This is a genomic window from Leptolyngbya sp. FACHB-671 (assembly GCF_014695745.1).
Taxonomy (GTDB): Bacteria; Cyanobacteriota; Cyanobacteriia; order Elainellales; family Elainellaceae; genus JAAUTN01.
Genome location: NZ_JACJOV010000059.1, coordinates 1 through 57,671, shown reverse-complemented (window position 1 = coordinate 57,671; position 57,671 = coordinate 1). Strand labels below are relative to the sequence as shown.

At 47.3% G+C, this 57,671-nt stretch carries 51 protein-coding genes and 2 pseudogenes (1 of these 53 running past the window's edge); 28 read left to right on the top strand and 25 right to left on the bottom strand.

The window, feature by feature from the left end:
- Together H6F93_RS06780 and H6F93_RS06775 are read right to left on the bottom strand one after the other, a co-directional pair.
- Positions 1-405 carry the 5' portion of a DUF6640 family protein gene (locus H6F93_RS06780; RefSeq protein ID WP_190679820.1) on the bottom strand. The gene continues 30 nt to the left of window position 1, outside the view, so 405 of the gene's 435 nt are visible here — the first part of the coding sequence; the start codon lies at positions 403-405; its stop codon lies off the left edge, out of view.
- A 198-nt stretch (positions 406-603) separates the two neighbouring features.
- The gene (locus H6F93_RS06775) at positions 604-1,455 is read right to left on the bottom strand and encodes a helix-turn-helix transcriptional regulator (protein ID WP_190679819.1); all 852 of its coding nucleotides are present in this window, start codon (positions 1,453-1,455) and stop codon (positions 604-606) included.
- A 251-nt stretch (positions 1,456-1,706) separates the two neighbouring features.
- Between H6F93_RS06775 and H6F93_RS06770 the strand changes: the two genes are divergently transcribed.
- Positions 1,707-1,871, top strand: a complete 165-nt coding sequence (locus H6F93_RS06770; protein ID WP_190679818.1) for a hypothetical protein — start codon at positions 1,707-1,709, stop codon at positions 1,869-1,871.
- A 32-nt stretch (positions 1,872-1,903) separates the two neighbouring features.
- On the opposite strand, the gene H6F93_RS06765 is transcribed toward H6F93_RS06770, so the two are convergent.
- From H6F93_RS06765 to H6F93_RS06750, 4 genes are all read right to left on the bottom strand, one after another.
- On the bottom strand, positions 1,904-3,244 hold the full coding sequence (locus tag H6F93_RS06765; RefSeq protein WP_190679817.1) for an SMODS domain-containing nucleotidyltransferase: 1,341 nt from the start codon (positions 3,242-3,244) through the stop codon (positions 1,904-1,906).
- Positions 3,245-3,271: 27 nt separating this feature from the next.
- Complete coding sequence (locus H6F93_RS06760) at positions 3,272-4,183, bottom strand: CBASS cGAMP-activated phospholipase (protein WP_190679816.1); 912 nt, start codon at positions 4,181-4,183, stop codon at positions 3,272-3,274.
- A 265-nt stretch (positions 4,184-4,448) separates the two neighbouring features.
- Positions 4,449-4,943 (bottom strand): hypothetical protein, encoded by a 495-nt coding sequence (locus H6F93_RS06755; protein WP_190679815.1) that lies wholly within the window; start codon positions 4,941-4,943, stop codon positions 4,449-4,451.
- Positions 4,944-5,179: 236 nt separating this feature from the next.
- The gene (locus H6F93_RS06750; RefSeq protein ID WP_190679814.1) at positions 5,180-5,422 is read right to left on the bottom strand and encodes a hypothetical protein; all 243 of its coding nucleotides are present in this window, start codon (positions 5,420-5,422) and stop codon (positions 5,180-5,182) included.
- A gap of 408 nt (positions 5,423-5,830) precedes the next feature.
- Between H6F93_RS06750 and H6F93_RS06745 the strand changes: the two genes are divergently transcribed.
- The 3 genes from H6F93_RS06745 to H6F93_RS06735 are packed head-to-tail and all read left to right on the top strand — an operon-like array spanning position 5,831 to position 7,891.
- Complete coding sequence (locus H6F93_RS06745) at positions 5,831-6,814, top strand: NAD(P)/FAD-dependent oxidoreductase (protein ID WP_190679813.1); 984 nt, start codon at positions 5,831-5,833, stop codon at positions 6,812-6,814.
- A 15-nt stretch (positions 6,815-6,829) separates the two neighbouring features.
- Positions 6,830-7,318 carry a GNAT family N-acetyltransferase gene (locus tag H6F93_RS06740; RefSeq protein ID WP_242043334.1) on the top strand — a complete coding sequence of 163 codons (489 nt, stop codon included), beginning with the start codon at positions 6,830-6,832 and terminating at the stop codon, positions 7,316-7,318.
- Between the two features lie 45 nt (positions 7,319-7,363).
- Complete coding sequence (locus H6F93_RS06735) at positions 7,364-7,891, top strand: P-loop NTPase family protein (protein WP_190679812.1); 528 nt, start codon at positions 7,364-7,366, stop codon at positions 7,889-7,891.
- 220 nt (positions 7,892-8,111) lie between these two features.
- Here the strand turns inward: H6F93_RS06735 and H6F93_RS06730 are convergent, their stop codons facing one another.
- The gene (locus tag H6F93_RS06730; protein ID WP_190679811.1) at positions 8,112-9,221 is read right to left on the bottom strand and encodes an S-(hydroxymethyl)glutathione dehydrogenase/class III alcohol dehydrogenase; all 1,110 of its coding nucleotides are present in this window, start codon (positions 9,219-9,221) and stop codon (positions 8,112-8,114) included.
- An 11-nt stretch (positions 9,222-9,232) separates the two neighbouring features.
- Here H6F93_RS06730 and H6F93_RS06725 point away from each other — a divergent pair, with 11 nt between their 5' ends.
- From H6F93_RS06725 to H6F93_RS06710, 4 genes and pseudogenes are all read left to right on the top strand, one after another.
- On the top strand, positions 9,233-9,421 hold the full coding sequence (locus H6F93_RS06725; RefSeq protein ID WP_190679810.1) for a hypothetical protein: 189 nt from the start codon (positions 9,233-9,235) through the stop codon (positions 9,419-9,421).
- A gap of 45 nt (positions 9,422-9,466) precedes the next feature.
- Positions 9,467-12,322 carry a TIGR02921 family PEP-CTERM protein gene (locus H6F93_RS06720; protein ID WP_199313528.1) on the top strand — a complete coding sequence of 952 codons (2,856 nt, stop codon included), beginning with the start codon at positions 9,467-9,469 and terminating at the stop codon, positions 12,320-12,322.
- Between the two features lie 238 nt (positions 12,323-12,560).
- A pseudogene (locus H6F93_RS06715) lies at positions 12,561-12,638 on the top strand (IS6 family transposase); the annotation flags it as partial.
- Between the two features lie 437 nt (positions 12,639-13,075).
- The gene (locus H6F93_RS06710; protein ID WP_190679809.1) at positions 13,076-14,263 is read left to right on the top strand and encodes a calcium-binding protein; all 1,188 of its coding nucleotides are present in this window, start codon (positions 13,076-13,078) and stop codon (positions 14,261-14,263) included.
- 666 nt (positions 14,264-14,929) lie between these two features.
- Here the strand turns inward: H6F93_RS06710 and H6F93_RS06705 are convergent.
- Positions 14,930-17,386, bottom strand: a complete 2,457-nt coding sequence (locus tag H6F93_RS06705; protein ID WP_190679808.1) for a hybrid sensor histidine kinase/response regulator — start codon at positions 17,384-17,386, stop codon at positions 14,930-14,932.
- 58 nt (positions 17,387-17,444) lie between these two features.
- Positions 17,445-18,827, bottom strand: coding sequence for an ABC transporter substrate-binding protein (locus tag H6F93_RS06700; protein WP_242043333.1), 1,383 nt, complete (start codon positions 18,825-18,827; stop codon positions 17,445-17,447).
- Positions 18,828-19,300: 473 nt separating this feature from the next.
- Between H6F93_RS06700 and H6F93_RS06695 the strand changes: the two genes are divergently transcribed.
- From H6F93_RS06695 to tnpA, 3 genes are all read left to right on the top strand, one after another.
- Entirely contained in the window at positions 19,301-20,401 is a 1,101-nt protein-coding gene (locus H6F93_RS06695) for an ATP-binding response regulator (RefSeq protein WP_190679806.1), read from the top strand.
- A 5-nt stretch (positions 20,402-20,406) separates the two neighbouring features.
- Entirely contained in the window at positions 20,407-21,087 is a 681-nt protein-coding gene (locus H6F93_RS06690) for a response regulator (RefSeq protein ID WP_190679805.1), read from the top strand.
- 410 nt (positions 21,088-21,497) lie between these two features.
- Positions 21,498-21,905 carry an IS200/IS605 family transposase gene (tnpA, locus tag H6F93_RS06685; RefSeq protein ID WP_190679804.1) on the top strand — a complete coding sequence of 136 codons (408 nt, stop codon included), beginning with the start codon at positions 21,498-21,500 and terminating at the stop codon, positions 21,903-21,905.
- Positions 21,906-22,177: 272 nt separating this feature from the next.
- On the opposite strand, the gene H6F93_RS06680 is transcribed toward tnpA, so the two are convergent.
- The gene (locus H6F93_RS06680; protein ID WP_190679803.1) at positions 22,178-23,974 is read right to left on the bottom strand and encodes an AAA-like domain-containing protein; all 1,797 of its coding nucleotides are present in this window, start codon (positions 23,972-23,974) and stop codon (positions 22,178-22,180) included.
- 219 nt (positions 23,975-24,193) lie between these two features.
- Here H6F93_RS06680 and H6F93_RS06675 point away from each other — a divergent pair, with 219 nt between their 5' ends.
- Positions 24,194-28,036: a WD40 repeat domain-containing protein gene (locus H6F93_RS06675; RefSeq protein WP_190679802.1), complete on the top strand. Its 3,843-nt coding sequence runs from the start codon at positions 24,194-24,196 to the stop codon at positions 28,034-28,036.
- 521 nt (positions 28,037-28,557) lie between these two features.
- On the top strand, positions 28,558-28,956 hold the full coding sequence (locus H6F93_RS06670; RefSeq protein ID WP_190645493.1) for a tetratricopeptide repeat protein: 399 nt from the start codon (positions 28,558-28,560) through the stop codon (positions 28,954-28,956).
- Between the two features lie 44 nt (positions 28,957-29,000).
- Here H6F93_RS06670 and fahA read toward each other — a convergent pair whose 3' ends face one another.
- Positions 29,001-30,311 (bottom strand): fumarylacetoacetase, encoded by a 1,311-nt coding sequence (fahA, locus tag H6F93_RS06665; RefSeq protein WP_190679801.1) that lies wholly within the window; start codon positions 30,309-30,311, stop codon positions 29,001-29,003.
- Positions 30,308-31,198 (bottom strand): hypothetical protein, encoded by an 891-nt coding sequence (locus H6F93_RS06660; RefSeq protein WP_190679800.1) that lies wholly within the window; start codon positions 31,196-31,198, stop codon positions 30,308-30,310. The genes fahA and H6F93_RS06660 overlap by 4 nt, the downstream gene beginning before the upstream one ends.
- A gap of 620 nt (positions 31,199-31,818) precedes the next feature.
- On the opposite strand from H6F93_RS06660, the gene hppD reads away from it, so the two are divergent.
- From hppD to H6F93_RS06630, 6 genes are read left to right on the top strand one after another with little or no spacing between them, the layout of a single operon-like run.
- Positions 31,819-32,910: a 4-hydroxyphenylpyruvate dioxygenase gene (hppD, locus tag H6F93_RS06655; protein ID WP_190679799.1), complete on the top strand. Its 1,092-nt coding sequence runs from the start codon at positions 31,819-31,821 to the stop codon at positions 32,908-32,910.
- A 32-nt stretch (positions 32,911-32,942) separates the two neighbouring features.
- A complete protein-coding gene (locus tag H6F93_RS06650; RefSeq protein WP_190679798.1) occupies positions 32,943-34,115 on the top strand; it encodes a homogentisate 1,2-dioxygenase in 1,173 nt (390 codons plus the stop codon).
- A 3-nt stretch (positions 34,116-34,118) separates the two neighbouring features.
- Positions 34,119-35,039: a hypothetical protein gene (locus tag H6F93_RS06645; protein ID WP_190679797.1), complete on the top strand. Its 921-nt coding sequence runs from the start codon at positions 34,119-34,121 to the stop codon at positions 35,037-35,039.
- 48 nt (positions 35,040-35,087) lie between these two features.
- A complete protein-coding gene (locus tag H6F93_RS06640) occupies positions 35,088-35,765 on the top strand; it encodes a 2OG-Fe dioxygenase family protein (protein WP_190679796.1) in 678 nt (225 codons plus the stop codon).
- A gap of 40 nt (positions 35,766-35,805) precedes the next feature.
- On the top strand, positions 35,806-37,071 hold the full coding sequence (locus H6F93_RS06635; RefSeq protein WP_190679795.1) for a cysteine desulfurase-like protein: 1,266 nt from the start codon (positions 35,806-35,808) through the stop codon (positions 37,069-37,071).
- 2 nt (positions 37,072-37,073) lie between these two features.
- A complete protein-coding gene (locus H6F93_RS06630; protein WP_190679794.1) occupies positions 37,074-39,215 on the top strand; it encodes an AMP-binding protein in 2,142 nt (713 codons plus the stop codon).
- Positions 39,216-39,349: 134 nt separating this feature from the next.
- On the opposite strand, the gene H6F93_RS06625 is transcribed toward H6F93_RS06630, so the two are convergent.
- A complete protein-coding gene (locus tag H6F93_RS06625) occupies positions 39,350-39,793 on the bottom strand; it encodes a DUF4385 domain-containing protein (protein WP_190645508.1) in 444 nt (147 codons plus the stop codon).
- Positions 39,794-40,017: 224 nt separating this feature from the next.
- Here H6F93_RS06625 and H6F93_RS33295 point away from each other — a divergent pair, with 224 nt between their 5' ends.
- Positions 40,018-40,944 (top strand): hypothetical protein, encoded by a 927-nt coding sequence (locus tag H6F93_RS33295; RefSeq protein ID WP_199313527.1) that lies wholly within the window; start codon positions 40,018-40,020, stop codon positions 40,942-40,944.
- 111 nt (positions 40,945-41,055) lie between these two features.
- On the opposite strand, the gene H6F93_RS06615 is transcribed toward H6F93_RS33295, so the two are convergent.
- Complete coding sequence (locus H6F93_RS06615; RefSeq protein WP_190679793.1) at positions 41,056-41,196, bottom strand: hypothetical protein; 141 nt, start codon at positions 41,194-41,196, stop codon at positions 41,056-41,058.
- Positions 41,197-41,425: 229 nt separating this feature from the next.
- Positions 41,426-42,244, bottom strand: coding sequence for a DODA-type extradiol aromatic ring-opening family dioxygenase (locus tag H6F93_RS06610; protein WP_206755711.1), 819 nt, complete (start codon positions 42,242-42,244; stop codon positions 41,426-41,428).
- Positions 42,245-42,371: 127 nt separating this feature from the next.
- Here H6F93_RS06610 and H6F93_RS06605 point away from each other — a divergent pair, with 127 nt between their 5' ends.
- Positions 42,372-43,268 (top strand): LysR family transcriptional regulator, encoded by an 897-nt coding sequence (locus tag H6F93_RS06605; protein WP_190679791.1) that lies wholly within the window; start codon positions 42,372-42,374, stop codon positions 43,266-43,268.
- Positions 43,269-43,410: 142 nt separating this feature from the next.
- On the opposite strand, the gene H6F93_RS35695 is transcribed toward H6F93_RS06605, so the two are convergent.
- The 4 genes from H6F93_RS35695 to H6F93_RS06585 all read right to left on the bottom strand — a co-directional run bounded on the left by H6F93_RS35695 (position 43,411) and on the right by H6F93_RS06585 (position 46,211).
- A complete protein-coding gene (locus H6F93_RS35695; protein ID WP_524537909.1) occupies positions 43,411-43,653 on the bottom strand; it encodes a Rid family hydrolase in 243 nt (80 codons plus the stop codon).
- Positions 43,629-44,174 carry a nuclear transport factor 2 family protein gene (locus H6F93_RS35690; RefSeq protein WP_242043332.1) on the bottom strand — a complete coding sequence of 182 codons (546 nt, stop codon included), beginning with the start codon at positions 44,172-44,174 and terminating at the stop codon, positions 43,629-43,631. Before H6F93_RS35690 ends, H6F93_RS35695 begins: the two co-directional genes overlap by 25 nt.
- A gap of 248 nt (positions 44,175-44,422) precedes the next feature.
- On the bottom strand, positions 44,423-45,391 hold the full coding sequence (locus H6F93_RS06590; protein ID WP_190679790.1) for an SDR family NAD(P)-dependent oxidoreductase: 969 nt from the start codon (positions 45,389-45,391) through the stop codon (positions 44,423-44,425).
- A gap of 64 nt (positions 45,392-45,455) precedes the next feature.
- Positions 45,456-46,211 carry an SDR family NAD(P)-dependent oxidoreductase gene (locus H6F93_RS06585; RefSeq protein WP_190679789.1) on the bottom strand — a complete coding sequence of 252 codons (756 nt, stop codon included), beginning with the start codon at positions 46,209-46,211 and terminating at the stop codon, positions 45,456-45,458.
- 108 nt (positions 46,212-46,319) lie between these two features.
- On the opposite strand from H6F93_RS06585, the gene H6F93_RS06580 reads away from it, so the two are divergent.
- The 4 genes from H6F93_RS06580 to H6F93_RS35050 all read left to right on the top strand — a co-directional run bounded on the left by H6F93_RS06580 (position 46,320) and on the right by H6F93_RS35050 (position 50,524).
- The gene (locus tag H6F93_RS06580) at positions 46,320-46,934 is read left to right on the top strand and encodes a TetR/AcrR family transcriptional regulator (RefSeq protein WP_190679788.1); all 615 of its coding nucleotides are present in this window, start codon (positions 46,320-46,322) and stop codon (positions 46,932-46,934) included.
- 512 nt (positions 46,935-47,446) lie between these two features.
- Entirely contained in the window at positions 47,447-48,400 is a 954-nt protein-coding gene (locus H6F93_RS06575) for an HNH endonuclease (protein WP_190679787.1), read from the top strand.
- Positions 48,367-50,154 carry a tetratricopeptide repeat protein gene (locus H6F93_RS06570; protein ID WP_190679786.1) on the top strand — a complete coding sequence of 596 codons (1,788 nt, stop codon included), beginning with the start codon at positions 48,367-48,369 and terminating at the stop codon, positions 50,152-50,154. The genes H6F93_RS06575 and H6F93_RS06570 overlap by 34 nt, the downstream gene beginning before the upstream one ends.
- A gap of 247 nt (positions 50,155-50,401) precedes the next feature.
- Positions 50,402-50,524, top strand: a complete 123-nt coding sequence (locus H6F93_RS35050; protein ID WP_347277256.1) for an HNH endonuclease — start codon at positions 50,402-50,404, stop codon at positions 50,522-50,524.
- Between the two features lie 539 nt (positions 50,525-51,063).
- On the opposite strand, the gene H6F93_RS34555 is transcribed toward H6F93_RS35050, so the two are convergent.
- The 3 genes from H6F93_RS34555 to H6F93_RS06555 form a co-directional block, all read right to left on the bottom strand.
- Complete coding sequence (locus H6F93_RS34555) at positions 51,064-51,198, bottom strand: hypothetical protein (protein ID WP_277882229.1); 135 nt, start codon at positions 51,196-51,198, stop codon at positions 51,064-51,066.
- 658 nt (positions 51,199-51,856) lie between these two features.
- Positions 51,857-52,387, bottom strand: coding sequence for a hypothetical protein (locus H6F93_RS06560; protein ID WP_190643284.1), 531 nt, complete (start codon positions 52,385-52,387; stop codon positions 51,857-51,859).
- Positions 52,388-52,550: 163 nt separating this feature from the next.
- Positions 52,551-53,033: an HNH endonuclease gene (locus H6F93_RS06555; protein ID WP_190643283.1), complete on the bottom strand. Its 483-nt coding sequence runs from the start codon at positions 53,031-53,033 to the stop codon at positions 52,551-52,553.
- 451 nt (positions 53,034-53,484) lie between these two features.
- Here H6F93_RS06555 and H6F93_RS06550 point away from each other — a divergent pair.
- Positions 53,485-53,964: pseudogene (locus tag H6F93_RS06550) on the top strand (transposase); the annotation flags it as partial.
- A gap of 286 nt (positions 53,965-54,250) precedes the next feature.
- On the opposite strand, the gene H6F93_RS06545 reads toward H6F93_RS06550, so the two are convergent.
- The gene (locus H6F93_RS06545; protein ID WP_190679784.1) at positions 54,251-55,174 is read right to left on the bottom strand and encodes an SDR family oxidoreductase; all 924 of its coding nucleotides are present in this window, start codon (positions 55,172-55,174) and stop codon (positions 54,251-54,253) included.
- A gap of 77 nt (positions 55,175-55,251) precedes the next feature.
- On the opposite strand from H6F93_RS06545, the gene H6F93_RS06540 reads away from it, so the two are divergent.
- On the top strand, positions 55,252-55,737 hold the full coding sequence (locus H6F93_RS06540; RefSeq protein ID WP_190679783.1) for a cupin domain-containing protein: 486 nt from the start codon (positions 55,252-55,254) through the stop codon (positions 55,735-55,737).
- The gene (locus H6F93_RS06535; protein ID WP_190679782.1) at positions 55,679-56,248 is read left to right on the top strand and encodes a helix-turn-helix domain-containing protein; all 570 of its coding nucleotides are present in this window, start codon (positions 55,679-55,681) and stop codon (positions 56,246-56,248) included. The genes H6F93_RS06540 and H6F93_RS06535 overlap by 59 nt, the downstream gene beginning before the upstream one ends.
- Before the next feature lie 299 nt (positions 56,249-56,547).
- Here the strand turns inward: H6F93_RS06535 and H6F93_RS06530 are convergent, their stop codons facing one another.
- Together H6F93_RS06530 and H6F93_RS06525 are read right to left on the bottom strand one after the other, a co-directional pair.
- A complete protein-coding gene (locus tag H6F93_RS06530; RefSeq protein ID WP_190679781.1) occupies positions 56,548-57,150 on the bottom strand; it encodes a hypothetical protein in 603 nt (200 codons plus the stop codon).
- An 11-nt stretch (positions 57,151-57,161) separates the two neighbouring features.
- Complete coding sequence (locus H6F93_RS06525) at positions 57,162-57,497, bottom strand: hypothetical protein (RefSeq protein WP_190679780.1); 336 nt, start codon at positions 57,495-57,497, stop codon at positions 57,162-57,164.
- Positions 57,498-57,671 lie beyond the last annotated feature (174 nt).

Sequence of the window (57,671 nt, the reverse complement as noted above, 5' to 3'; positions counted from 1 at the left end):
ATACAAAGAATAACCAATCAATGCCAGAATCACACTCACCGTTGCCACTACCACATTGGGATAAATGGGAATGCCCGCTACTGTGGGCAGAACCTCATTTGGGTCAGCTTTGAGACTGGTTCCAGGAATCACAATCGTTATAAAGAAAAAGGGTGACCAAAACACAACCGGTACGAGCATAGCAACGGTATAAGCAATATCGGGTTCTGTCGATCGCCGCCACAACAACCACAGCGCCATTATACTCATGCCGCTGAGTAGCCATAGCATCACCACATCATGAAACCTGGCGTGAGGAGTCCATTCAGGATTGAAGATATGAGTTGCATTCCAATCCACTGCCACAGAAACTACCGCAGTGCTAACGAGTACAACCGAAAGCAAAATTCGACTAAATCTTCTCATAAATCTTTAAGCCCTGAAAGCGGCACTGAACTGGGTGTTCCACTCTATTACCTCTCTGGTTTGAAACGTAAAGCGATTGGAAATCTACCTGACTGAAAACTCATACAGAACAATACATTGCACTGCATAGTCTAAGATAGTCATTTCTTGCTAAATTTGCCTAAAGGTTTAGATGATTCTTGCCATAATGAATTGCCCTTATTGCTTCAAAAATGCGCTGGGTGTAATGCCAAAATAGTGTTTGAAATGCTTGGCGAAGCGGCTTTGATCGGTACAGCCGACTAACACAGCAACTTCTGCGATCGTATGTTTTCTTTGTTGCAAAAGTTCTTTTGCTCTCTCCATGCGTTGCTGAAGTACATATTGATAGGGCGTCACTCCCATAGACTGCTTAAACAATCGACAAAAATAGTATTGGCTGATGCCCGAAACTTCTGCAAGTTCAGCCAGATGCAGTGGTCGATCTAGATAGCTGTGGATGTAGTCCAACACGGACCGGAACCGAGACACCGGTAATCCGTTTGAGTGGCGCAAAATTTTGGGCTGAAATGCGCAGTATTTTCTAAGCAAATGGACGATGAATACCTGGGTCAGAGATTCGGTATAGAGATGCTCACCGATGCTACTGCTACCTTTTGTATCTAGTTCTGTTTGAAAGAGATGGGCGATCGCTTCAATGTGTGGATCGTGAGTACCAATCGTACAGAGCAATTCAACTTGGCTGGCATCTGAGTCACTTATCTCTGCTGCTGTTCGGTTTAAAAGGAGTGGATCAATCACAAACATCAGTGATACATCAGTGCTATCCCATGCCCAAAGCCCTGTTGTCTGAGCAGAACAAATCCAAAACTCTCCTTTGAGTTGAGGTTTTTCAGATTTCTGTTCACCGATGCAAGTAATTTTCTGTCGATTACCCTCACTTAATAGCAAACACAGTAGATGATGATTATGTCCACGGAAGTCAAGCTCATTCGGTTTTGAGATATGGCGATCGACAGTCAACCCAGGGAGTTGAAGGGTACGGCGTTCAGAAATCCAGGGTTCTTTCATACAAATCTGCTCAGTTCATCAACACTCAAGGTACGCTAAAGCGAGTTTCCTATGTTGTAGGCGATTGGACAGGAAATTGCGGTCTGTGAAGCACTGAGGCAGCTTCAAATACTGTTTGTACACGTAGCCTGAAGCAGCATAATGTTGCCCATTACCCGCCGCAGATAATCTTTGAATTTCAACAGATAACCCCTCGACAGTCGGCGCACATGGGCGTTGTTAGACTGTGATCGCTTACTTCAAGCATGAGCATGGTGCGTTTCCAGAAATCTATCGGTGGAGTAGCAAGAGTTGCATTAAGGAACGAACCCTACAAGATCGGCGATCGCACTATGGCAACGGCAATTTTGGGAGCACAATGTGAAAGACAGCAGTCGGATTTGTTGACGTTTGACGGTGTAACTGTGGGGGAGTAATTAGAATACTGTAGATGCTGTGGCTTTTAAATTCAAACCACATTTACATAGATAGAGTCTGTGGCTATAACAGTATCACGATGAACGGCATAACATTCTACATAATGTTTCCCTTTATATGCAGTCCTCTCCTTCTTCATTCCAGTACCCTGATCATCATTCTCTATTCTTCCTCTTAAATCAACATTTGATTTAGCTTCACCTCCACTGTTCTTGATTTTCCACCTAAACAATACGTCTTGGGGCAAAAAACTTTTATCCCGATCAACAAAGAATGTTAAACTCTCATTTTTCCTATAAAAATATTGCTGGAATCCTCCTACTGACTGATAAGGAGATGCATTAATTTCTAGACTCCAATCATTGTCTAAATCCATTGCGAAGTAATTATCTATAAATTCTTCTTGATAATTTTGTGAGTCACTACGAGAAGCACTGACGATGGAATTTATTTCTTGAATCTCACCAAAATCACTTCCAAAAACTTTTCTCCATTTTTCCACAGCCTCATTAATATCTTTCTCCTCATATGCATCATTAATCCAAGCACTATAATCGTTAATCTTAGTCCTAAAATTTGAGTACCTATCTTGATCCCAATGCCTATTAAACTTCTCTGTTGGCAAGACAGGATTAACTAATATTTCATCCGTCAAGATTGGTCTATCTTGCAGGTAACTATTTAACCTATTAAGCAAAGTTTTCAGGCTCGTAGGTAAATCTTTGTAGTAAACTTCTCTATTATATAAATCGGATTTACAAATTTGTTTACCTAATAGAGAAGTTAGCAATATAGACTTGATAGAGAAGGTTAGCTTTGAGTCTCGTAAATACTTAATCAATCTAACCACCTTAGTCAAATACTGATTAGCGGTAATTGAATCTTGGGATTCAAACCAATGAGCATATCCATCGCCATCTGTATCCTCATACTCATTACTATTTTTATTCATAACTTTGCAGATTCCACCTATTTCAATAGAAGGAACTATGTCAATGTGAAAGTCATTTGCGTAATCTATTGTTACGCATCGAGATTTTCCTCTTCTGTCAACTAAACCTTTGTACTTTTCAGTTTGCTTGAATTCTTTGTGTAGTTTATTCAGATAATCTTTAGGTTCCCAATCATCAAATTCATGGAGCAAAACTAACAGGTCTACATCAAAGTCTGAGTCGTCAAATGGCTTTATAATAGTTCCTTGCCTATACGATCCTTGTAATGTAATCTCTCTAATCCTATTCTTAAACAATTCATTTTTCCTCAAGAACCTTTTTATGGTTTTAATACCTTTCTTCGCTACTTTCAATCTAGTTGGGTTTAAATTAACTTCGTCTCTAAGAAACTCGCCAAAAAAATCATCAATGGTTTTCATTCTTATCTAATTGAGTGTAAATTACAATTACCCTTGGGAGATAAAACTTCTAATCTTATTGACTTCGTATGTGAATGTTTGATCTGCCCTGCTCTTGAGAGAGTCTAAGATATTGAATTTATCTATAGACAATTTGGTGTCGCTACTAAAATTTAATCTTAAATATTGATTTTCTCCTAAAATTAGCCTAGTCATATTTTCAGAAGAAATTGACTGTAAATTCAAAATTGAATCAACTAATTTACTACCTTGCCAACCATTGGTTATACCCCAATTTCGATTTTCAGCGCCATCGATTTCATAATATTGGCTTCCAACTCCTGTTCCAATTGAAAGTATTCTGACCTCGTCCTTACTAATCTTAAGTTTTCCAATAGCTTCAGTTAGACCAACTAAAGCAGGATTATTAGCCCACAAACCACCATCTGCAAGTAGGTAGTTATCGACCCTATTTGGATCAAAGTAGGTTGGTGCAGAGCAGGATGCTAAAATAGCATCAACAATTTTAGTGTTCTTATCTCTCACGAACTCATCTAAATATGATGACTTAAAGACAAAAACTTGACCATTTGCTATATCTGTCGCAGGTATAACTAATCTAGTCTTCTTTATATCAGAGAGAGTCTTACTACCCAAAGCCTTGTTGAGAATGATCTCTAAGTACTTTTTTGAATATTTACTTTTATAAAATCCACTGAAGCTAAAGCTGTTTGGTGAGAAAATTTTTCTACCTTCAACTTCATAAAGCAGAACCACTTTTTCAATTGGATAATCGACAGCAATAGCGCCAGCAATTATTGATCCAGTGCTAGTACCTATAACCAAATCAAAATACTCAGAGAAATCAACATTTAGCTCTTCATGAATTTTTTTAAGTAAATAAGCTGCATAAAGCCCTCTAATACCACCACCATCAATAGCTAAAATTCTGAATGGCATCGTCACTCTACGAGTCAAGAAGTACAAATTTACTATACCGTAGCATGACTATTTTGGCTCTTAGCAGCTCTATTATTCTGGAGAGCTAAAAAACATTTAAATTTTACAAAGACTCCTCTGGTATTTCACGCCACATCAGAAGCGCGTGATTGGATGCAAGCCTCAACCAAGATAAGCGGTCGAATGGCTCAAATCAGCGGCAGCAGAAACCTGCAATGAAGGTATCTCGTCTGTCTGCTTCATTTGATTGATTGGGCGGCTAGCATCAAATTGAGTCTGTGTAATGGAACTGAACATCTTGATCCATCTCGATCGCTATTTTTATTACGGCTAAAGACGCTCTTAACAATTTTTCATCTCTTGCAGGCTCTTCAATCGCTGATGTCCATTTTCCACCATGAAACAAATTATTCCTAACAGTGTAGGCGGCCTCAAGTAACCACTCAAGAGTTATTGGCTCTGGTGGGGAATTAATTATTTCCCAGCATAAGCATCCGTTTTCAAGCTTCTGCTTTTTTGGACGATTTTCAGCCTCTATAAAGTACATCAATTCAGACGACAGAGGTTTTGGCAAAGGAGAAGCAACGTGTTTTTGGGCAAAACAGCGCCACTCAATCCTCAATTGTTTTCTCTGCTGAGTTACAAAACCTGAGCGTTTCAGAGCAAACTCGAAACGTGAAAATACCCGAAAGACCTTATAAGTCAAATTCTGTGATTCTTGAATAGCACTGAAAGGGGCTTCCAAATCAACTAATCCCATAATGTCTCCACAATTGTGAACATATGTCTAACGTTGAGTTTCTCATAGATAAACTTCGCTAGAACTTCATTCTCGGAAACCTCTCAGTGCAGTTTGGGTGTATCCGTTCTCAGCACAGTGCTTATCTAAATAACCCTGGTAATGGGAGACATGACGACAAATCTAGGTGAGCGAGGTGTAAGAAGTTTGTTGGATGGAGGGAGAGGGGGCGATCGCCCCCTCTCCCCTCTCTTCTCTTACCTTCTCCGATCGCGCGTCAAGATGCTCATCACCTCACCAGAACTAGGTGCAGGTAAAAGCGGACTCCAAGCACTGGGTTCAGCAAAGCCACGTCGATATAGATCGTGAATGGTTTCGATCACACCATCACGAGAGCCAATGACCAGAATTCGTAGGCGATCGCGATCAGCATTTTGAAGCGCAGAAACTTCTCTTTCAACGGTGGGTACATTGGGAGACTCTAAAAAGCATTGAGACATGAGTTGTGACTCCTTAGGGTTTACAAGGAAACCCCAAAAACCTAGCCACCCCGCACTAATTCACACGTTGTACAAACCCAGTGAAAGAACTAAAAGTGAGTTATTTTCACTCTCGTGTCCTGGAGAATTCGCAACGCTTTTTTGACATGACAAGTCGGGGTGGCTAAGGGAGTGTTAAAATCCACCATTAGCCGCCAGACTGCTCATCCAGTTTGGGGGTTAGCTGCTCAGGGCTGCTGCCAACAGCCTTGGGTAGCGCTAGATCTTTGGGTTTGGTCGGGTTATCTCTAGTAAAATTGACAACCTTAACGTGAGAGCATATCTGGGATAGTGACTCTTCGTCAAGATGTTAGGCTACGGAAATTTTTGAGAGAATGAGGAACAGGCGATCGCATCTTGGAAGGTGTTATGAAATTAACCAAACAGAATCTCTCAGAACGTATCGATCATGTATATGACGTGATTGTGGTTGGGGGTGGCGCAGGCGGCTTATCGGCTGGCGTTTATCTGCAACGCTACCTGCTTTCCAGTTTGATCATCGACAAAGGCAAAGCCCGCTCCTTTTGGATGCAAGAACTGCACAACTATCTCGGACTGCCATCAGACACACCAGGGCGATCGCTGCTGCGGCAAGGCAAAGAGCAATACCTCTCCGTGGGCGGTGACATGCTCGATGGTTTTGTAGAAGACATTGAAGATGAAGGCGAAACTTTTGCCGTCAAAGTCAAAATTGGACGGCAGGACAGCCTCTATCAGACCTTTCGCACCAAGTACCTGATTGCTGCGAGCGGCATCATTGATTACTTGCCTAACCTAGATACCATGCGAAACGTGTATGACTACGCCGGATACAATCTGCACGTCTGCCTCATTTGTGATGGCTATGAAATGGTAGACAAAACAGTGGGCGTATTGGCCAACAGTGCCAGCAATGCAGAAGTTGCGTTTCCCTTGGGCTGGTTTACTCCACACATCACCGTGTTTACGCAAGGACTGTTTGAAGTGAGAGAGGAGTTGCGACAGAAACTGCAGGAGCATGGCTATCAACTGGTCGAAACTCCAATTAAGCAATTCCTGGGTGAAGACCATCAGATGAATGGAGTTGAACTGGAAGACGGCAGGACCATTCCACTAGAGGCTGGACTGATTTCAATGGGGTCAAAGTACCATGCTGACTATCTAGAGAAGTTTAATCTGGAAAAGCAGGGTGAGAATCTAGTCACGGATAAAATGGCGCGTACTTCCCATCCTCGAATCTTTGCGATCGGTGATCTCAAAGTCGGGTTAAATCAAGTGGTCGTTGCGGCAGCAGATGGAGCGTTGGCTGCTACCCAAATCTGGCGAGACTTGCGGCGAATTCCCGGTGCCAAACGTCAGGTAAAGCTGTCTTAAGCTGCTTCCACCATAATGTCTACAGAGCCAACTAAGAAGATGAGTGACTTGGAAATTCGCGAAGATGACCTGACCGGTCAACAGATCGCTGACCTTCTCCGGGAACATCTCGAAAATATGCATGAGATTACTCCACCCGAAAGTGTTCATGCGCTCGATTTAGAGGCATTGCGATCGCCTGATATTACCTTTTGGTCAGCTTGGAAAGGTGATGAACTGCTTGGATGCGGCGCACTAAAAGAACTAGATCCAAAAACTGGTGAAGTCAAATCAATGCGTACCGCTAATGCTCACCGACGCAAAGGAGTTGCCGCAAAAATCCTGGAACACCTGATCAAAGAAGCTGAACGACGCGGTTATGATTGCCTCAATTTAGAAACAGGATCTTTCGCAGAATTCGCCCCAGCACGAGCCTTATACACACGGTATGGGTTCGAGTACCGAGGGCCCTTTGCTGAATATATTGATGATCCCAATAGCGTGTTTATGACGAAAAAACTCTAAGCTCTGCATCTCAAACAGAAATCAGTGTCTCAAACAGGAATCAGTATGAAAAAAGTAGCAGTATTTGGCAATGCTGGAGGTGGTAAATCAACTCTAAGCAGAAAGCTGTCAGAGATCACTGGACTGCCACTCTACATCCTGGACAAGGTTAAATATCAACCGGGGGGCATTGAGGTTCCAGATGAGGAATACAAATCCATCCATCAGAAAATTTTGACCAGCGATCAGTGGATCATTGACGGATTTGGTTCTCTGGAAACTCTTTGGCCACGACTTGATGAGGCAGATAGTCTGATTTTTGTAGATCTGCCCCTCTACGTACATTGCTGGTGGGTCACTAAACGATTCGTCACAGGTTACTCTAATCCGCCCGCAGGCTGGCCTGATAAGAGCCCCATCTTAAAGAGCTCGATGAACAGTTACCGTGCGCTCTGGTTATGCCACAAATATTTGACTCCCAAATATCGTCAGTATATTGAGCAAGCAAAGAACACTAAAAGTGTTTATCACATTCAATCTACTGAGCAGATTGCTCAATTCTTCCAATCTATTGAGAATGGGGCTAATATTTAACCCTGCTAGATAACCACACTAGATAATCCCAATATTGTAGGGGTGGGTTTTGCTGTTGAACCTCAGCTACTATCAGGGTTTGTCTACTAAACCCACCCCTACGAAGACTTACAGCAATTTCCATTTGCATAAACAACAAATCCCTGTAGGGGCGGTTCGCGAACCGCCCCTACTCTAAGGCTTACCCACTGGAATATTGCTGTATGCTTTACGCAAAGAACTAAAAAGTGATAACTGTGCGAATTCCTTCTCCTTTGTGCATGATGTCAAATGCTTCGTTGATTTGCTCAAGGGGCATCACCTGAGTAATCAGATCGTCAATGTTAATCTTGCCATCCATGTACCAGTCCACAATTTTAGGGACATCAGTACGCCCTCTTGCACCGCCAAATGCGCTGCCTTTCCATACTCGTCCGGTTACCAGTTGAAAAGGGCGAGTGCTAATTTCCTGTCCGGCTCCTGCAACGCCAATGATCACACTCACGCCCCAACCTTTGTGGCAGCACTCTAACGCCTGACGCATCACATTCACATTGCCAATACATTCAAAGCTGTAGTCTGCTCCACCTTTGGTCAAATCTACCAGATAAGGAACTAGGTCTCCTTCCACTTCCTTGGGATTAACAAAGTGAGTCATGCCCAGCTTTTCTGCCAGGGCACGTTTGCTGGGGTTGATGTCAACACCCACAATCATATTTGCCCCAACCAAACGCGCTCCTTGAATCACATTTAGACCAATGCCACCCAGTCCAAATACGACGACATTGGCTCCGGGTTCAACCTTAGCAGTATTGATTACGGCTCCAACTCCAGTGGTTACGCCACAGCCGATGTAGCACACTTTATCAAAAGGCGCATCTTCGCGAATTTTGGCAACGGCAATCTCGGGCAGCACAGTATAGTTGGCAAACGTGGACGTGCCCATGTAGTGATGAAGCATCGTGCCATCTTTAGAAAAGCGACTGGTGCCATCGGGCATCAGACCCTGCCCTTGGGTGCTGCGAATGGCTTGGCACAGGTTTGTTTTTTGACTCAGGCAATATTCGCAGTTACGGCACTCTGGAGTGTAAAGCGGAATGACATGATCGCCAGGTTTTAGGGATTTTACTCCGGCTCCCACTTCAACGACGACTCCAGCGCCTTCATGCCCCAAGATAGCGGGAAAAAGTCCTTCTGGGTCAGAGCCAGAGAGGGTATAAGCGTCGGTGTGGCAAACTCCGGTCGCTTTGATTTCTACCATCACCTCCCCATCTTGTGGTCCTTCAAGTTGAACTGTCTCAATGCTCAGTGGCTCTCCTGCGGCGAGGGCAACTGCGGCTTTGACATCCATAACGCGCTCCTATGATCAGCAATTCCGATTTTTACAGCTTAATGACTATCTCACGTCCGCTGTCGGGTTGCCTCAGTCTTAAGCTTGGCTACTTTCTGGAGTTGCGATCGCATTTACCAAAACTTTACAAAGCTATTCCCAAAATTCAGCCGATCTCGACTGAGGAAATAATAGGAACGCAATCAGGGATGGTCATTTAATCATCAGTCATCCATTACGGGCTGCTCACAAGAGGCAAATAGCGAATGACCCCTTCCAAACTGGAGCCACAATCTTACCTCTTCACCATGAAAAAACTAGTTCACTTCTCTTATGGTTCCATCTTTTGGCTGTGGAACTGTACATTTTTGCTTCTAGCTTATGGAGTCGTTCTACCGCAAATCGGCTTTCCCTTTTCTAGAGACGTTGGGGCAGGCGTGGCAATTCCCGCGACGCTAGTTGCAAGCTTGATGGGTTTACTCCTGGTGCCGACGGTCTGCACCCTGGTGGGTTGGTTCCGATTACGCAAACAGCCTGTTTTGCTGATGCGTTTGTTTTATGGGGTCGAAGCGCCACTGGTGGCGCTATGTTTGCTGCGCTTATTCCTGATCCGAGAACTCACGCCGGCAAGCTCACAGATTTTGAGTACAGCGCTGTTTTGCATTGGGGCATTTGCGGTTGAGTTGCTGTGTGGGTTCGCGGCGCGCAAACGCACTCTGGCATGGCTACAGCTAGCAAGCCACAGCTTGATGCTGATTATTGGAGTGTACACCGGAGTGCTGCTGACATTTTATGCGGTGCCTGCTTTGTGTGTATTTCTATTTGCAGTCTTCACATGGATTATCCAATTCTTCCAGCTTGAGTGGATACCCGTCCTGCGGGATACACTCACTCACAGTCCGCTACGCACAATCTGGTGGGTACCTGTTTTCCTCTTCCTATTCGGGTTTAGCTGTTCGCTGTTTTTTGCCATGCCGTTTGTGATGACAAATTTCTACTTGCGCTCTTGGTGGCGAGTGGCAGCAGCATTTGGCGATCGCTACGGACAACTCAAAGCCGTAGCAGGGACGGCAGGGGTCGCCGTTGCCTGGTTACTCATCTTCACGTCTTTACAACAACAGCCCCAGATTGAAGCATTTAAGTTACTTTCACAGCCTGCTCCAACAGAGGGCGATCGCCAAGAACTCTTAGCCAAATCAGATCTGATTCGGACTGGGCTGGTCAACGCTTATCTCAACTCTTACCGCTACATTAGCCCCTGGGAGGAAAGCAATAGCCTGAGCGAAACTTACCGCAACGTATTTAACCTGACTCCAGAAAAAGCTCAGTTTTGGCAGGATTTACATAACCATATTCTTTCCCCATTCTTATATAACGGTTCGCGTGCTGATGCAGATAGAGCCGCCAACCTGTATGCAGAATTTTTTGACTCACCTATTCAAAAGACAGAACGGGAGGCAATTCAAAACGCGTTGCAATCTACCTCGAACCGGGACGAAACTCAGGCAGGATTGCTCAACATCAACCAGCAGATTGTCTGGCTAGCCCAGCAACGAGTGAATGTGCATGAACATGGAGACTGGGCAGAGATTGAGCTGTATGAGAGTTATCAGAACCCCACCTGGCAGGATCAGGAGATCTTTTACTCTTTCTCCTTGCCCGAAAGCGCTGTTCTCACGGGGGTATGGCTGGGCGACAGCATGAGTCGAGCCACTCGCTTTCCGTTTGTTGTATCGCCGCGTGGAGCCGCTCAACAGGTCTACACCGGAGAGGTTGCCCGCAGCACTAACTTTGTGGCAGAAGATCCGGCATTGCTAGAGCAAGTCGGTCCACGGCAATATCGTCTGCGCGTATTTCCTATTCCAATGCAGCAGCAGAATGGTGAACCGGGAGAACTGCATCTGTGGATGACTTATCAGGCAATGCGACAGGAGCAAGGCTGGCCGATGCCTCATCTGGCAGAAAAGCGCAATGTCTTTTGGACAGAAGACACGGTACGTCGTCGTAATGGCAGAGCCGCTCAACTGCCAGCAGAAGAATGGCTAGAAACATCGCTACCCGCTCGACGACACACGCCCCAAACTCATCAGGTGACGCTGCCAGGAGGTTATCAGGTTGTGGCAGAACCCCTGAACCACAGTTCATCCGCTTTGCCCCAGTCCAAACGGTTTGCACTGGTGTTAGACCGCTCTCGCAGCATGGCAACTCATTCTAACGAGTTAACCGAAACCTTCCGCTGGCTAGCTCAACACAGTGCCAACAACGACCTGGATCTGTATCTCACCGCATCTGCTGGAGCCGAGCCGGAGCGCCTAGATGATATTCGTGAGTTTGACTCTAGCAAAGCTACTTTCTACGGCAATTTACCAATTCACACCATGCTGCAACAGTTTGGGCAGCTGCACGGTGAGACAGCTTATGATGCAGTGCTGGTAATCACCGATGAGGGAAATTATGAGCTAACGGTTGACGAGGCTGAACTTCCGGCGATCGCCTCCCCACTCTGGGCGATACATCTGGGTGAGTTACCTCCTGCCTACGATGATGCCACCCTGGAAACCATTCAAAAAACCAGAGGCGGAGTTGCAACCAATGTGGCAGAAGTGATGCAGCGCATCGCAACTGAGGAAAAACTAGGACACTCCGTTGCCAGCGTTACAGACGGCTATATCTGGAGAGTAGAATCACCCCAAGCTGATACTTCAGAAGTTGAACCTATAGTCAGTGCATCGACAGAATCCGACTTCACACCACTCGCGGCTCGACAACTCATTCTCAAATTGAGTCGCGAAAAAGACATGACTCAGCTAGCCGAACTGGATGCGATTCACACTCTGGCAAAAGGTACTGAGATTGTCACTCCTTACTCCTCCATGCTGGTACTAGTCAACGATCGCCAGCGAGAACTATTGGCCCAGGCAGAAGTGAGTAGCGATCGCTTTGAGCGCGAAGTCGAGGACGGGCTAGACGAACTGACTCAACCCAATAACCCACTCAATGTAGCGACTGTTCCTGAGCCTGGAAACATAGTTGGAATGGGAGTGGTGGCGATCGTCCTACTTCTATCTACGAAAAAAAGACCTCGCTCCCACAGACAACCCCGTTCCTACAATTCACCATAATGATTTATTAACCTGGCGACAAAGGAACATTGCACAAACCTGTAGTGGCAAGACAAATCTAAAATAGCGCAATAGACCTGCCATTCAATCGTCTCAAGAACAGGGTTAAAGGCATCTCAACTTAACCCTGTTATCTTGAGCCGAAAACTTCCAAATCACTTGCGAGTGTAAGCAGGACTACCCTCTCCTCACTACCCTCCTGATGGCTACTCAGATTCCATTTAAGTAGCGGCACTTTTTGCCCGAGATCATCCTGTCCAACGTTCGCTGGTATTGCCGTTACTCTCTCAGCTACCGAGATTTAGAGGAGATGATCGTGCATTACGACCTTGCTCAAGCAAGCAGGACGGTAACTGGGGATGGCGATATCGGAGTGATGAACTCGCACCGGAGATTCGCGATCGCCACTGGCCTGTTTTTGCGACACAACTTTTTGCGACACAACCAACAGCTTTCGAGCAAAAACGATTTCAGCATGACAGATGTCACGCTAAGGAAGTGACATTTATTCGATGTGAGTGGGGTTGTTCACCCATTAACTTAGAAACATCACAAGAGAGTGCAATTGCTCAGCAGCTTCTCGAAGAGAAGATCAATGATTTGCGATGAGGCGATCGCCAATCGTTTTCACTTCAAGGTTGTCAAATTGGCGGTTGAACCAAATCAGTTTTGACTACTTCAGTCGAGTAGCAAAGCTCGCTGCTGCATGACGTGATTTCTCTTGCTTAATCTAATTTATCTGGGAACACTCAAATGGCAATTATCACGGGTACACAATTCAATGATAACGGTAGCCAAAAAAACAAACTCAACGGCACCAACTTCGACGATTCAATCTTCGGATTTGCAGGTAATGATTGGCTGAATGGATTTGGCGGTAACGACCTGCTTAATGGTGGTTTAGGCGCTGACAAAATGATAGGTGGTCAAGGCAACGACACCTACATTGTTGATATCTCCACCGACCAAGTTTTTGAAGCAGCCAATGAAGGCATTGATACAGTTAAATCCTCAGTTTCTTTCTCCCTCTCCTCAGGCGGCAAAACAAATGTTGAGAATCTAACACTGCTTGGCAATGCTGCTAATGGTCTAGGCAATGCTTTAAACAACTATATTTTGGGCAACGGCAACAACAACAGACTGCTTGGAGGGAGGGGCGATGACTCACTCAGTGGTGCTGGTGGCGTTGACACTTTGTTTGGTGGCACAGGCAACGACAGACTCTTTGGTGGCATCGGTGCTGATGCGATGTTTGGCAGCAACGGCAGTGATACATATTACGTTGACAATGCAGCAGATATAGTTAATGAGTTGGACACTGACAATGGCTACGACAAGGTAATCTCTACCGTTAGCTTCGGTCTCAGCAGTGGTGTTGAACAATTATTTCTTGACAGCGCGGGTAACGTTAACGGCTTAGGCAATGACCTTAACAACCAGATCTACAGCGGTGTGGGCCACAACAAGCTGAGCGGTTCAGGAGGAAATGATTACCTTAGTGCCGGAGATGGCAACGACAGACTGTTAGGAGGAACAGGAAATGACACCTTGGTTGGAACTTGGCTCGATAACGCGGGTAAGGGCGAAACTGACAGGCTTACGGGTGGAACTGGAGTTGATTACTTCGCACTAGGTGCAGCAAAGAGTGGCGAATTTCCTTACATGGTGCGCTTCTATGACGACGGACAACGCAACACCTCTGGACAGACAGATTACGCGCTAATTACTGATTTCAAGGCGGCAGAGGACAAGATTCAGTTAGTAGGCTCTAAGTCTGAATATCTACTCGCTAATGTTTCACTCAATAATATTTCTGGCACTGGAATCTACATTAAGAGCAACAGCCAGTTTGTCACAAATGAGTTGATTGGCGTAGTGCAAAATGTTGCCGCTAATACTCTCAGCTTAGACAGCAATTCCTTCAGTTTTGTCTTCGGTTAATTGATGATTTGTAGGGTGTGAATTAGCCTTAATCATGGAGCTAACACTTCTATGAAAGTTAAACACACCCTACACAAAAATTTTTCCTAGGTACTTCCCATACCTCACACATTAATAGAACTAACAAAAGCAACGACCACTAACCGTGACTCATTAACTCCTCAACCTACTCGATCTCGTCTGACGGTCCAATGGCACGTTATCAACGGCAAGCTAGTGTGTCACTGGGTTCTAACTTGAGAATTTCACAACAGACCAAACTTTCATGCCTTCTCTAGGCTAAGCAGCAAAGGAAAATTTCATGTCGCTTCACCATTCCATCTCTTCTAACACAAATTCCTCTAATCCAAACTCACGATCTTACAGATCAAAAGCATCAAAATTCTGGCGCTCTTTAAAGGGCGAGCGTTTCTTACAAGTTTGCTCAAGTCTTTATAGAGTTTTTGTCAGTACACTTGGCATAAATGACGAGTCTCAACTTGTTTGTAAATGCGATCGCCAACGCAACTTATACCTTGAAGTGTACGACCCAACTACGGAGATATATTGGCATTTCCACTCTAAACAGGACGCTTTAGTGTGGCTTAAACAGCGTTACTACACTCAGGATGACTGCAATTATCAGGCAAAGATTGAGGTAGTTCATCGGAATCAGTATGATGATTCTCAACTTTTAGCTTGTCCAACACAACATAAACTAATAATCTCTTCAAACCTAAAGTTGTTGACCAGATAGGTTAAGTGAGTGGCTAAGTTAGCATTCTTAGCAGGAATTTGTTGTATCAAGGCAATGACTTGTTTTGCATTCACTTTAGTCGCAGCCTGATGTAATTGCTCTATCCACTCAGATGGCATTACTGTTAGATCTGAAGGAGTGAGAGCCTGAAGATAAGGTTGTACTGTTTGATTTTGCGGTTCTGTAGCGTAGACATAGCGTACATTCAAATATTGCGCCATCTTCTCAAAAATAATCTCCTCCCGTACGGGTTTGCGAACAAAATCATCGCAACCAATGAATAAGGCAACGATGCGTTCTTCTTCAAATGCACTGCCTGTTAACGCAATGACTATTGGTGCTGGTGTACCTGCTGCTTTAATCTGTTGGGTTGCTTTGTACCCGTTTACAATTGGCATTCGCATATCCATCCAAATTAGATGAGGTAACCAGCTTTTGGATAAGGCGATCGCCTCCTCTCCATTAGTTGCTTCTTTGACCTCAAAACCAATTGGGGTTAACAACTCTACAAGCAGCTGACGATTACTCAAGTTGTCTTCTACTACTAAGATGCGGTAGTTGGGCTGTCCGGCTTCTAAGCCAATCACATGACAATTGGGCACTTGAGTCTGAATTTGCTCCGGTTCAACCTGGCAAACTTGAATTACAAATCCAAAAGTTGATCCTACACCTACGCGACTGGTGACTGAAATTCTACCTCCCATCAGGCGTACAAACTTCTGGCTAATAGATAAGCCAAGTCCAGTTCCTTCTTGTGCGCGCCCCGTCTCGCTCTGCACAAAGGGCTCAAAGAGGATTTTTATTGCTTCAGGGGAGATGCCAGGTCCAGTGTCTTCGACCTCAAACTGCAAAGATGTAGTAGTTGAGCGCTGAGAATGCTCTACATCTTTTTCTGGCTCTTCAACTTGTTTCACCCGGAGTATTACGCGTCCCGTTTGGGTAAACTTAATTGCGTTGCTCAGCAAATTCATTAGGACCTGACGCAGTTTGCTCTCATCGGTACGAATATGTTGAGGTAGATCTGGGTCCAGTTCAAAAACGAGCTGTAAGCCTTTAGACTCTGCCTTGAAGTGAAACATCTGCTGAAGCGAATTTAGCAGATCATAAAGGTTAAAATTACTCTCACTTAAAACAACTCTGCCTGCCTCAATCTTGGACATTTCTAACACATCATTAATCAAGTTGAGCAGGTGTTCACCGCTACAGCTGATGGTGTTGAGATAGTTTTGCTGCTTTGGATTGAGAGAGGTACTGCGAGCCATGAGTTGAGTAAAGCCTAGAATGACGTTGAGTGGCGTTCTAAACTCATGACTCATGTTGGAAAGAAACTGGCTTTTGGCATGGTTCGCGGTATCTGCTTCCTGAGCTTTTTGCTCTAACTGACGGCTATAATTTTCTAGCTGCTTGCGAGAAATTTGGAGCTGTTGCGCCAGCCAATAAACCCCGATCGCCAAAATTCCCGCTGACGCTAATCCTACCAACATGATTGTTCCTGCTAACTGACGAGCAGGAGCAAATGCCTCGTTTTGCTCCATTTCCACTAGCAGAGCAATGTCACGGTCGTTGAGCCAGCGATATACTCCAATTACAGACACACCTGCATAGTTTGAATAAAGCCCAGAGCCACTAATCCCGTGCATTGCTGCGTCAATTCCGTGGCTGCTGATTTCTGGTAGAACGGTTTGCGATCGCGACTGTTCTCTGGAAATGAACATCGTCTCACTGCTGAATGAGCCGACCAAATAGGTTTCACCACTTCTACCTAAACCAGTACGTTCTCGCACAATTTGATCAATTCGATCTAGATTTAGGTGAGCCAAAATTAACCCCCGACGAGTGCCTAACTCATCGCGCAATGGCGCTGCTAATGTAACAGATGGTTTTCCTGTAGTTGATGAAACATAAAAGATTGGATCAAAAGTGTTTCCTGGCTCAACGTGATCAAGATAAGTAACACTAGCTAGAACCTCATATCTACCCTCACGGCTTCTATTCGTTGATAAAACAATACGATTGCTAGAATCCAAAATGGAGACTTCTAATAGACTAGGTTTGAGCTGAACGAATTTTGTTAAGTAGTCTGAAAGTTCCTCATGAGCTGCAGTGTAATTTGCGTCAGAACGCTCAGAAAGAAGTATTCCTAGATCATCCTGAATATTGGGAACCTGGGTCATCAACAAAACATCCCTTTGTTGGTCCTCAAACCAACGAGACATTTCTTCTTCTTTTGAGTTGGCTGTAACATTAAGCTGGTTAAAGGTTGCTTGCTTTAATGCTTCTCTGGCTCTGGTAAAAGCAACTCCTCCAACAACACCGACCGTTACAAGAGAAAGCAGTAAAAAGGAGCTAGAGACTCTATTCGTAATGTTTTGGTTCCAGAATCTCATCGCAGCTCTCCTAAAATTTTAAAGCATGTGAAAAATATTCTTCAACCTCTTCCTTGGCTCATTGCCACTGAGCGAAAATCTGCTGGATTTGCTGAATTGCGTCATCGGCAGCCTGCTCTGGAGAGACACGATCGACCACGATGCGATTAATAGCTTGACCCCAAACGTTCTCTTGAACAACCAAACTGTAGGCAGGGTGATAAATCGAATAGAATGGACGAGATTGTTTTTCAAGTAGGATTTTGGTTGCTGTTGAGAGATGGGGATCAGCAGGGTTTGTCCAAAATGAATTTTCTAAAATAGAAGTCATAACGGGTAAATTTCGCCCTCCCGCCGCTTTGAGATAGTTCTCAATTGCCTCAGGTTGAATTAAGTATGAGAGAAATTCTTTCGCTGCTTTCTGATTTTCAGAATCTGCAAATACTATAGCTTGCCTAATATCATCCAAGTACCGCATCGGTTGCCCGCTGGGTTTATTAGGAAATTCCAGGATGCCAAGTTTGTTTTGATAGGTGTCAGTATCTTGACGGACAGTAGCAGGAATTGAAAGCGATGCATTTGGGGTCATTACCACAGTACGATTGAGCAAATTAGTGTTGTTATCAGAATTTCTCCAATCTTCAGACCCTAATGGAACGTACCCTTGCTGATAAAATTGTGTATACCACCTCAAACTATCAATGATACCCTGACGTGTTTGGGGGTTTTCAATCAAAAGATCTCCATTAGGAGTTAATAGTTGCACATCGTGTGCCTCTAAAATATGCTCAAACATGGAGTAAGTATCACCAGATGCAACTGAGTAGGAAAAGCCTAATCCATGAATAGTTTGGTTTGGCTGATTCTGGAGGTTATCCTGCACTTGCTGCCAGAATGCCCAAAAGGTGTCCCAATCTTGAGGAATATCGCTTTCCTGAAAGCCTGCTTGTTGAATGAGATCTCGCCAGTAAAAGATATAAATGTTTGACTGAGAAATCGGCACTGTGTAATAACTACGTTTTTGGTTCGTATTATTGTAGAGAGCGACAGAGTCTAGAACTGAAGCTGGATATAGCTGCTGGACTGGTTCAATGACATCAGAAACATCAGCCAGTTCTCCTTGCCATGCAAGACGAGGGATCAGGGCCTTGCCAGCACTATTGCTCATCATAATGTCTGGTGGATTGCCCGCTTGCAGTGCTCTCTGCGCTTTTTGTGACAAATCATCTGCTGTGTAAAAGGAAAGCTCAACAGGCGCGTTGTGTTGCTTACTCCAATCGTTCACAACCTGCTGGATGGCTTCATCTTCTTCTAGATTAAAGCCCTTGTCCCACCAGATTGTTAGAGCTGCGTTATGATTAGGCGTATCGGTGACTATAGCGCTTGGTTCGCTATTAGTACAGGCAGCGATGATAACACTCAATACCAACGCTATGAGCGTGTATTGATAAAATCGCCTCATTTGACGACTGGTCTTTCTACGCAGAAAATTACTAACGCTAGCAACTTGTCTATTCATACTGTTATACATGCATGTTATTTCTGTATGCATAATCTCTTCTATTCAGTCTTTTATTCGGTGATGCTTAAAAAAAGAGGTAAATTAAGTGAGTTTGGGTCGTAATCAAGTTTTAGTATAGAAAACTGGTTTAATTAAGCAGAGCCCTGCTGGATGGCGATCGCAATCACAGTTGTAGAATAAACACGTGAGAGCGAGTGTTTAAATTGTTTTAATTCTTAGCCACAGCGTTCACTGAGAATGTAAATTAGCTGGTGATGAATTTTTGGAAATAGGCGTAGTTCCACAAATTACTGATCTTAGATATCACCTATTTCAAAAAGTATTGTATTTTGTAACGAAAATTACAGATTTAAGTCAGCATTTCTACTGCTGAATCATCTCAATTCCTCATGAGCCATAAGTAGGCGCAGACTATGAACCACACTTCATCTTCTAAGGGAGATCTTCTCATCGTCGATGATACGCTAGATAATCTACGCTTTTTATCGACCCTACTCCTAGAGCAGGGGTACGAGGTCCGGAGCGTAACAAACGGCTCAACAGCGTTGATGGGTGCGTCAGCCCAGCCTCCTGACTTGGTTTTGCTTGATATCTATATGCCAGGAATGGATGGATATGAGGTTTGTCAGCACTTAAAGAACAACCCTAGCACTCAAGAAATCCCAATTATTTTCATTAGCGCCTTAAACGAGACTTTGGATAAGGTAAGAGCCTTTTCATTAGGAGCAGTGGATTATGTCACAAAGCCATTTCAAGTAGAAGAAGTGCTTGCTCGAATCGAGAACCAGCTTACACTCCGCAGACTGCAAACACAGCTTCAAGCTCAGAACATTTGCTTACAGCAAACAGAGGCAAACTTGCGGCGATCGCTAGAACACGAGCAAACCTTGAACCAGCGAATAAAAGAGATGGCAACTCTAGAGGAGCGAAACCGAATTGCCCGCGATATTCATGATTCACTAGGGCACGCACTCGTGGCGCTAAATATTCAGATGGAAACAGCTCTAACGCTATGGCAAGAAGCTCCAGATAGGGCTTACACGTTTCTTAAGGAGGCAAAACAGCTAGGTTCAGAAGCGCTCAAAGCAGTGCGACAATCAGTATCTGATATGCGCTCAGACCCGCTTAAGGGACAATTGTTAGAGGCAGCGATCGCCACCCTAACTCAAGAATTTCACCGCACCACTGGAATTCTGCCAGAGTGTCGCATTAACTTGTCTCATCCCTTATCCATTCAAATTAATACTGCTGTATATCGCATTGTGCAAGAAGGGCTGACAAACATTTGTAAGCACGCGGAGGCAACCGCTGTGCAAATCCAAATTCATACCAACGCTTCCGGTTTGTCGCTGTCGCTTCAAGACAACGGCAAAGGGTTTCGAGTCAGGGAGAATAGAACTGGCTTTGGGCTTCAAGGAATGCGTGAGCGAACCGTGGCACTAGGAGGTCACCTAGAGATCATCAGTGAATTAAACAGAGGCTGCCACATTAGTGCATTTTTCCCAACTGCTTAAGACTTATGATTAAAGTACTGCTTGTAGAAGATCAAGAGATTGTTCGACGGGGCTTAAAGACTCTTTTAGAGACTAAGCCCGATCTTCGGATCGTAGGAGAAGCCAGTAATGGACAGGAAGCCATTCAGCAGTTGAAAACCCTGTGGGCTTCGTCTGATCAGCCAGATGTTGTTCTGATGGACATCCGAATGCCCATCATGGATGGGGTAACAGCGACTCAAATGATTTGTCAAACGTTTGTAGGAACAAAGATTTTGGTGTTGACAACCTTTGATGATACTCGATATGTCGCGGAGGCATTGAGATTTGGAGCAAAGGGATACCTGTTAAAAGATATGCCTTCAGAGGAGCTGGCAGAGGCAATTCGGTCAATCTACAAAGGTTACACCCAATTTGGACCCGGAATCTTGGAGAATTTAATCTCCCAGGCACCTTTAACAGAGGAGCCTGAGCAACCAGAACTACCGCCAGGGCTGACAGAGCTGACCCCGAGAGAGCGAGAAATCTTGCGACTGATTGCAGTAGGTTCTAGCAATCGAGAAATCGCTCAATCCCTTCACCTCTCGGAAGGAACCGTTAGAAATCACATCACTCACATCTTAGGTCGATTGAACTTACGCGATCGCACCCAAGCAGCGATTCTTGCCAATTCCCACCTGACCTGGCTTGAAGATTCTAAGAACTAGGCTCTCTACACACTGTCCTATACCCTATTCACAACAATAGCCCCCTATGGGCACATGACAAATGTCGCGGTTAAAAATGGCATTCATGCAATGTGCTCAGGGTTTATATTCAAATACTCTAAGGTCATCGCGTTGACGATGAAACTCTCCTGATTGGTTTAGATGCTCCTAAAACTGACGCGCTTTTCAAATAAGTAACGCTAATCTACAGATTGAGGGGGTGTCGCAAAAATAGACTAGTGGTGGGGTAAGAGGGCTCTGTCACAGAAACTAGTGAAGAATAAACGATTAACTGAATTCTTGAGGTAAGCCACTGGTTCGACCAGTGCGACTCGACCAGCTTTGAGCGTTGCAGCAGTAAAGTAACTCCTACGGTGGCTTGGTGAAGCAAAACCGTAGGAGAGAATATCATGTCGCAATTGTATCAAAGCCTTTCCCACTCCAAGTGGGACTGCAAGTATCACATCATATTCATACCCAAATATCGTCGTAAGGCGATATTCGGAGAGATTCGTAAATTTCTCGGTCCCATTTTTCATGAGCTAGAGTGTCGTATTATTGAGGGGCATCTGTTGCCAGACTCTGTTCATATGTGCCTTGAAATTCCACCAAAGTATGCAGTAGCATCGATAGTTGGGTTTCTCAAAGGCAAGAGTGCGAGTGCGAGTGCGCGTCAATTCAGTGGCAAGCAACGCAATTCCAATGGTGAAAATTTCTGGGTACGAGGATACGCTGTGTCAACGGTTGGGTTTGAACTAGAAGCATTACGTCACTGCATCCGCGAACAAGAGATTGCCGATAAAGGCGGGCAATTCTAACGGTTGAACAGATAAGCCCTCAGCGAGGACACCCGCCAGGCGGTCACACTCATCAAGCCACCAGCTTTACTGGGGGTATCTGACTGCCCAAAAATTGCGAGGAGGCATTCAGCAAGTGTTAAGTCACAAGTCCTATCAACAAAATGCAACCCGCTTACAGTCAGCAATTCAGCATTCTGGTGGAGTTAGATATGCGGCTGACATTGAAGGATCAACACAAAAAGAGACAACACTTCTAGGGTATGCCTTGAAGCAGAGCTTATGATAGTGTGCTAATTTAGGCAACGATGGAAGTAATCGCGATAGAGCTGACATCTAACCACCACATCATTACCTGTTAATTTGACAAGACCCATACTGTCCAGTTTGAAGGCTTGTTCGGAGGGGAGCCGCACGGTTCTATCGTGTAGGACAACCTGCCGAAATGCTTGCATTAAAGCGGGGTTGCGTTCGAGATTGCTGAGGTGGCGATGAAGATGGTCTGCATAGATGCGGTCTGTCGTAGATGTATCTTGTAGCTGCTCAAAACTCAAAGATTGATGGACGATCGCATACAGTGCCAATCGCACCAGGAATGGATGTCCCCCGATCACCTCCGTTAGAGCTTGAATATCTTTGGAGCGGCAGGAAAGACTATGTCGCTGCACCAGTTCCTCGACCTGAAGCAGTGTGAACTCCGGTAACTCAATCGGTAGTCCGACATTAAACGGAGATTTGTTTACATCTAGCGGAATGTAAACTTCGGTGGAATGTACCACGATCAAACGAATGTTTTTCCAGATCTCTCGCCGTTTTGCTTCTTCATGCAGGGCACGCAGCAAGCCAAAAAAATCATCAGCAATTTCAAGGTTCGCAAATACGCGATCGACTTCATCCAGCCCCAACGTTAGGGGAGCCGAAAGGCTGGGCAGCAAATACTGTTCAAAGTAAGCTTTGCAGCATTGGTTGCTGCCAATCAGGTCGGCAAGTTGCCAATGTTTGGTGAGTTGGTCTGGATCGAGGAGCCCCAGTTCTAAACTCACACTGGCGCAAAACCATTGGAGAAATGTATCTGAGTTGGTGAGACTACGCTGATTGGCAAGCTGAAAGCTGAGCGGTACAACTCGCGCTCCTTGCTGTTTTGCCTGATGCAGAATGCGAGCCATGAGTGAGGTTTTGCCCATCTGACGGGGAGCTTTAATCCGAATCAATGCACCCGGTTGGGCGATCGCTTTATAACAAAGTGATTCAATGGGTGGTCGCTCAATGTAAAACCGTGATGCAAGGTCCATCTGCCCACCAGGAATTTCAGGAGCCGCACTGGGCAAGGGTGGAACAGGCACATGAGAACTGGAACCTGTAATCTTTGCCCAGGAGATAGCAAATTCAGGGTTAACAGGAAGTGACTTGCGGCGCTGATCCCAAACTTCCAACAGTGCTGCTGCTAATCGTGTGGGAGCATCGGTTGTCTGCCATTGCCAGGGCTGTTTGTCTTGCAAATAGCCCAACAGGTCAAACGGCAACTGCTGCATCCAGGGTAAATCGATCAGAATTAGTAAAATTGTGGGCTGTTGCGTCTTCTGTAACTCCTGAGCAAGCTGAATGTTTGCCAGCGTTGCTTCACTAACAGCAGATTGTTCTGTTAACAGTAGCAGCCAGTAGTCAGAGGATTGAACGTTTTCGACGGATAGAAGAGGGGTGGGGGCAAAGCGAAGCTGTTCCCCTCTTGGGGCGATCGTTACTCGATGCTGCGTCTGAGTAAAAGCCTGCTGGAGCTGCGTGATTAACTCGGCACAACTCGCGTCTCCACTGATTAAAACAGTTACAGCATTCTGTCTGTTCGCTTCCTGCTGTTCTCCTTGCGGTTCTGTTTCTAAATCTGCCAGATCACGCCAGTCTTGTCCCAACACCTGACAGAGTTCTACAAAATTGACAAAATCGACAGGTTTACCATTGAGGAAATGGCTAACTGTTGATTGGGCAATCTCAAGCTGATCTGCCAGCAGTCGTTGGCTGGGAAAGCCGTTCCGCAACAGAGACAGCTTAACGTGGGAGATGCAGGACTGACGGAGTTTAAGCGATCGCGGCATGGGCAGGAGGTAGGGGGAATGAACCTGGCAATCCAGAATTCTGTACTGGCAATTTCAATTATGACCAATGAGATAAACCCGATAGTATGTCGATAAAGTCGATAGCAAGTCAATCGCAGCGCAAAGTTCTCCTGCTTGAACTCACCAACCCCCCTAGTTTCATGAGAGAAAACAGGTTCCCACCAGAATCTATTTCTCTCACTTAGCGTCGAAACAACTATGACGGCACACAACAAGGCGATACAAAACGGTTTCTCTGAAGGAGCGATCGCTTCCTACTATCAGGCGGGCGGCACATTACCTGAAAATGCTCCTACCTATGTTCAGCGGCAGGCTGACCTTGACCTTTATGAGGGGCTGAAGGCAGGAGAGTTTTGCTATGTGTTGAATTCGCGCCAGATGGGTAAATCGAGCCTTCAGGTGCAGGTGATGAATCGGTTACAGGCAGAGGGAATTGCTTGTGTCACGATCGACATTTCCGATATTGGCAATCAAGTATCACTAGAGCAGTGGTATGGCGGCGTTGCCTATAAGCTCGTGAGCAACCTGAACGTGTTTAGCTCCAGAGAGTTTATGACCTGGTGGAGCGATCGCGGCTCCCTTTCACCCGTTCAGCGGTTCAGCCAACTGCTCGAAGAGATTTTACTCAAGCAGTCTCAACCAATTGTCATCTTTATTGATGAGATCGACAGTGTTCTCAGTTTTCGGGACTCACTAGACGATTTCTTTGTGCTGATCCGCGCCTGCTACAACAAACGAGCCCATCATCCAGCCTATCGTCGTCTCACGTTTGCCTTGTTGGGAGTTGCTACCCCTAGTGATTTGATCAGCGATACCAAACGCACTCCTTTCAACATTGGTCGAGCGATCGATTTATATGGGTTTGCAGAGCATGAGGCACAACTCTTAGCAGATGGTTTAACAGAAGCTGTTGACCACCCTCAAGCTTCGTTGCGTAACATCCTGGGCTGGACGGGTGGACAGCCATTCCTTACTCAAAAGGTGTGTCAGCTATTAGTAAAAGAGCGAGAAAGTGATGTCGATCGCCTGATTCAAACTCATCTTCTCACCAACTGGGAAGCGCAGGACTATCCAGAACATCTGAAAACTATACGCGATCGCCTCCTCCGCAATGAGCAACGAGCAGGGCGACTATTGGGGCTTTATCAACAGATCTTGCTGGCTCCCGACCGATCGATTCTGGCGGATGATTCGGCGGAGCAAATGGCGCTGAAACTGTCGGGTTTGGTGGTGCAGCGCCAGGGCAAACTGTGGGTCGCTAACCGGATTTATGAAACGGTGTTTGATGCCGATTGGGTGAGTGAGCAGTTGGGTAATCTGCGGATTTACAACGATGCGATCGCCGCCTGGATCGCTTCTAACCGCGAAGACAGTTCTCGCTTACTGCGAGGACAATCGCTACGAGAAGCGCTGAACTGGTCGGCAGGCAAAAGCTTGAGCGATGAGGATTACCAATTTTTGGCGGCAAGTCAGGACGCTGAAAATCGCACGATTCAACTAGAGAAGTTAGAGGTTCAAATTGGCTGGGATATTGAAAAACAGGAAAAGGAAGCGATCGCCAAAGCGAATCAAATTTTGACGATCGCTAACCACAAAGCAAAGCGCCGAATTCAAATTGGTTCACTGGTGCTAGCTGTTTCTATGATAGGAGCCGCGATCGCAGGGACATTTGCCAGTATTGCCCTACAAAAACAGCAAATTGCTTTAACAGGCACACGTTTAGAGCAACAGGGAATGAGCGTTCTGCGACAGTTTGAGACCTCTCAACTGGATGCTTTGGTGGCGGCAATGGAGGCAGGAGCAGAACTTAATCAACTGGTGAAAGGCAATCATTCCCTATCTGAATATCCGGCGACCAGTCCCGTTCTGGCTTTGCACACTGTTCTAAACCAGATTCATGAACAAAATCGAGTGACAGGCTTTCCGTCTGATCTAGGTGCAGCCCAATTTAGCCCCGATGGAGAATTGGTGCTAACGGCTTCTGCCTCTGACTCTACTGGGAAACCACCTAAAGCCCAACTGTGGACGACTCAAGGAACCTTGATTGCTGATTTAGGAAATCATGGTGGAAGTGAGTTAGCAATGCAGTTTAGCCCTGATGGTCAAATGTTTGCCACTGCTGGATATGATGGCAAGATCCGACTGTGGAATCGACAGGGCGATCGCCTGCAAGAATTTCAACAGCCTGAAAACCGTTCAGTGTGGGCTCTAGCATTTAGTTCCGATAGTAAATGGCTAGCCGTAGCTAGCGTTGGAGCCATCGATATCTGGTCATCTCAAGGACGCTACCAGTTCAAAGTGGAGGGCTTTGAGGGCAATCTTCATGCAGTTCACTTCAGTCCGGATGGACAACATCTGGCGGCAATTGACGAGCGAGGCAATGTAAAAATTGTGTCACGCGACGGTCAAACTCTAGCCAGTTTCAAAGCCTCTCCTCACGAGAAGATGCACTGGAGTCCTAATAATCAGCATTTACTTACCGTCGGCATGGATGGCATCGCTCAAGTGTGGACGCTGGATGGCGATCGCCTTGGCGAGATTAGGTTTCCGGATGACGGCAATGGTTTATACAAATCAATTGCTGATGCTCAGTTTATATCCAGCGATGAAATCGTTGTAATTACCGTCAATGGTGAGGTGAGCCATTGGACACCTACTGGAGAACAACACTCTCCAAAGGTGCCTAACGTCCGTCCTGATTCACAAATCACTCCAATGCAGCCAAACTTGCAGGTCAGTCCGCAAGGTGATCATCTCATCTTTAGCGATTACTCTGGCAATATTTACCTGCGGCAACAAGTCAAATCATCTCAGCCAAGCGTTTCAATTGTGCGAGGACAAGGTCGAATTCTCAATGCCTGGTTTGCTCCAGAGGGCGATGACCCCGAAGGGGGAACTGCTTCGCATCGCCTGCTCACCTTTTCAACTGCTGGCACGATTCAAACATGGAACCTGCAAAGCCCAAACCAGTATCCGCTACAAGGGGCTACGTCTGGCTTGATGCCAATAGCAGATCTAAACGAGCAAACTAATCGCGTGATTGGTATCGATACGGCAGGCAAGGCTCAGCTGTGGGATATGGCAGGGCGGCAAGTAGCAACGCTAGATGTATCTGGGCAATCTCATCCTCATGCTCAATTTAGTCAGAATGGTCAGGTAGTGGCGATCGCCGGAGAAGAGGGGTTAATCCGCCTATGGAATTCAGAAGGTCAACTCCTTCAGGAGTTAACAGGTAGCCTCCCCTACATTAGTTCCCTTGCCCTCAGCCATGATGGTAGCTATATCGCAGGCATTGCCAACAACAACCAGATTGTCCTTTGGAATCGTCAAGGAGAGCAACTATTGCAAACTCACTTGTCGTCCCAAACATCTATCAGTACTTCAAGTCTTAGCCCCAACGGCAATTATTTTGCAGTAGGTCAAACGGACGGAAACCTGAGGTTATGGTCTGCAAGTGGAGACGTTTTGGCAACTGTGAAAGCTCACGAGTCGAGCATTATCGCCATGCAGTTTAGCCCCGATGAGCAACACTTGATTACCACAGGCTATGACGGATCTGTAAAAATTTGGACTGCTCAAGGAAAGCTAGTCAAAACGCTGGATCAATCTCAACCCGAAGCTTACGCGATTGAATTTAGCCCAAATGGAGAGTATTTTGCAGTTACTGGGATAAACGGCAATATTAAACTCTGGGATCGCCAGGGACAGCTATTAAATGACTTTACAGCACACACAGACCCTATCTACCGTCTTGTGTTTAGCCCCGATAGCCAAAGCTTTATCACTGTTGCTGGTAGTTCGCTGAGGCTATGGACAGTAGACGGGCAATTGATGAGCGACATCACACTGCCACAGTCCATTCAGAATGTCAGCTTTAGTGATGATGGACAATCGATCTTTAGCGTTGGCAATAGCAATAGAGTGTATCAGTGGCAGATTCCAAAATTATCAACTCTCCTAGAACAAGGTTGCTCCTGGCTAAGCCCCTACTTCACTCAGCATCCAGAATTGCGTAGTAGGCTGAACTGCTCTCCCGAATAAATACTCTGTGGTGAAGCTATGCAACATTTCATTCATGAGTCCTCAAAAAGTTTTCTGCACCACTAAGCGAGGTATTGTCCAACTTAATCGGAGAAATTGAAGAATAAGCACGATAATTCTTGTGTCGAGTAACATCTTGTTTGTCGTCTTAACAAGTGTGACACTTCCACTCTGTTTATACAGTAGTCTGGGCTGTTCGGCTAAAACTGTCTAATGGTTGAGCCAACTGATCAGCAGGCGCGCTAAAACAAGAGAGAGTGCTCAAACTATAGACCCAAATTAATTGTTTGCAGTGCCGAGAATAGGAAGAGTGAGCAACATTCCCAGGATAGGTGAGGAGGATTGGGTTAGTCGTGGCAAAGAGGATAGTTGCTGTAGTCGCTCTAAGGATTCACTAGAGATGATCCAGAGCAATTCGGCCAGTACGACTTAGGATACGGAGAAGGTACAATTCAGCGATCGCCCACCCAAACCGCATTGTCCCAAGCAGAGTCATCAGAGAGTCACCAAAGGTATAAACTATGAATTCTGTACAAGATATCTATTCTCCGTCTGACTGGCAAGCACAGGGTTGTGCTCTTTGTGGGGCGGAACAATATCAAGCAGCGATCGCTGCATTTGATCGGGCCTTAAGCCTTGAACCCAAGAACTGTCAAACCTGGAATTATCGTGCTAATGCGTTAAGTGCGTTGCAGCGTCAAGCTGAGGCACTCAGTTGTTACGATAGGGCGATCGCACTTAATCCGACCTACCATCAAGCTTGGTTTAACCGAGGACTTTTGCTAGCAGAGATGGGGGCGCAAGGTTCTGCTTTGGAAGCCTACGATCGTGCTATTGCGCTTCATCCTGATCCTCTTTATTTGCATGCTTGGGACGACGTTTGGCTCAAACAAAAGCTGATTCCTTTTGTTTATGCTTAAACTTGTGAGTTGTTTTTGGCAGAGGATAATGATGAACGATGAAGCTAACTGATCACCTGTCCCTGGCACTCGCCAAATCCGATTCGGGGATAACCCTGCCTATCACAATACCCCCGAAATGTTACTTCATCCCCCGTTTGAAGGAACGATCGCACTTCACCAGTGGGTAGCGTCAGGAGTTGCTTGCCGCGCTGGGTGATTTCTAATAAGCATCCCTGAGTCCCAACGTCAGCGCCCGAAACAGTGCCACTGGCTAACAAATCTCCAGGACGAAGATTGCAGCCGTTGCTGGTGTGATGGGTGAGCATTTGCGCCACGGTCCAATACATCTGTTGAAACGGACTACGGCTCAGGCACACAGGAGCAATTCCTGCTTGACGCATCTGAGCAGAAGTGAGGAACACCTCCAAGGTCAGAGCTATGCCACCTTGCGCTTGATTGACCGAGTCCGTGAGGTAGGGTAAGGTTTCTGGGGCATCAGAGGTTCTGGTAAAGGCAGAGCCGCGAAAGGGTGCAAGCGACTCCATCGTCACTACCCAGGGAGAAATCGTTGTGGCAAAGCTCTTGGCTAAAAAGGGCCCAAGGGGTTGATACTCCCAGGCTTGAATATCTCGCGCTGACCAGTCATTCACCAGACAAAGACCAAACAGATGGTCTTCGGCTTGAGTCAGGGCGATCGCTTCTCCTAAGGCATTCCCCATCCCGACAAAGCATCCCACTTCCAGCTCGTAGTCCAACATTTGGGAGGGACCAAAGCTGGGAGCTTTATCTTCAGGGCGTTTCTGTTGACCAGAGGGGCGCTGAATCGGAGTATCACTAGGCATGATAGATGAGGCTCGCCCGTGGTAGGCGATCGGCACATATTGGTAGTTCGGTAATAGTGGATTGTCAGGACGAAACAGCTTGCCAACATTCGTAGCGTGAAAAATCGAGGCATAGAAATCTGTGTAGTCCCCAATCGTGGCAGGCAACTGCATCTGCACGTCTGTTCTGGGAATGAGGATTTGGCTAGCGGCTAATGGTTCCTGACCCGTCCGCAGTAATTGACTTAGATGATGGCGTAACGGGAATGAGGCTGTTTTCCCCATCGCCATCAGAGCATTTAAATTTGGCGCTGCACAGGCAACTTGTAGAGGCTCAGGCAGCGCTGCAAATAATCCAAGGGTGCGACATGCAGCCAAATCTAAAATTTGGTCACCGATCGCCACCCCAATTCGCGGAGCATCACTGCTGCCCAATCGTTGAAATACCCCAAACGGTAAATTTTGAATGGGAAACTCGGTGTCGGATGTGTTTGCCGACTCAACCCAGCTCCGTAGGTTTGGATCATGAGTGGCGTCAATGGCACAAATCATAGAAGTTCCAGATGATCAAGATCGGCGATCGGCTCCTGAATAGAACAAGAACCAAACGAGTGGAAAAACTGCTGCCGGGAGCGTCCAATTTCAGACAAGGTAAGGGAGTGTTCCCGCCAATGGATAGTCGTATCGGTGAACTGGAACGAGTGGTGCGATCGCACCTCCAAAATTGCCACTGCTTCATCACCACTAATACTGCCTTGATAAGCCAGGGCTGCCAGCAGCAGCACATTTAAAAAACCATGCATGGTGGCAGAGGCACTGTCAGCTTGAGAGGTTAAGCGGTACTGACCTCGCAGAGGATGATGTAACCCTGCTGTAACCTTTAAGGGAATCTGGGCTTCGGCTAGAGATAGTATTCGCTGAGCAAGCTGTCCACTGTCAGGAAAGGCATCATTGGTGAGTCCGCCTGTCCGCAGTTTTGCAGCAGTACCGGGCTGCTGCAAAATTTTCAGGTAAGGTGCCAAATCCACACCAAACGGAATTTCAAAGAAAGCGGTTACTTCTGTCGGTAAATGCTGGTAAACCTGCTGGATCTTGTCTGGTGGTAACGGTGCAACCTCCAAGGCGCGAATCAAAATTTGGCTAGTGGCATGGCTGAGCTGGTGAATCTGCTCAAGTTCGGCTACCCAGTTTGACGAAAGAATGACGCTCAGTGTCCAGGGCTGAGAGGAACTGCTCCGACTAGGCAAGCCTGGCAAAAGTTGAATTAGTTCAGGTAATCGTGAGGCTGGTACCACAAAATGACCAAGCATCCAGTGATGGAGAGAAGACCAAGCGCGATCGTAGGTTGCTAGCGCTTCGGGTAGACTCAACTGGGCAGGAGGAAACAATCCAGCATAATCTACGACCGCCGAGAGCAGTTGTTTAAGGGAGAGTAACACGCGATGTATCTCCTCTTTTCAAACATCAGGCAGCAGGAAAGAGTAGTGAAGAGTGAGTGTTGCTAACCAATGAGAATCTAATTATAGTCGAGTTTTTGCTTAACTCCATCTAGCGCTAGAGAGGTTAGGCGTTTTGGATAAAAAAGTTTGCAAATAATTTGTACAGTTTTGCAACAGAAATTCGACATTCTGATCAAATTTCTATTAACAATGTGATTAACTTTTTGTCGCACTGAACCAATTGAAAAACTTGCTTCTGTAGATGTATAAAGCAGACAGGAATTATAGCTATTCTATTAGTGATAGACGTCAAGATAGCCTTAATAATTAGTTACTTCAACTGGGCGAACCTAGACAATAAATCTATAATTTACTTATGGACTCTCAGTTTAAGTTAAGCCACTCACCTCAAAGAATGATAGAGAGTTTGCAAGCTTTCTAGTGTTTTGAACTCGGTGATTGACTTAACAATTTTTGAATCGAAATTTGTTGAGTATTTTTTGTTGAAATTAGTCGCGATCGCCTCGCGCAAGTTTTATGTGCAATGTCTGTAATCTGTTTTCTGAGTTGTCCTCAATCGCTACAAATAATTAATTCTTCCTAATAGAGGGAGGAATCACATGACTGATTTTTTTCCCGTTCTTGGCTTCGATCACCTTGAGTTTTATGTAGGCAACGCGTGGCAAGCCGCCAAGTTTTATGGAACATTATTTGGATTTACCAATACCGCCCATTGTGGGTTAGAGACCGGTAGCCGTAAAGTTGCCTCTTATGTAATGGAGCAAGGCAATATTCGCTTTGTTTTCAGTACGGCAGTCAGTCCTGACCATCCTATTGCTCATCGTGTGCTGAAACATGGTGATCATGTGGCTGTGATTGCCCTGGCGGTGCCCGATGCGATCGCCGCTTATAAGCAAGTGACGGCACGCGGGGCGATCGGCGTTATTCCCCCTACCACTGCTGAGGATGAGCATGGTTTATTGCACTACGCCGCTATCCGTGCCTATGGTGACGTGCTGATCAAGTTTGTCGATCGCACTGAGTATCACGGCATTTTTGCCCCAGAATTCCTGCCGCAACCCGTTAGGCGTCGTAATCACTCAGCCGGGCTGCAAACCATTGATCACGTTGTCGGCAATGTTGAACTGGGTGCCATGGAGCACTGGGTTAAGTTCTTTGCGGACACGATGGGCTTTGAGCTACTGGTGCATTTCGACGACAAAGCGATCTCGACTGAATACTCCGCGCTGATGTCTAAAGTGGTGCAGGACGGCTCTGGCAAAATCAAACTACCGATCAATGAGCCTGCTCCAGGCAAGCGAAAATCCCAAATTGCAGAATACCTGGAATACCATCAAGGACCGGGAGTGCAGCACATTGCCTGCTCAACTGCCAATATCATTCAAACCGTCACTCAGTTGCGAGAGGCTGGTGTTGAATTTCTTCGGATTCCCACAACGTATTACGACAATTTAACCGCCCGCGTGGGCGACATTAATGAACCGATCGACCAACTGGCAGATCTAGGAATTCTGGTCGATCGCGATCAGGAGGGGTATCTTCTGCAAATATTTACGCAACCCGTTGAAGACCGGCCCACCCTATTTTTTGAAATCATTGAACGGCACGGAGCGCAAAGCTTTGGCGAAGGCAATTTCAAATCCCTGTTTGAGGCGATCGAGCGAGAACAGGCATTGCGCGGCAATTTATGAGGGGCAGCAGTTGAGCAAAACGGTACAGAACCATGACGTACTACTACCGTCTCGGCACAATTCCTAAGAAGCGCCATACGCAATTCCGTCAACCGGATGGCTCGTTGTACCACGAAGAGCTGATGGGAATACATGGCTTTACGGGAATTCAATCGCTGCTCTATCATCTGCACCCACCTACTCAGGTAGATGCCGTGCGGCTAGTGCAAACAACTGCCCTGGAATATGAGCAACCTGTCGCTTTGCAGCCCCGCCATTTACGCACTGCCCAAAGCATGAGTGCAGGCGATGCCATTTCGTCTCGCATTCCCCTGCTGGCAAATGCGGATATCTGTATCTCGGTGGCGCAGCCGACAGAACCCATGTCCTATTGGTATCGCTCTGCTCATGGGGATGAGGTGATGTTTGTCCACGACGGCAGCGGTGTGTTAGAGAGCCAATACGGCTTACTGCACTATCGCCCTGGAGATTATTTGGTGATTCCCACAGGCGTGATCTGGCGTCTCCTGCCCAATGTGGACGTTCTCCAACGGCTGCTGGTGATTGAGGCTCAGGGACACATCGCCCCACCAGCCCGCTACCTCAATTGTGAGGGACAGTTTTTAGAACACTCACCTTACGGGGAGCGGGACTTGCGACCACCCGAAGCATTAGTTCCTCGCGATGAGGTGGGTGAGTTTGAAGTCCGGGTGAAAGCGCGCGATCGCATCACAGCCTACACCTATCACCATCATCCAATGGACGTAGTGGGTTGGGATGGTCATCTCTATCCTTACGCCTTCAACATTGCTGACTTTGAACCGATTACTGGACGAGTTCACCAGCCGCCACCCGTTCATCAAACCTTTGAAGCACCAGGATTTGTGATCTGCTCGTTTGTGCCGCGACTATTGGATTATCACCCGCTGGCAATTCCCGCTCCCTACAACCACTCCAATGTCGATTCAGATGAAGTGCTGTATTACGTGGAAGGGAATTTTCTGTCACGTAACGGGATAGAGAGATCGTCAATCACGGTGCATCCCAGCGGTCTACCCCACGGTCCCCATCCCGGAAAGTATGCAGCCTCGATCGGTCAGGACCGGACGGACGAACTGGCGGTGATGATCGACACGTTTCGCCCATTGCAGTTCACTCAGCAGGCGATCGCATTAGAAGACTGTCAGTATGCCTACAGTTGGACAATTGATCGAAGGAGCAGTTGATTTATGGTCACTCTTACCCCTAACGCTCACTCACTGACGATCTCTCCCAGAATCCAAGTGCGGTTACAGAAAGGAGAGTTAACGCGATCGCGGGTGAATGAATTTCAAGATTTTCTCAATCAGGTTGATCGGGTCATTTTTCAGGACCGCATCCTCACCGACAATGCCTACACACGCTGGTTTCAGGCAGGCAACGCGACCGATGAGGAATTGCGGTATTTTATCCAGCAATTTTCTGTCTTTTCCAATCAATTCTTAGTTGCAGCCCTGTTGAAAGTGATCAACTCGCCCACCCTGCAACAGTCTCGTGCCAGTCGGGAGATTTTGCTGAATGAACTGGGCGTGATTTATCGCAAGTTGAGTGGCACGGCGGGTACCCAGATGACTCAAACAGACGAGGAAAAAGATCGAGAAGGTGATCCGGAATTTGTCAGCACCGAAGGAACGGTAGATGGTGGTATTTGTCGCTTCCGGGCGGCTCATTTTGAGTGGCTGACTGCCGTAGCCGAGGGGCTGGGGTTGCACTATGAAGACATTGGTCAACGGAAGCACGGGAGCGCCACCACGCTGCACTTCTGTGATGAACTGCAACGCCTCTACGGCAGTGACGATACCAATATTGCCGAAGGTGCCAGCTTTGCCGTAGAAAATTGGGCAGCAGCAGGCTTTTGGCAAGAGTTAGAAGATGGCTTGATGCAGATTAAACAACTGCGTCATCCCCAACTGCGACTGGCATTCTTCACCTGGCACAACCGCGTGGAAGCCCAACATGCCGGACACACCCTGGAAGAACTGGAAGCGGTCTATTTCCAAGCGGGATTCGATCGAGCCAAGTTTATCCAGGGCGGTCAGGAAATCTTAGAGGCGATCGCCGTCTTTTGGGATGGGCTAGAGTGCGATCGGCTAAACGCCATTTACGCCTGATTTTGAACTGTCAGTGCAATGAAATCATCGAGCCAGGAGGCTGAAAGAATGCTTTTGTCATTGAAGAACCAGAATGTTAACTCTTTTACCAGTTATGCATTAGAAGCGCTAACTACTGTTGACATAGATAAACTGAAGCCATTCTTTGATGATCTTCCTGTTGATCCTTATCTGAAAGGCAGTTATCGTTTCCGGCGTTTATCTCACTTTAGAGTTGAAGCTGATCGTCTGGTTCATTTACCGCATAGACTCTTTTTTCAGACCAAAGATTACAATCCTTTGCTGGGTAATGTTGTCAGAGAGTATCCAGAGTTAGCGGATGCCCTGATTGAGCTGGAGGATTTTCAAAAAACGGTTTTAGAGTTCTTTGAATTCTGCAAACTTTGCTCAACAGCCAACGAGATTGGCGTTCACCAGATTCGCATTACCAGTTCCAGCCAGCACATGGGAAGTCCAGCTCCTGAAGGAATTCACCGGGATGGGGTCGATCTGGTGGGAATTTTCTGCGTCCAACGGAGAGGTGTTGAAGGTGGAGAAACTCATCTTTATCGATCCAGGCAGGAGCAGCCAATTTTTGACAAAATTCTCAATCCGGATGAACTGCTGGTATTCAGCGATCGACAATTTTTCCATTTCACTTCTGAAATCAAAACCAGCTCCATTAAACAGGGCATTCGGGATGTCTTTGTTTTCACCTGCCCTGGATTAATGCCTGGAAAAAACTAATGGTTGGCAGCACGAGGCAATTCTATATTAGGAGATCGTTATGACTTCTCTCGATCTGGACTGGATTCGTGAGCAATTTCCGGCACTTCAGCAGGAACTCAACGGTCAACCCATTGTTTTCTTTGATGGTCCCGGTGGGACTCAGGTGCCACGAACGTCGATCGCAGCAATGGGCGACTACCTGTTGCATTCCAACGCCAATGCCCACGGAGCCTTTCTGACCAGTGCCCAGACCGATGGTCTGATTGCCTCTGCCCGTTCGGCTGTCGCAAGTCTGCTGGGTTGCGATGCAGACGAAGTCGTGTTTGGGGCGAACATGACAACCCTGACCTTTGCCATCAGTCGGGCGATCGGACGAGAGCTGCAACCGGGAGATGAAATCATTGTTACCCGGCTGGATCATGATGCCAATGTCACACCCTGGTCTACCTTGGCAGCGGAGGGCGTAGTCCTTCGTGTGGTCGATATTAATTCCCAGGATTGTACGCTGGACATGGATAGTCTGGAACAAATGATAAATGAGCGGACACGGGTGGTGGCGATCGGCTATGCCTCTAATGCCGTCGGCACGATTAATGATATAGCTGCCGTGGTGCGCCTTGCCCATGCGGTGGGAGCTTTAGTTTTTGTTGATGCGGTTCACTATGTGCCCCACGGACCGATCGATGTGCAGACACTGGATTGTGATTTTCTCACTTGTTCTGCCTATAAGTTTTTTGGTCCTCACATTGGCATTTTATACGGCAAACGGACACATCTGGCGCGGCTTCTTCCTTATAAGGTGCGACCCGCCCCCGACGGTGCTCCCGGTCGCTGGGAGACAGGCACCCAGAACCATGAAGGCATGGCCGGGCTGATTGCAACATTGCATTATCTGACCAAACTCGGTCATCGGATTTCACCCCAGTTGGGGAATCGGGCTGCCCTGATACAAGCGATGGAAGCAATTCAGCACTATGAACGGAAGTTAGCCCGACTGTTGATTCCGGGATTGTTACAAATTCCAGAGCTGACCATTTACGGCATTACGGAACCGAGTCGCTTTAGCTGGCGCACTCCCACCGTTGCCCTGCGCTTGAAGGGGCAGACTCCCTACGCGGTTGCAAAAGAATTGGGCGATCGGGGAATTTTTGTCTGGCATGGCAACTTCTATGCGTTGGGACTGACGCAACGGCTAGAGCTTGAAGCAAGCGGTGGCTTTGTGCGTATTGGCCTCGTCCACTACAACACCGAGGCTGAAGTGAATCGTTTGCTGAAAGCTCTGAATGAGATTACTACGTCACACTTTCACCTGGACAGGGGGTAGCGATGGCAAAGCAACTTTCCCTGGAGCAGATCATCGCCTGCGATGTGACAGCAGAGACCGCTACTGAAATCCTGCCCCACATTAATCAATCCCTCGCAACGCTACCTGCGATCGCCTGCTGGCAAGATCTGACTCAGCATTTACTAACACCCAAACACCCGTTTTCCCTACACGAATTGTTGTACAAAACAGCTTTCTGTGATTGGGATGTAACCCAGGAAATGCCCCCGGCTTGGTTCCCGACGCAAATGCAAGCTCAGTCTACCAATATTGTTGCCTTGATGCAGGCATTACAACTGAGGACTTACTCACAACTGCACACCTGGTCTATCGAGAACCGGGCTAAATTCTGGGACCGGATGGTGCAACGGCTCGGCATTCGCCTACAGCAGCCTTACAGCCAGATTGTCGATTTATCTCAAGGTGTGGAATCTCCGCAATGGTTGGTTGATGCTCGCCTCAATATTGTCGAAAGCTGTTTTCAAGCCTCTGCCACTGCACCAGCGATTATCTTTAGCTCAGAACGGCAATCCCGCAGTAAGTCACTGGGGATGTGGACTTATCAGGAGTTACACTGCCTTGCCAACCGTGTTGCTCATGGTTTGGTGGAATTGGGAGTGCAACCGGGGGAGGCGATCGCCATTGATCTGCCGATGACGCCTGAGTCCGTGGCAATTTACCTGGGCATTGTCCAAGCAGGTTGTATCGTCGTGTCGATCGCCGATAGCTTTGCACCAGCAGAAATCGCCGCACGGCTGCGAATCGCCCACGCCAGGGCAATTTTTACCCAAGATGTGATGCACTGGGGGGGCAAGTGCCTGCCGCTCTACCACAAAGTGATAGCAGCCAACGCGCCCCTGGCGATCGTGCTTTCTGAATGTGCTGATCCTGTAGTGGTCCGCCCAGAAGATTTGACCTGGCGCAATTTTCTCAGCCAGAACGACACCTTTAACGCGGTACCAAGATCGGCTATGGACCCCACCAATATTTTGTTCTCCTCGGGTACAACTGGCGATCCGAAAGCGATTCCCTGGACGCAAACCACCCCAATTAAGTGTGCTGCGGATGGTCATTTGCATCACGACCTGCATCCAGGAGATGTGCTGGCTTGGTCAACCAGTTTAGGCTGGATGATGGGACCGTGGCTAATCTACGCCAGCCTGATTAATCGAGCGACGATCGCGCTGTACGATGGTGCACCCACCACTCGCGGCTACGGCGAATTTATTCAAGCAGCGCGGGTGACGATGTTGGGAGTTGTCCCCAGTTTGGTCAATGTCTGGAGAACGACTTACTGCATGGAGGGACTGGACTGGAGCGCCATCAAAGCGTTTAGCTCGACTGGAGAATGTGCGAATCCACAGGACATGCTGTATCTAATGTCGCTAGCTGGCTATCGTCCCATTGTCGAGTACTGCGGCGGCACTGAAATTGGCGGTGGTTACATCACTGGGACGCTGGTTCAACCCTGTGCGCCAGCAACCTTTACCACTCCCGCCTTGGGTCTGGATGTAGTGCTGCTCGATGAAAACGGTCAACCTACTGACAAAGGAGAAGCGTTTATTGTGCCCCCTGCGATAGGACTTTCCACCACCCTGCTTAACCAAGACCACCATCACGTATATTTTGCTGACACTCCCCTGTGGAAGGGATTGCCGAACGACCCATCCAGGGGCAATTTACCGGCTGGTGCTGCTGCATCCATAACTCCCCTACGACGACACGGTGATTATCTAGAACGCCTGGACAACGGCTACTACCGCGTCTGTGGTCGAGTAGATGACACGATGAACTTAGGCGGCATTAAGGTCAGTTCGGCTGAGATTGAACGGGTGCTCAATCAGCTAGAGGAGATTCAGGAAACGGCAGCGATCGCGGTCTCGCCTCCGGCAGGGGGACCAAGCCAACTGGTTATCTATGCCGTTGTACGACTAGGGACTGAGCTAACGTCAGCAGCCTTACAGACGCAGTGCCGGCAGGCGATCGCCCAGCAGCTTAATCCGTTGTTTAAAGTGCGCGATCTCGTCATCGTGGAGTCCTTACCTCGCACCGCCTCCCAGAAAGTCCTGCGTCGCGTGTTGCGGGAGCATTATAACACGATCGCCGTCTTTTGGGATGGGCTAGAGTGCGATCGGCAGCACTAAGTGAGAACATCACTGGACGCACCAGCTACTGCAACCCAGTCATCCATTTCCGCTACATCAGTTGCTGTATGAAACCACCTTCGCGACTGGCAAGCTGGGCGGTTGTGTCGCAAAAACTGTCAAGGGCGTTCATACTAGTCGCGGTGGTATGTAGCTAATCGTAAATACTCTGGATCTGCCTTCACCAATTGCCACTTTTCATAGAAAATCTTGGCAGATTCAGCTTTGATTGGATCTTCTTCACGGGGTAGAACCGTTTTGGAACCTGCTGCATACTTGCGTCCTGACTTGTGGTTGGCATAGCGACGCGCTCTGGTATACCCCATCTGCAAAAACTTTCGTGCCATGTCCATACCAACGAAATCGCCCTCCGCCTTGTATTGGAGAAATAGGCTGTAGATTTTGTCAGCAGATTGACGGGCAATATCTGGGGTTTTGAATCTCCAGTAGGGCAAAATCTCGCTCTTGTAGGGTTCAACTAGCAAAACGCCCTGTTCGCCTCGACCGATCCGGTACAGTTCTGGATGCTGGCGAAAGTCGATCGCCTTGAAATCGAGCGAGTAATCAAATTCCTTCATCTACAGAAGTTCACTAACCCAAAACAACTAATCTTGATCCAGTTTCCTTATTTTGACCAAATTCATTGCTGATGAAATCGCCCTACTGATATAGTTACCGCCAGTCTAGTTAGAACATCGACTCGCGTTTGCTAAACATACCCGTATTTAGGTCTTGGACTTAAGCTATCACCCAAAAAACAGCGTTTCTCCTGAGAGAAAGATAGTAGAGTTTTGAATCCAGCATGATTGGCTACCTTTCTCATCACTGTTTAAATCAATGCTTAGTTTCCACCAAACACCCTGCTGCTTCACAACAGCATCAGCTCAATGCAAATCCCCTCTCAAAGCGACAGCAAAACACGCTGCAGATAGCGCTGTGGGCAGAGGAAAAACTGGATGAACAGGTTGCACCTCAAATAAAACGACTGTTGTTGCGCGCTTTTGCTGTTTATAGACGACGCGATCGCCTATCCGCAGATACTTTAGCTCGGTATCGTCACGACCTCAAACAACAGTTTAAAGAGTGCCTCACTCAAAGGGAGCATCAGCATTTGAGGCGATCGCCACTCTGCTTTACCAGATTTCCTTACTATCTTTTCCTGTTGTTAGACGACCCCTCCAACACTCCACTCATTTCTCAGCAAAACCAGAATCAACTATTGATATCAGGCAGAAAAGGAAAATTCGCCGTCTGGTGTACTCACTATCACAGAAAGCTGCTTGCTCTGGCGAAAGTTTGGCTAGCAAATGGCACCAATCATGCCAAAACAGTGACCCTGAAGCATAGACTAGGCAGTATTAGCCTGATTCCAATCAAAGTCGGTAAGAGAGGGGTTAAAGTCCGAAACGTTTGGATTCACTATCATGACCTCTATCACCTTGAAGTTGCTCAGCTCGATAGAATTCAGATGGGAAACCATTGGGTGAGCGGTGTTAACGGCATCAATGGGCGAGTCTTTCATGACGCTCCAATTGTGGAGGAATACGACAGCTTTTTGGATGAAGCCCGAATTGCTATCCACGAAAGCCTCACTCGTCCTTCCGCTTTTAGCCAACTTAAACTGCTTTGCTGGATAGGGTTGCTACTCATACAAGGGATTAATCCTTTGGCAGTCATCATCCGTCACATTAAAAGCCTGAAAAAGAAGCAGGCAGAGCTTTGGCTATAGCTTCTACCTAACTGCAGGGGCTGTAGTTAAACTCAGCGGAGCAGTCACCTACTCCATCAGGGATACTCTGCTAAGGGTGCCAGAGTTTTGAAAAACCGGCGATCGCCTCACCTATCCACCCAACTGCTCGACTCTCTCAATCTTCTGCCGTAGCACCTCAATCTCCCGCTTCAGACGCTTCAGTTCCTTGACAGGGGCGATCGCCTCCTTATACTGCTCAACCTCAGCAGCCTTCAAGTACGAACGAGGCATTTGCTGATGTAGTGTTTACGAGATTCAAACTCAATGGCTTGCGGCTTTTAGTCTTCCTTTGATGGATAGAAGCAGTCCGTCAATACCTCTGCCAAGCAGCACAGGAACAATAATCGAGACGAGATCAGGATGAGCGGACACTGCTGTGCGTTGCATAATTGCGGGATGAATTAATCCGGTATGGGTACAATTCCATTTTTCAGGTAATGCAATAGAGACCAATCCAGAATTATGCTGCGACGTTACCAAATCGGAAACTAGACGCAACAATACCGCCAAAGTTATTTTCATCATGATAAACACAAACACTTGGCTCGTTTTGGGCTGCGCCAACTGCGACCATCAACGGTAGTAAATGGTCTTCCTGTGGGTGAGCTAATCGTGCAGCAGGGGCGTTAGTCCAATGGATAAGTTTATCAACTCGCTGTGTTGGCTCAGATTGCACCAGCGTCTGCTGAAGCCAATCATCAAATTGCTGGGATGCTTCTGCACCATTTGGCCCAAAATTCCTCAGATTGTGATAGCTCAATCCGCTACCAATAATGAGTACACCTTCCTTTCGCAATGGAGCCAATGCTTGTCCTACTTCCAAATGAAGTTTCGGGTCATAGCTTCGCTTGAGCGAAAGCTGAACGACAGGAATCTGTGCTTGCGGATACATGGGGTACATCACCGTAAAAGTACCGTGGTCAAAGCCGCGTTTTGGGTCAAGATGGGCTGAATATCCAGCACTCTGAATCAGCGATTGGACGCGAATAGCCAATTCTGGTGAACCTGGGGCACTATACTTCACTTCGTATGTATGCGCGGGGAATCCTGAATAATCGTAAATCATTGGAGGATTTGGACTCGCCGAAACAGTGAAGTCTTCTTCTTCCCAATGTCCCGAAATCATTAGCACTGCTTTGGGTGTCGCTCCTAACTGGCGAGGGATATCCTGTAACGAAGTTTCGAGCAGAGCAAACTTTTGACCCAATTGGTCTTTCATGTAGGGCCAGGGTCCACCACCGTGAGAAACAAAGTAGGTCGGAAATTCAGGCATTATCATATCTAAATTCTGTTTGATGGTTATGGCCCCGTAGCCGATATAACTCACTATATTCATATACTATTAGTTCATCAATAGGCAAAATATTGATCCATCATTTCTTATTAGTTGATGATACTTGGACAAAATGGATACATTAGTGAGCATGCGCGTGTTTCGCAGAGTTGTAGAACTGAAAAGCTTTGTTGCTGCCGCCGATCGCATGGAAATGTCTCCCGCAATGGCTAGCAAACACGTGATGCACCTAGAGCAGCACTTAGGCGGTCGCTTGCTCAATCGCACCAGCCGGCATTTAAGTTTGACTGAAATCGGGAGAGTCTATTTTGAACAATGTTGCGAGATGTTGGATAGCCTGGATGAAGTAGAAGCAACAGTCAGCCGAGCAACAATTGTACCGAGTGGGGTGCTAAAAATTAGTGCCCCAGTCTGGTTTGCCAATCGCACATTTACGAAGATACTTGCTAATTACCAGGCACAGTTTGCCGCAGTCTCTTTAGACATTGACTTAAGTGGGCGAATGGTTAATGTAGTAGAGGAAGGGTTTGATTTGGTATTGAGAGTGACTCAATCTCCTCCGAGTAACCTGATTGCACATCCAATTGCATCTATTCCGTTTTACCTGGTAGGCTCTCCGTCATACCTTCGCAAGGCTGGATACCCTTTAAAACCGAAAGATTTATCGCAGCACGCTATGATCACTTATTCATATTTGTCACTTTCAGAAGGTGAACTACCCCTTGAAGGATTAACGGGGAAAGAGAGCGTTAAGATTGATTCGTCGGTGCTGCGGACTAACAATGAAAATCTGATGCACAACGCGGTAATGGATGGAATGGGTCTGGCATTCTTACCAACTTGGCTGATTGAAGACGATATTGCTGCCGGACATCTAGAGAGGGTGATGCTGAATTATCGTTTGCCAGCTAGCATGCTTTATGCCGTGTATACTAGCCGCAAATATCTTTCATCGAAAGTGCGAACCTTTGTTGATTTTATTGCTAAATGTAGCGAGCTAAAAAACTAACTTTTGGAAAGAGCAGCACAGGGCACGCGTGGTTGAGTGACGTGGTTAGCTTTCAACACTATGTGAAAGAAGCGTGCTGCTGCTTTGCCTGAACAGTTTTTGCGATACAACCTAAGCGGCAGCGCTGCCGCTTATGCGAAACTTACGGAACAATTGCAGTAACGCGGATTTCAATCCGCATTGTTGGCAGTCCAAGCGCCGCGACTCCTACCTGTGTCCAAATTGGGGCGTGGTTAGGCATGTAATGACGAAATAGCTTGACCATCACATCGTTAACCTCTGGGGGAAACCCGCCAACATGGTAAGAATTAACGTGGACAACATGCTTCCAACCCGCACCAGCAGTCGTCAAAGTTCGCTCTACGTTCCGAAACGCTTGGGCAATCTCGTCTCCGAGCGATTCGGAAATTTGCAGATCGTCATCCCAACCACCTTGACGGATGTCTCCACTCGATTGCCAATTTTTACCGCTTGCGAGAAATGCAATTTATTCAGCATGTATTCCCCATAATCGGGGGTGACAAAAAACTCGGGCTTATTCATGGTTTCACCCTTGACTTCAGTTTTGATGACGAAAGCCCTTAATTCAACAATCTTACCGTCGCGAAAGCGCCAGACATCGCAGTACGAGTAATGAGCTGCCTTCCCGTCTTCATCCTTCATTGTGATGTCACCGAGTGCCGTGACGAAATCACCTTCAGCGATTAAGTCAGCCACCATAAACTTGGGAGGCTCTACGTATGTCGTTGCCATCCATTGGCGAACGGCTTCTTTCCCGTTGAGGGTCTTATCGCCTACAAACGTCCATTTCGTGTCGTCGGTGCAGAATGACAAGAATCCTTCATAGTTGCCTGCAGCGATCGCCGCATTTGCCTCTTCTAAGATTGCTTTATTTTTGGCTGACATCTGAATCTCTCCTCTGCTCAAGTGGATGCTTTAACGGAGTGTTCTTTCTACCAACGCATCATTCTCCTCAGCGAAGCCGATGAACGACTGGAGACATTGCAGGGTTTCCCTGACCGACATTAATGTTAGGCGTTGAGTTCTCCTGGGAATGTTGCTTCTCGTTTGATTTAACTTAAGCGTAGTGAATTCCTATGCTCGGTTTCTTTCAGATTCTTAGGGTGTTTTGTCAAATTCTTGCGTGATAACCTTTAGGACACAGCGCTGATCAGTTCCTCGCTTTTCGCCCAGAGCTGCTTAGCTTTGTTAGTGTCGAGCGCATACGATCTGACACCGTCAGCAAATGGGTTGGGTGTGTCATTGATTGGCGCGATCGCACAATCTTCGAGATAATGTCCGCCGATCTCGTCTTTATTCGCCACGACTGCTGCCCAGACCGATGTCGCGGCTGCCTGCGGAATTTCTTTCAACTCTTTCGGCGGCAGACCCGCTTCGGTGCGCGCTGCGTCAACGGTCTGTAAAAGTCCCTGCAACTCCTCCTGCGAGAAATGGCGGGGTAGGTCCGTGAGACTGTTTCCGGGCATCACCGAAGCAGCCCGAATGCCGCGATCGCGATGCCGCCTGTCAAACTCCACAGCGAACAGTGAATTGGCGGTTTTCGATCGGCTATAGGCAACCCATGGATCGTACGCCTGCTGCTCAAAATTCGGATCGTCCAAGTCGATATCGGCACCGCGATGCGCGAGCGACGACAAGACTACCAGCCGTCCATGCTCGGCGAGCAGCGGCTCGATCTCATTGATCAGGGCGAAATGACCAAGATGGTTCGTCCCAAACTGGACTTCAAAGCCGTCGATCGTTCGACCGAACGGAGTTGCCATAACGCCAGCGTTAGCGATGATGACATCGAATGGCTGTCCGTCAGCCAACAGTTTATCCGCACAGGCACGAACGCTTTGCAAGGATGCCAGATCGAGTTCGATCAATTCCAGGCTGCCACCTCCTTGCGACGCGGCATCACGAACCGATGCAGTGGCTGGCTCAGCTTTAGCGAGGTCCCTGACCGCGCCGACGACGCTAGCGCCGTGAGAAACCAATGAGCGGGCGGTTTCAAGCCCAATGCCCGACGATGCACCCGTAATGAGAAATCGCTTTCCCTTGAGATCAATGCCCGTAAGCACCTCGTCGGCGGTCGATTTTGCACCAAATTTTTCAGCCATTTCTTTTCCTTTCGTTAATTGTGAGTGTAAAAGTCTTGATCTTCTTCGGCTTGATCTTCGACGCTCAGATTTGGAATCCGCCGGACACATCCACTACACCGCCGCTGATGTAGTCAGCGTCTGGACCTGCAAGGAAGCAAACGGTCGCTGCCACCTCCTCCAAGGTTGCGATCCGGCGGATTGCGTGAAGATCCATGATCGCTTCCGGCAATTTGTCAGCTACAGCCGCCGCCATGTCCGTTGGCATGATGCCTGGCTGCACGACGTTTACGGTGATGTTGCGCGGGCCAAGATCACGCTGGACACCTTTCGCATACCCTATGATTGCCGCCTTGGTGCCCGCATAGTCCGCCACGCCCGGGAATGGGACACGGCTGCCAAGCCCAGAACCGATGAAAATGATCCGCCCACCGTCCGCGAGTTTTCGTGCTGCGGCCCGCGTTGTTGCCACAACACCGAGTACATTGATGTGCCACTGACGGTCGTATTCATCGGCATTGAGTTCAGGATCATCGACCCTCTTGCCTTGAACCGCGATGCCCGCATTGTTCACGAGGATGTCGAGCCTGCCGAAGTGTGAGACGACGGTGTCGATCAACGATTTAGCGGACGACAGGTCGGACTGGTCGCTTTTGATCGCGATGGCGCGCACGCCTGTCTTTTTCAACTTCTGAACAACCACCTCCGCTTTTTCTGCTGACATGACATAGCTGATCGCAACGTCAGCACCCTGAGCAGCCAGCGTCGAGGCGATCGCCGCTCCTAGACCGCGAGAACCACCCGTTACCAGTGCAACTTTGCCTGCAAGGGTTGTCGTCATGATGTACTCCGTTAGGTGTATTACTGCCAAATCGGCGATTTATTTACCGATTGGTACAGATTAGTATGAGCCTTCTCAGACTGTCAAGGAAGTTTTATACTGAACGGTATGGAAACTAAAAAATCCCATGGTGTGCAGGGTCGTCCTCGCGCTTTTAATGTCGACATCGCTTTAGAGCAGGCTTTGCTTCTGTTCTGGCGCAAGGGCTATTTGGGTACATCGCTCACCGATCTGACTGAGGCGATGGGCATTAACCGTCCGAGCCTTTACGCCGCCTTTGGCAACAAGGAGACTTTATTCCGCAAGGCACTCGATCGCTATCGCGATCAGCGCGCTACGTACGTGCGGGATGCCCTTGAGGAACCTACTGCCCGGAGAGTGATCGAGCGGATAATGCAGGGCGTTGTGGAATTAGTGACCAATCCAAACAATCCGTCTAGTTGTCTGGTTGCACAGAGTCTGCTCACCTTTGCAGATCCAGATGATCCGCTCCATCAGGAATTGGTAGAACGCCGAGCGGCAGACGAGCTTGCTATTCGCGATCGCTTCGAGCGGGCGGTATCTGAGGGGGACTTGCCGCCTGATGCTGACCCTGCCGACCTTGCCCGCTTTGTACTCACGGTCAACTCTGGACTGTCTGTGCAAGCAGCAGGTGGGGCCAGTCGCACGGAACTCCTACAAGTTGTTCAGACGGCATTGCAAGCCTGTCCAATATTAGATTAGGTAGATAGGTTTTATTATTCGTTTAAATTAAGGAATTGCTGTTCGCAAAGAGTATGCAGAGGTCATTGGTACCGATGGGATAGAGTTGTTAGAGCGAGTATGGGAAGATGCTACTGCACCTGTGAGGTTGACCTATCTTCCATGTCAAGTTCGCATAAATCAGCCTTTGTTCTAAATCTTATGCAAGGTTTTAACTTCCCTACATCTGAGAGCAACGCTTAACTAAAACATTCCATCTCCAATCCGATCGCTACTAGCTAGGTCAAATGCCCATTAGCAATTCCTCAAGGGAGGAAAATACTTGTCAATCGTTGGCTTGAAGAAGCACCAAGCAGGTTAGCTAGTTTGTAATCACTCTGTTAGTTCTAGCTAACAAGTCATCCTGAAGCTCCTCCGATTCACGAGGAAGGATTTTTCAGCGGACACCTGGTTAAAGAAATCTAACAAGCTGATGGGTTTTAAGATTCCCCTGCATATTTTGGAGATGGCTGAGAGGAACTTGATCACAAGCGATGAAAAAAGACCTTAATTACTACGCTAGAAAGTTCGCAAAGCTCAACGTTCACCGAAATAATGGGGTGAACGCTCCGCACAAACCGATCCTATTACTCGCGGTTATAGAACTGATTGAACAGAGGAAGATTCAGACCAATCAGATTTACCTTTCTCCAGAGCTAATCGCTACCTTCTTGAAATACTGGTCTAACTTAGTCACAACTCATCATCAGTCCAATATTGCGCTTCCGTTCTTTCACCTGACAGGCGATAAATTTTGGCACTTGGCTCCTAATATGAGCTATGAGGGAAACCTTGCTTCCATCAAACCAAGCTTGTCGGCTCTACGAAACGCGGTGAGATATGCCTATACCGACCCTGAACTATTTGAGCTATTGCAATCCCCTGCTGCACGGCTTCAATTGGCGAATATCCTGATTCAAACATGGTTTCCTCATCAAGAAATTCAGCTTCAGCAACTCTATGAAGTAGATGAGTTTGAGAACGTTCAGCGTAAGCTCTCTGAACAAGGGGGAGCGGTTTATAAGATAGAAGATCTAAAGGATGAAGAAAAAATATTTATCAGAAATGCAGCGTTTAGAAGAGTGGTTGTCTCTCTTTATGAACAGCGCTGCGTTTTCTGCAAGCTGAAAGTGATTAGTCAGGATAATCAGAATATCGTAGACGGCGCACACATCAAGCCGTTTTCTGAATTTCGGGACGATCGCTTTGATAACGGTATTTCTCTCTGCAAAAACCACCACTGGGCGTTTGACCACGGTTGGTTTGGCATTGATGACAGCTACAGGATTGTTGTACCTGGCGACCGATTTTATGAAGAAACTCCAAGGGATACAAAGTCAATCCGGGAGTTTCATGGAGAACAGATCCTGATGCCAACTCACCTTGAGTATCAACCGAGAATCGATGCTCTGAAATGGCATCGCAACTATTGGAAGATTGCCTCGTGATCTGCTGTTTTATCTGGTGGGAGGGCGATCGCGTAGCTATATCCCTGCAATTGCTAACAGTACTTCCATTAAGCAAAAACCTTGCAGCCAAATTTTCCAGTAAGTTTGGTATATCTCTATACATCATTCTCTCCAACAACTATTCATCACCCTATCTAGAACAACTCATGTACTTCCCCAAACTGCTCTCCCTGGCGCTCACCCTACCCCTAGCGATCGCCCTACCGACGTTCTACATCGATTACGCTGCTATTTCGGGGTCTTCTCAGGCACTTGCTCAAGCTTTTCCGGATCTCAGCAATCCCACCGTACAGCTTTATTTACAGGCTGATAGCTTAATATCATCCGGTTTCCCGGAAGAAGGCATTGCTTTGTTTGAACGTTTGTTGCAGCAATTGCAGGATAGAGGCGATCGCGTCGCAGAAGCAGATTTGCTGAAAAGTATTGCATCCAGCTTTGAAACACAAGGAGATCTAGAACGTGCTTTAACCTACTACCAACAAGCATTAGACATTTATGAAGGAAGTATTATTTCTCCTGCTGATCGCACAGCTCAACTGTTTGAAGCCAGTGAGGTGCTTAACCAGATGGCTTTAATTCAGATGTGGCTTGAAAACCCTGAACAGGCGTTTGCAGCATATCAACAGGCGATCGAGATCAACCGTCAAGCCAACCTGCCCCAGGAGGAAGCATCAACGTTGGGGCATCTGGGAACGGCTTACCAAACTACCGGACAAACGGAACAAGCCCTCGCTGCCTATCAACGGGCGATCGCAATCTACACGGAGGTAGGGAGCAGTCCTTACGATGCACCTAGAATCTTCAATCAAATAGGCATGATCTATCAGGCACAGGGACAGTTTGACCAAGCTCTAGCCGCCTATCAACAAGGATTAGCCGCCGTTGCAGAACAATCAGACGACTTTCAAACCGTTGATCGCGTCCTCACCCTCGATAACATCAGCACGCTGTATCAAGCACAGGAACGAGCAGATTTAGCAGCAGACTATGCTCAACAAGCAGAAACAACGCTCACTCAAGCATCGACTGATGAGTTCATAGGGGAGAACCTATCTCGAAAAGCCAATTTCCTGAAAGAAGTGGGCGATTTTTACCTCACAATCGGACAGCTTGAACAAGCTAGGAGCTATTTTGATCGAGCCGTAGCGATCGCAGGTCAACACCCTGGTGGAGGGCTGGAATATCTGCTGCCTACAATCGTATTTGCTTACACCCAACAAGGACAGATAGCACCCGCTATTCCTTATCAGGAACGCTATACAGAACTGGTTCAAGACCAAACATTTTCCCTAGAACGGGCAACATCACTCGCGAGCCTGGGAAACCTGTATCAAACGATTGGACAACTCGAGCAGGCTTTGACGACATACCAACAAGCATTAACAGCCTTTCAAGAACTCGAGCAGCAATACGGAGGACAGACAGGTGAGATTGCCCAAACTATGCTTGACCTGGGTTCAGTTTATGAAAAACAAGGACAGGCAGAACAGGCATTAGCCACCTACCAACAGGCACTGAGTTTATACGAAACCGACGACTTTTCACCGGAAAAAATTCATCTGTTAACTCAGTTGGCCCAGTTTTATGAAATGCAAGGGCAACCCGATCATGCCCAACAGTATTCTCAGCAAGCACAAACGCTTCGCAATCAGATGTTAGAGTACTTAAGCCAGATGTTGGAGCAGTTCAACCAGATGAACGAAACGCAAGGGCAACCCGATCGCACTTCATAAAACAGATGTACGTTCGCATATTAAACGTCGCAATCTATGAAGCATTTTCGCTCAGGCGAATTGGTCCCACGGGTTTGGATAGCAAGGGTTCTATAGCTATTTTGTCTGAACAACAACATTTGAGTAAATTCGTGCGTTACATTCAGAAATGCGGCGTTTAGAAGAGTGGTTGTCTCTCTCTATGAACAGCGCTGTATCTTCTGTAAGCTGAAAATGATTAGTCAGGAGAATCAGAATGTTGTAGACGGTGCTACACATCAAACCATTTTCTGAATTTCGGGACGATCGCTTTGATAATGGCACTTCTCCCTGCAAAAAACATCACTGGGCATTTGACCACGGTTGGTTTGGTATCGATGATAGATTGTGACTTTACCTGAATTTTGGACAAGAACATACCCAAATTTTGGACAACTGTGGGGCTAAATCCCTTATTCTTTCGTTAACCCTCAAGACCAGTTTTTTGCCTTTTTACCACCAAATTTTGGACAAACATCAGTTTCCGAACCCAACGACTGGACAAAAGTTCTCAACAATTTGTCATGAGATTTTTGGCTCATTTTTAAGAAGGTGTGCTAGTAACTTTCATCAGGGGTAGTGGCCCTAGTACAACTAGCTCAATAACCTAAGAAGTGTGCTTCTCCTTCCCCAGAAAATGCTGGAGAGCTTGCTCGTAGATAGAGCTTTGAAAAGCTTTTTGCAATACAACGGTGCTAGCTAATGACCCGATTGCGTTAATATGCCCAAATTGCAAAGAAAACAGCAGCACAGGTTGTCCAAATTAACCACTCTAAATGCAGGGCGAGGTGGTCGTCAAAGAGAGCTGATGAACAATCGTTTGGGAATGTTGATGGCACGGGTCGAGGGAGAATCGATTAGTGAGTAGACACGACGGAACAGGGATGAGAGTTAGCAGCGATTGCGCTCCAAATCAAACACGGCTTTTTCCCAACACCATTGCTCTAACTTGTCTGGGTTCCTAGCTCTGATTGACCCGACCAGGCGAATGGCACCAGCGCGATCGCCATTCAGCAATCGATACATTTTGGACTCCACACTTGCACTTACAAATTGGGAAGTTGAAAGGGCTAAAGGAGTTGGAGTGGTTAGAGGAGACGAAGTGGTTGAAGAAGTTGAAGGAGCTGAAACAGGGGAAACTACAGTTGAAGCTATTTTCTGAGGGGTTGAATTCTTAATAAAAATAACCTGAGAGCCAACGTTAAGAAACCGAGATCTATTTTTATTAATTGGTTTTCTGATAGGTGGAACCGTACGAGGCAAGGTCTTGTACTGTGGCTTAAAAAGTTCTGCAACAAGGAAGTAGAACATCACACAGGCGAGAAGAATTACAATCCCTCCCACCCACAAGATTATTGAGTCAATCATAGGTATCTTTGAGTTAGTTGTAGTTGCTTGCAGAAGCTCCCTCGGTTTACGGATGCTGGGGAAGTTTTGTCTTTAAAGATGCCCATTGAAGCGCAAATAAAAACGCCTCAGCACTGCTGAGTCCTTCCTGGTGTCATTATTTGAGGAGTATTGACAATTATGCTCGTGCCACCATGATTTCGTTATCAACTCCTATCTGTTGATGAGAACACACGACCTTAATCGAAGCGAAGGTTTTAGTGCTAGCAATTTCTAACAGATTGGAGGAGTTGACTGTTAGGCTTGATGAAGCCACAGGGGGATGGGGCAGAGGTAACTAACACTTCTTAACTTTCCTTCGATTCTTCACTACAAATTCGATTTGATACAGGTAAGCAGCAGCAATCACCCATAGCCAAGAAAAGTTTAAAAGCACTTTTTCTAAATGCAATTGATAGCTTGCTGACTTCATAAGGTCGATTGATTCATTAGCTGCAACACCAGCTAGGAAGATCAAAAATATAGGTAGAGTGGCAAAAATTATGACGTTGAAATCATAAAGCACTCTAAACCAATGCATTGATGGTTTGAGCCATTCAGGTGGGTTAGACCACAACAAACGCAGCAGTAGTGAAAAAATAAGAATTAGTAGGAAGTACCAGGCAATACCTGCTAGCAATGCTAATAAATCAATAATTAGTATGCCTAGCGGATTGGTCCCCTGAGCTGTTGCCAGCACGATAGAAATAAACGCATATTGCCAGAAAGAAAAAGCGAAGACTCCAACACCACACAAGTAACCTGGAATGCTTATCTTCAATGCATTCAACCAAGATGTGTGGTTAGGGAAGAAGATTGAATGTTTCATGGGTATTCTTGGATTGGGTCCTAAATGCTTGCAGAAGCTCCCTCGGTTGCACGGATGCCGGGGGAGTTTCGTTTTTAAAGATGCCCAATGAAGCGCAAATGAAAACGCGAGAGTGTAGTTTTTTGCGTAAGCGGTCAAAATTAGTTCAAACATTGGGATTGGGTTAACCTAAGCAGGCAGGTCGCCCCACCTGCTTGGCTTCAAAACCGGACTTGCCTGTTTCCGGGGATCCGGCTTCTCTCCAACCTGGTTCATTGTCAGGAATACCAGTTTTAGGTGTTGTCGCTGCTCCATGTGCCTGGTCGTGGCAATGACAGTGCAGCAGTTTCAGATTATTCAGGCTTGGATTGCCATGATTTCCATCTTGGTGATGTACCTTGATGAGATCATCTGAACAGAAGTTAAGTCCACAGTGAGTACATTTACCCCGTTGCTGCTTGAGCAGTAATGCTCTCAGTGGGGGTAGCTTAGGATATGATCTGAGCCTTGTTCCCCAGTAAGCCCAGTCCCCATCGTACGGTGAGCGATTGGCTTGAACCTTAATATGGCGACGGATTGGTGTTTCGTTATGACGACAGAGTTTCAGTCCATCATTAGTTTGAAATACCCATCCATCTCCCTGGTTTACTCGCCAATATCGCGACACGTTCTGATGTCTGATAGTTGCTGTACTTAGGACTCCACTCTAGACCGGGTTTCTTGAGAGTAGTTACGGGTCACAATTTAAGTTGCCCGCCTCTTATCCTTCGCCTTTTGGCTGCGGTGTTTCAGCCTGATTTCACCGCTCACAATTCACGACCCTTCAAACATGGATTCCTTGCGTATCCCTATACAGCTTGCTAGACGGGATTCTAGAGTAGGCTTCCAGTTACCGCCGTTTAACCCCGCTTCAGGCGTTGATGGCTAGTCGTGAACCTGGCACTACCAGGAGGGAGGGGCTTTCGCCCTCATCGGACATCAGTTGTCAAGGTTTAATGACCTTGCCTCTCATCCTCCAACTAGAGTTAGTTTCGAGAGAACGTGTTGCACTAAAATAAATTGTGTCAAAGGTCAGAAGTTGAGATCTAATGAACTACTAGCGCAGAGACATGAACACAATGACCTTTCAACCCGAACTGCTAGACCAACTGCTACAAGGCTACAAGGAACCCGAAGACCTACAGGGCGAGGGTAGAATTTTGAAACAATTGACCAAAGCCTTAGTAGAACGCTGTTTGGAGGCAGAAATGAAGACTCACCTGGAAGCACAAAAGCCCCAAACTCAAGCGGCAAAACCGACTAATCGTCGCAATGGACATAGCAAGAAAACGATTAAAGGAGAATTTGGCGAAGCCGAAATTGCCATTCCAAGAGATCGAAACTCCGAATTTGAACCCTTGATCGTTAAGAAACACCAGACCCGCTTGGACGGCTTTGATGACAAGATTTTGACCTTGTATGCCAGAGGGATGAGCACTCGTGACATTCAAGCTCAATTGCAAGACCTGTATGGAGTCGAAGTATCGGCGGGGCTAATTTCTAATGTCACCGATGCGGTCGAAGAAGAACGTAAACTGTGGCAGAATCGCCCCTTGGAGTGAGTTTACCCCATTGTTTACTTTGATGCCCTGTCAGTTTGCGATCGCTTATGAAGATCGCTCTCCTCTATGATTTGGATCTTTGACACAAATCTATTTACATACCCTACGATACTGATCGGTTGTCCTTAATAAGTTTTTGCGACACAACCGAAAATCCTTCTGCCGTGATATTGTTGGTCAGTAAAATCTCACGTATTTGATGAAACAATGAGTTTCTGCTGCTAAAGAGTACTCAACGACAGTTGTTAATTCTGTCAACTAGAATCCATCCGGCATCACAAACTCAGCCTTGTTGGAGTCTTACCACCATCTCTTGGTATGATCCGGCACAGATGTCCGTGAGCAGGTCGATGCCTTTCGGCTGCCATCCCAATTGCTCAACTGCTTTGCGATTGGACGATCGATTTTCAAATTGGACAAACGCAGTCAGGAATTGACCCCATTGCATCTCCGCTTCTTCGCGGCTGACCGATCGCACGGGTAGATCCAGTGCTGCTGCGATCGCTTCGGCGAGTGCCCGCAACGTCACGGTTGTCGATCCGGTGCCGTTGAAAACGTTACCCGCCTTTGCTGCCAGAAGATACAGCGTCGCCGCATCATCGACGTGAACAGCTGAGGTGCACAGACTGCCATCATCCACATAGATGGACTCGCCAGCTTTTGCAGCCATTTGCATCAGCAATGGCACGAAGTAGCTACCGCCACGACCATGGACATAAGGCGGCAGACGAATCGCACTTACCCGCACACCTCTCTCACTCAGGCTCAGTGCATGACGCTCGGAACGAATACGCTCCTTCAAGACGAAGATTTGCGACAGCGGTGAATCCTCTGTGGTTTCATTACCCGCCGGATCTGAGTCAACCACCGCCGTACCAGAAGTCACCACGAGCGCCTTCTCGGTTCCGTGTAGAGGCTCACCCAACGCACCTACTGCAGCCCCATCAATTTGTAGAATCTCTTCATAGTCCATGCTCCAGTCGTGGATGTAGGCCAGATGCAACACGGCATTGGCTTCAGAACTCTGTTGTCGAAGTACATCCAGGCTAGCGAGATCTCCACGTACTGGAATCGTACCCAAAGCTTTCAATTGAGCATCACCTGCTTCATTGCGCGACAGCCCATATACGTCGTGTCCTTCAGCTAACGCCTGTTCTGTCACAACGCGACCAATATACCCAGTCGCACCAGTCACAAATATCTGCATTTGCTCTTCCTTATTTCTGTTCCAGACAGAACGTCCTGCTTTACTCCTTCACCTTAAAATCAAAAAGCAGACGGTGCATGTGTGTTCGTCTGTATTTCATTCGCGATCGTCTTGCTATGAATGTCATCGATCAAATTCTTGCCGATTTGCGTCAGGAAAGCTGCGTGTTCTGTCGGCTGGCGGCGACCGATCCTTGGCGCATTCAGAAGAGTGCCAGCTCTGTCGCACCGTTTTACGCAGTGCTTTCCGGTAAAGCCCGCATCGAAACTGCAGACAGCGTTTACGACCTATATGAGGGAGACTTCTTGGTGCTTCCAAGCGGAGAGTCTCACGAGATGACTAGTTTCGACTCCGCAAATGCTCCTTCGGTTTCGCTGGTAGCGCTGCTCAACGAGACGGGGGTTGAACCATACCGGCGCGGTATGCGCTACCGAGAAGTAGTTCAACTCCAGCATGGTGGCGGCGGCTCGCAGAGCGTGATCCTTGTCGGCATCTTTTCCTTCGGTGACCCCCCGCCGAAACCCGCTACTCACCGCGCTGCCGCCTGTGCTTGTCATCCGTAGCGGAACGGACTGTCATGCACCCTGGTTGAAAACAATCCTGAATGTCATTGCGGAGGAGCTTGCCCAAGAGCAGCCAGGCTCAAATCTAGTGGTTGCTAAACTCGCCGATCTGCTCTTTATGCAGTCCCTTCGCACGTATCTGGCGACAGACCTGCACAAATCTGTCGGCTGGATGCGCGGCATCATGGATCCGCTGGTTGGACGCGCCATCTCTTGTATGCATGCTGCACCAGAACGTCGCTGGACATTGCAAGCGCTTGCCCAAGAGGCTGGCTGTTCGAGAGCCGTCTTTGCACAGCGATTCAGTTCTCTAGTCGGACAGGGTGCGCTGAGCTATCTGACCGCGTGGCGGATGCACGTCGCTGCTGGACTGCTGCTCGATGAAACTGGCAACATTGGAACTGTAGCCAGCCGAGTGGGCTATCAATCAGAAGCAGCCTTCTCGATCGCATTTAAGCGCTGGGCCGGAACCCCACCTAGCCAATATCGTGCGATGATGCTGGGTGGTTGAATCGCGAGAATTAGCACGCTCTGCAAACTGCACTCAGATTGGGCTCTTACGTAGGGCGAACGCATCTAAATTCTGATGTGGCTGAGCAGTAGAACTTACGCAATTAGCAAATCAGTTGCGCGCTTTCTAAACCTTTGAAACCACTATTATTTGAGGCTTCTAGATCTTGAGACAAGGCAAGGCAAGGAGCATCAATATCCTACCCTTAAAGCCCAGAATGTTTGCTCAACATAAGGTCAGGGACTTACGCCATTCATTTGCTAATTGCGCCAAATCATTTGCTCATCCACATCAGACGGCTATTGAATCCACAGCGCTAGACCGCCCCCCCGCCCTCGTGCTGCGATGAATTCCTCGGTCACCAAGAAAAAAGCAAAGAAGGGTAGCTTTGCAATCGCAATTTGCTCAAACGCCGCCTTTTTCGCCTTGCCCCCTCGAAAATCCGCCGTGAACAGCGATCGCTCGCCAAGTTCAAACTGCACTTGGGTAAAGTCAAATGCCAACAGATTCTTCTTGCCCAAATACTTTGCTGGACCGGTGAATCTCAGCTTAAAGCTGCCGAGTTGAATTTGGTTGCTCGCGGCGAGTGGAGATGCGATCGCCGCCTGCTCAAATTTGATCTGCGCTGGGCTGAAGGTCGGTAGGTAGAAACCTTTGCCGAGGACAATTCCACTATTACGGCGGAGTTTACGAGTTCCTGTTGTGAAGCACAATCGCCACTGCCCCAATAGCGACTCTAGCGGGTAGACCGATCGCTGCCGTTTGGCGGCTTTCTCGGCTTGCAGCAAAGCCGCAACGACCGTAGCGGGATCGGGGCGATCGCGCTTGCCAGAGCGATACGCCACAACTGCCTGTTGAAGAACATCGAGGTAGTTTGCAGTCGTTGTTAGTTCAGCCGTCATGCAGGTCAACCTCAGGACGATGAAGGTGGAAATCGCTTTACCAGGAAATTATACGATCGCTCAATCGACGTGGTGATTTTTGAGGTTGTGTCGCAAGATTCCTGAGCGAAGAATAATCTGCGTATCAACTGCCCTCGATAGGTGCGTCCCGTATTCTCCGATTTCCCAGTCTGTCGCAGAAACTCCTCAACTTGCCAGTGGCGCATATCTGGTGGTTCCTCGCGCCGGGGTTCCTCCTGTTTACCACCGTCCACTGGAACGATCACGATAGGCAAAACTGGGTCAGAAGGAGATGAAGACATCGCGATCGCCTTTGTTGTTTGGATTTCAGGTAGAGATAATTGCACTTATCTCTACCTGAATATTGTCAGAATAATAACGCTATTTCTCTGCACCCTGGACTCTAATAGATAATTAAGGCAATTCAAAGGGCAAGGCATGGGACGGCGAACGAACGAGAAATGCTGGGCTTGCGCTCTGCTCACCACAGGAGAGGCGCGAAAACTGCATGACTCCGAGCT

Bases quoted from the DNA above. Each gene is read 5' to 3' on its own strand.
- H6F93_RS06775 (WP_190679819.1), bottom strand. From the start codon at position 1,455: ATGAAAGAACCCTGGATTTCTGAACGCCGTACCCTTCAACTCCCTGGG.
- H6F93_RS06770 (WP_190679818.1), top strand. From the start codon at position 1,707: ATGGTGCGTTTCCAGAAATCTATCGGTGGAGTAGCAAGAGTTGCATTA.
- H6F93_RS06765 (WP_190679817.1), bottom strand. From the start codon at position 3,244: ATGAAAACCATTGATGATTTTTTTGGCGAGTTTCTTAGAGACGAAGTT.
- H6F93_RS06760 (WP_190679816.1), bottom strand. From the start codon at position 4,183: ATGCCATTCAGAATTTTAGCTATTGATGGTGGTGGTATTAGAGGGCTT.
- H6F93_RS06755 (WP_190679815.1), bottom strand. From the start codon at position 4,943: ATGGGATTAGTTGATTTGGAAGCCCCTTTCAGTGCTATTCAAGAATCA.
- H6F93_RS06750 (WP_190679814.1), bottom strand. From the start codon at position 5,422: ATGTCTCAATGCTTTTTAGAGTCTCCCAATGTACCCACCGTTGAAAGA.
- H6F93_RS06745 (WP_190679813.1), top strand. From the start codon at position 5,831: ATGAAATTAACCAAACAGAATCTCTCAGAACGTATCGATCATGTATAT.
- H6F93_RS06740 (WP_242043334.1), top strand. From the start codon at position 6,830: ATGTCTACAGAGCCAACTAAGAAGATGAGTGACTTGGAAATTCGCGAA.
- H6F93_RS06735 (WP_190679812.1), top strand. From the start codon at position 7,364: ATGAAAAAAGTAGCAGTATTTGGCAATGCTGGAGGTGGTAAATCAACT.
- H6F93_RS06730 (WP_190679811.1), bottom strand. From the start codon at position 9,221: ATGGATGTCAAAGCCGCAGTTGCCCTCGCCGCAGGAGAGCCACTGAGC.
- H6F93_RS06725 (WP_190679810.1), top strand. From the start codon at position 9,233: ATGATCAGCAATTCCGATTTTTACAGCTTAATGACTATCTCACGTCCG.
- H6F93_RS06720 (WP_199313528.1), top strand. From the start codon at position 9,467: ATGACCCCTTCCAAACTGGAGCCACAATCTTACCTCTTCACCATGAAA.
- H6F93_RS06710 (WP_190679809.1), top strand. From the start codon at position 13,076: ATGGCAATTATCACGGGTACACAATTCAATGATAACGGTAGCCAAAAA.
- H6F93_RS06705 (WP_190679808.1), bottom strand. From the start codon at position 17,386: ATGAGATTCTGGAACCAAAACATTACGAATAGAGTCTCTAGCTCCTTT.
- H6F93_RS06700 (WP_242043333.1), bottom strand. From the start codon at position 18,827: ATGAGGCGATTTTATCAATACACGCTCATAGCGTTGGTATTGAGTGTT.
- H6F93_RS06695 (WP_190679806.1), top strand. From the start codon at position 19,301: ATGAACCACACTTCATCTTCTAAGGGAGATCTTCTCATCGTCGATGAT.
- H6F93_RS06690 (WP_190679805.1), top strand. From the start codon at position 20,407: ATGATTAAAGTACTGCTTGTAGAAGATCAAGAGATTGTTCGACGGGGC.
- tnpA (WP_190679804.1), top strand. From the start codon at position 21,498: ATGTCGCAATTGTATCAAAGCCTTTCCCACTCCAAGTGGGACTGCAAG.
- H6F93_RS06680 (WP_190679803.1), bottom strand. From the start codon at position 23,974: ATGCCGCGATCGCTTAAACTCCGTCAGTCCTGCATCTCCCACGTTAAG.
- H6F93_RS06675 (WP_190679802.1), top strand. From the start codon at position 24,194: ATGACGGCACACAACAAGGCGATACAAAACGGTTTCTCTGAAGGAGCG.
- H6F93_RS06670 (WP_190645493.1), top strand. From the start codon at position 28,558: ATGAATTCTGTACAAGATATCTATTCTCCGTCTGACTGGCAAGCACAG.
- fahA (WP_190679801.1), bottom strand. From the start codon at position 30,311: ATGATTTGTGCCATTGACGCCACTCATGATCCAAACCTACGGAGCTGG.
- hppD (WP_190679799.1), top strand. From the start codon at position 31,819: ATGACTGATTTTTTTCCCGTTCTTGGCTTCGATCACCTTGAGTTTTAT.
- H6F93_RS06650 (WP_190679798.1), top strand. From the start codon at position 32,943: ATGACGTACTACTACCGTCTCGGCACAATTCCTAAGAAGCGCCATACG.
- H6F93_RS06645 (WP_190679797.1), top strand. From the start codon at position 34,119: ATGGTCACTCTTACCCCTAACGCTCACTCACTGACGATCTCTCCCAGA.
- H6F93_RS06640 (WP_190679796.1), top strand. From the start codon at position 35,088: ATGCTTTTGTCATTGAAGAACCAGAATGTTAACTCTTTTACCAGTTAT.
- H6F93_RS06635 (WP_190679795.1), top strand. From the start codon at position 35,806: ATGACTTCTCTCGATCTGGACTGGATTCGTGAGCAATTTCCGGCACTT.
- H6F93_RS06630 (WP_190679794.1), top strand. From the start codon at position 37,074: ATGGCAAAGCAACTTTCCCTGGAGCAGATCATCGCCTGCGATGTGACA.
- H6F93_RS06625 (WP_190645508.1), bottom strand. From the start codon at position 39,793: ATGAAGGAATTTGATTACTCGCTCGATTTCAAGGCGATCGACTTTCGC.
- H6F93_RS33295 (WP_199313527.1), top strand. From the start codon at position 40,018: ATGATTGGCTACCTTTCTCATCACTGTTTAAATCAATGCTTAGTTTCC.
- H6F93_RS06615 (WP_190679793.1), bottom strand. From the start codon at position 41,196: ATGCCTCGTTCGTACTTGAAGGCTGCTGAGGTTGAGCAGTATAAGGAG.
- H6F93_RS06610 (WP_206755711.1), bottom strand. From the start codon at position 42,244: ATGATAATGCCTGAATTTCCGACCTACTTTGTTTCTCACGGTGGTGGA.
- H6F93_RS06605 (WP_190679791.1), top strand. From the start codon at position 42,372: ATGGATACATTAGTGAGCATGCGCGTGTTTCGCAGAGTTGTAGAACTG.
- H6F93_RS35690 (WP_242043332.1), bottom strand. From the start codon at position 44,174: ATGTCAGCCAAAAATAAAGCAATCTTAGAAGAGGCAAATGCGGCGATC.
- H6F93_RS06590 (WP_190679790.1), bottom strand. From the start codon at position 45,391: ATGGCTGAAAAATTTGGTGCAAAATCGACCGCCGACGAGGTGCTTACG.
- H6F93_RS06585 (WP_190679789.1), bottom strand. From the start codon at position 46,211: ATGACGACAACCCTTGCAGGCAAAGTTGCACTGGTAACGGGTGGTTCT.
- H6F93_RS06580 (WP_190679788.1), top strand. From the start codon at position 46,320: ATGGAAACTAAAAAATCCCATGGTGTGCAGGGTCGTCCTCGCGCTTTT.
- H6F93_RS06575 (WP_190679787.1), top strand. From the start codon at position 47,447: ATGAAAAAAGACCTTAATTACTACGCTAGAAAGTTCGCAAAGCTCAAC.
- H6F93_RS06570 (WP_190679786.1), top strand. From the start codon at position 48,367: ATGGCATCGCAACTATTGGAAGATTGCCTCGTGATCTGCTGTTTTATC.
- H6F93_RS34555 (WP_277882229.1), bottom strand. From the start codon at position 51,198: ATGTATCGATTGCTGAATGGCGATCGCGCTGGTGCCATTCGCCTGGTC.
- H6F93_RS06560 (WP_190643284.1), bottom strand. From the start codon at position 52,387: ATGAAACATTCAATCTTCTTCCCTAACCACACATCTTGGTTGAATGCA.
- H6F93_RS06545 (WP_190679784.1), bottom strand. From the start codon at position 55,174: ATGCAGATATTTGTGACTGGTGCGACTGGGTATATTGGTCGCGTTGTG.
- H6F93_RS06540 (WP_190679783.1), top strand. From the start codon at position 55,252: ATGTGTGTTCGTCTGTATTTCATTCGCGATCGTCTTGCTATGAATGTC.
- H6F93_RS06530 (WP_190679781.1), bottom strand. From the start codon at position 57,150: ATGACGGCTGAACTAACAACGACTGCAAACTACCTCGATGTTCTTCAA.